46 protein-coding genes and 14 pseudogenes (2 of these 60 cut by a window edge) are annotated in these 57,671 nt (G+C 57.5%); 37 read left to right on the top strand and 23 right to left on the bottom strand.

Features of this window, described 5'->3' with window-relative positions:
* The 7 genes in view from QA648_RS35010 to QA648_RS34980 are tightly spaced (at most 16 nt apart) and all read left to right on the top strand, a layout consistent with a single transcriptional unit that may run on beyond the window.
* Positions 1-122: the 3' portion of a hypothetical protein gene (locus tag QA648_RS35010; RefSeq protein WP_283054775.1), read on the top strand. 112 nt of this gene lie to the left of the window's left edge; 122 of the gene's 234 nt are visible here — the last part of the coding sequence; its start codon lies off the left edge, out of view; the stop codon is at positions 120-122.
* Positions 119-1,186, top strand: a complete 1,068-nt coding sequence (locus QA648_RS35005) for a type IV secretion system protein (RefSeq protein ID WP_283054774.1) — start codon at positions 119-121, stop codon at positions 1,184-1,186. Before QA648_RS35010 ends, QA648_RS35005 begins: the two co-directional genes overlap by 4 nt.
* A 16-nt stretch (positions 1,187-1,202) precedes the next feature.
* Complete coding sequence (locus tag QA648_RS35000; RefSeq protein ID WP_283054773.1) at positions 1,203-1,934, top strand: virB8 family protein; 732 nt, start codon at positions 1,203-1,205, stop codon at positions 1,932-1,934.
* Positions 1,931-2,767: a P-type conjugative transfer protein VirB9 gene (virB9, locus tag QA648_RS34995; RefSeq protein ID WP_283054772.1), complete on the top strand. Its 837-nt coding sequence runs from the start codon at positions 1,931-1,933 to the stop codon at positions 2,765-2,767. The genes QA648_RS35000 and virB9 overlap by 4 nt, the downstream gene beginning before the upstream one ends.
* The gene (gene virB10, locus QA648_RS34990) at positions 2,751-4,118 is read left to right on the top strand and encodes a type IV secretion system protein VirB10 (protein ID WP_283054771.1); all 1,368 of its coding nucleotides are present in this window, start codon (positions 2,751-2,753) and stop codon (positions 4,116-4,118) included. The genes virB9 and virB10 overlap by 17 nt, the downstream gene beginning before the upstream one ends.
* Positions 4,084-5,130 (top strand): P-type DNA transfer ATPase VirB11, encoded by a 1,047-nt coding sequence (gene virB11, locus QA648_RS34985; RefSeq protein ID WP_283054770.1) that lies wholly within the window; start codon positions 4,084-4,086, stop codon positions 5,128-5,130. Before virB10 ends, virB11 begins: the two co-directional genes overlap by 35 nt.
* Positions 5,108-7,462, top strand: coding sequence for a type IV secretory system conjugative DNA transfer family protein (locus QA648_RS34980; RefSeq protein ID WP_283054769.1), 2,355 nt, complete (start codon positions 5,108-5,110; stop codon positions 7,460-7,462). The genes virB11 and QA648_RS34980 overlap by 23 nt, the downstream gene beginning before the upstream one ends.
* Before the next feature lie 57 nt (positions 7,463-7,519).
* On the opposite strand, the gene QA648_RS34975 is transcribed toward QA648_RS34980, so the two are convergent.
* Complete coding sequence (locus tag QA648_RS34975) at positions 7,520-7,813, bottom strand: type II toxin-antitoxin system RelE/ParE family toxin (protein WP_104825436.1); 294 nt, start codon at positions 7,811-7,813, stop codon at positions 7,520-7,522.
* On the bottom strand, positions 7,810-8,118 hold the full coding sequence (locus tag QA648_RS34970; RefSeq protein WP_283054768.1) for a type II toxin-antitoxin system RelB/DinJ family antitoxin: 309 nt from the start codon (positions 8,116-8,118) through the stop codon (positions 7,810-7,812). Before QA648_RS34970 ends, QA648_RS34975 begins: the two co-directional genes overlap by 4 nt.
* A gap of 227 nt (positions 8,119-8,345) precedes the next feature.
* Here QA648_RS34970 and QA648_RS34965 point away from each other — a divergent pair, with 227 nt between their 5' ends.
* On the top strand, positions 8,346-8,576 hold the full coding sequence (locus tag QA648_RS34965; RefSeq protein ID WP_283054767.1) for a hypothetical protein: 231 nt from the start codon (positions 8,346-8,348) through the stop codon (positions 8,574-8,576).
* Between the two features lie 130 nt (positions 8,577-8,706).
* On the opposite strand, the gene QA648_RS34960 is transcribed toward QA648_RS34965, so the two are convergent.
* From QA648_RS34960 to QA648_RS34945, 4 genes are all read right to left on the bottom strand, one after another.
* The gene (locus QA648_RS34960) at positions 8,707-9,693 is read right to left on the bottom strand and encodes a Fic family protein (protein WP_283054927.1); all 987 of its coding nucleotides are present in this window, start codon (positions 9,691-9,693) and stop codon (positions 8,707-8,709) included.
* Complete coding sequence (locus QA648_RS34955; protein ID WP_283054926.1) at positions 9,674-9,910, bottom strand: hypothetical protein; 237 nt, start codon at positions 9,908-9,910, stop codon at positions 9,674-9,676. Before QA648_RS34955 ends, QA648_RS34960 begins: the two co-directional genes overlap by 20 nt.
* 124 nt (positions 9,911-10,034) lie before the next feature.
* Positions 10,035-12,053 carry a hypothetical protein gene (locus tag QA648_RS34950; RefSeq protein ID WP_283054925.1) on the bottom strand — a complete coding sequence of 673 codons (2,019 nt, stop codon included), beginning with the start codon at positions 12,051-12,053 and terminating at the stop codon, positions 10,035-10,037.
* A gap of 248 nt (positions 12,054-12,301) precedes the next feature.
* The gene (locus QA648_RS34945) at positions 12,302-12,499 is read right to left on the bottom strand and encodes a hypothetical protein (protein ID WP_283054924.1); all 198 of its coding nucleotides are present in this window, start codon (positions 12,497-12,499) and stop codon (positions 12,302-12,304) included.
* Between the two features lie 540 nt (positions 12,500-13,039).
* Between QA648_RS34945 and QA648_RS37120 the strand changes: the two are divergent.
* A pseudogene (locus QA648_RS37120) lies at positions 13,040-13,165 on the top strand (hypothetical protein); the annotation flags it as partial.
* A 34-nt stretch (positions 13,166-13,199) separates the two neighbouring features.
* Here the strand turns inward: QA648_RS37120 and QA648_RS34935 are convergent.
* Positions 13,200-13,760 (bottom strand): DNA/RNA non-specific endonuclease, encoded by a 561-nt coding sequence (locus QA648_RS34935; protein ID WP_283054923.1) that lies wholly within the window; start codon positions 13,758-13,760, stop codon positions 13,200-13,202.
* 480 nt (positions 13,761-14,240) lie between these two features.
* Between QA648_RS34935 and QA648_RS34930 the strand changes: the two are divergent.
* Positions 14,241-14,774 (top strand): annotated as a pseudogene (locus QA648_RS34930) (recombinase family protein); the annotation flags it as partial.
* 96 nt (positions 14,775-14,870) lie between these two features.
* Here the strand turns inward: QA648_RS34930 and QA648_RS34925 are convergent.
* Positions 14,871-15,467, bottom strand: a pseudogene (locus QA648_RS34925) (transposase); the annotation flags it as partial.
* A 121-nt stretch (positions 15,468-15,588) separates the two neighbouring features.
* Here QA648_RS34925 and QA648_RS34920 point away from each other — a divergent pair.
* From QA648_RS34920 to QA648_RS34900, 5 genes and pseudogenes are all read left to right on the top strand, one after another.
* Positions 15,589-15,684, top strand: a pseudogene (locus tag QA648_RS34920) (IS6 family transposase); the annotation flags it as partial.
* 719 nt (positions 15,685-16,403) lie between these two features.
* Positions 16,404-18,353 carry a multicopper oxidase domain-containing protein gene (locus QA648_RS34915; protein ID WP_283054921.1) on the top strand — a complete coding sequence of 650 codons (1,950 nt, stop codon included), beginning with the start codon at positions 16,404-16,406 and terminating at the stop codon, positions 18,351-18,353.
* A 26-nt stretch (positions 18,354-18,379) separates the two neighbouring features.
* Positions 18,380-18,772 carry a hypothetical protein gene (locus QA648_RS34910; protein ID WP_283054920.1) on the top strand — a complete coding sequence of 131 codons (393 nt, stop codon included), beginning with the start codon at positions 18,380-18,382 and terminating at the stop codon, positions 18,770-18,772.
* A gap of 63 nt (positions 18,773-18,835) precedes the next feature.
* Positions 18,836-20,446 (top strand): tyrosinase family protein, encoded by a 1,611-nt coding sequence (locus tag QA648_RS34905; protein WP_283054919.1) that lies wholly within the window; start codon positions 18,836-18,838, stop codon positions 20,444-20,446.
* Between the two features lie 81 nt (positions 20,447-20,527).
* Positions 20,528-20,860, top strand: a complete 333-nt coding sequence (locus tag QA648_RS34900) for a hypothetical protein (protein WP_283054918.1) — start codon at positions 20,528-20,530, stop codon at positions 20,858-20,860.
* A 329-nt stretch (positions 20,861-21,189) separates the two neighbouring features.
* Here QA648_RS34900 and QA648_RS34895 read toward each other — a convergent pair.
* Positions 21,190-21,498, bottom strand: a pseudogene (locus QA648_RS34895) (IS6 family transposase); the annotation flags it as partial.
* 1,053 nt (positions 21,499-22,551) lie between these two features.
* On the opposite strand from QA648_RS34895, the pseudogene QA648_RS34890 reads away from it, so the two are divergent.
* Positions 22,552-23,310 (top strand): annotated as a pseudogene (locus tag QA648_RS34890) (transposase); the annotation flags it as partial.
* Between the two features lie 307 nt (positions 23,311-23,617).
* On the opposite strand, the gene QA648_RS34885 reads toward QA648_RS34890, so the two are convergent.
* A complete protein-coding gene (locus tag QA648_RS34885) occupies positions 23,618-24,745 on the bottom strand; it encodes an IS110 family transposase (protein WP_283054917.1) in 1,128 nt (375 codons plus the stop codon).
* Positions 24,746-25,032: 287 nt separating this feature from the next.
* On the opposite strand from QA648_RS34885, the gene grpE reads away from it, so the two are divergent.
* The 11 genes and pseudogenes from grpE (at position 25,033) to QA648_RS34830 (ending at position 35,279) form a co-directional block, all read left to right on the top strand.
* Positions 25,033-25,674, top strand: a complete 642-nt coding sequence (gene grpE, locus QA648_RS34880; protein ID WP_283052023.1) for a nucleotide exchange factor GrpE — start codon at positions 25,033-25,035, stop codon at positions 25,672-25,674.
* Between the two features lie 780 nt (positions 25,675-26,454).
* Complete coding sequence (locus QA648_RS34875; protein WP_283052022.1) at positions 26,455-27,786, top strand: TadE/TadG family type IV pilus assembly protein; 1,332 nt, start codon at positions 26,455-26,457, stop codon at positions 27,784-27,786.
* Positions 27,787-28,500: 714 nt separating this feature from the next.
* Positions 28,501-29,163: pseudogene (locus tag QA648_RS34870) on the top strand (transposase); the annotation flags it as partial.
* Positions 29,164-29,273: 110 nt separating this feature from the next.
* Positions 29,274-29,462 carry a hypothetical protein gene (locus QA648_RS34865; protein ID WP_283054916.1) on the top strand — a complete coding sequence of 63 codons (189 nt, stop codon included), beginning with the start codon at positions 29,274-29,276 and terminating at the stop codon, positions 29,460-29,462.
* Complete coding sequence (locus QA648_RS34860) at positions 29,377-30,219, top strand: transposase DNA-binding-containing protein (RefSeq protein ID WP_283054915.1); 843 nt, start codon at positions 29,377-29,379, stop codon at positions 30,217-30,219. The genes QA648_RS34865 and QA648_RS34860 overlap by 86 nt, the downstream gene beginning before the upstream one ends.
* Positions 30,220-30,254: 35 nt before the next feature.
* Positions 30,255-30,626: a transposase gene (locus tag QA648_RS34855; RefSeq protein WP_283054914.1), complete on the top strand. Its 372-nt coding sequence runs from the start codon at positions 30,255-30,257 to the stop codon at positions 30,624-30,626.
* An 11-nt stretch (positions 30,627-30,637) separates the two neighbouring features.
* Positions 30,638-30,976, top strand: a complete 339-nt coding sequence (gene tnpB / locus QA648_RS34850) for an IS66 family insertion sequence element accessory protein TnpB (protein WP_283054936.1) — start codon at positions 30,638-30,640, stop codon at positions 30,974-30,976.
* Between the two features lie 45 nt (positions 30,977-31,021).
* Positions 31,022-31,930: pseudogene (locus QA648_RS34845) on the top strand (IS66 family transposase); the annotation flags it as partial.
* Between the two features lie 139 nt (positions 31,931-32,069).
* Positions 32,070-33,317: a site-specific integrase gene (locus QA648_RS34840; RefSeq protein WP_283054913.1), complete on the top strand. Its 1,248-nt coding sequence runs from the start codon at positions 32,070-32,072 to the stop codon at positions 33,315-33,317.
* A complete protein-coding gene (locus tag QA648_RS34835) occupies positions 33,314-34,276 on the top strand; it encodes a tyrosine-type recombinase/integrase (RefSeq protein ID WP_283054912.1) in 963 nt (320 codons plus the stop codon). Before QA648_RS34840 ends, QA648_RS34835 begins: the two co-directional genes overlap by 4 nt.
* The gene (locus QA648_RS34830) at positions 34,269-35,279 is read left to right on the top strand and encodes a tyrosine-type recombinase/integrase (protein ID WP_283054911.1); all 1,011 of its coding nucleotides are present in this window, start codon (positions 34,269-34,271) and stop codon (positions 35,277-35,279) included. Before QA648_RS34835 ends, QA648_RS34830 begins: the two co-directional genes overlap by 8 nt.
* 95 nt (positions 35,280-35,374) lie before the next feature.
* On the opposite strand, the pseudogene QA648_RS34825 reads toward QA648_RS34830, so the two are convergent.
* Together QA648_RS34825 and tnpB (QA648_RS34820) are read right to left on the bottom strand one after the other, a co-directional pair.
* A pseudogene (locus tag QA648_RS34825) lies at positions 35,375-36,175 on the bottom strand (IS66 family transposase); the annotation flags it as partial.
* A gap of 96 nt (positions 36,176-36,271) precedes the next feature.
* On the bottom strand, positions 36,272-36,451 hold the full coding sequence (gene tnpB / locus QA648_RS34820; protein ID WP_283054935.1) for an IS66 family insertion sequence element accessory protein TnpB: 180 nt from the start codon (positions 36,449-36,451) through the stop codon (positions 36,272-36,274).
* A 466-nt stretch (positions 36,452-36,917) separates the two neighbouring features.
* On the opposite strand from tnpB (QA648_RS34820), the gene QA648_RS34815 reads away from it, so the two are divergent.
* From QA648_RS34815 to QA648_RS34805, 3 genes are all read left to right on the top strand, one after another.
* On the top strand, positions 36,918-37,673 hold the full coding sequence (locus QA648_RS34815; RefSeq protein ID WP_283054910.1) for a helix-turn-helix domain-containing protein: 756 nt from the start codon (positions 36,918-36,920) through the stop codon (positions 37,671-37,673).
* Positions 37,670-38,686, top strand: a complete 1,017-nt coding sequence (locus tag QA648_RS34810) for a recombinase family protein (protein ID WP_283053764.1) — start codon at positions 37,670-37,672, stop codon at positions 38,684-38,686. The genes QA648_RS34815 and QA648_RS34810 overlap by 4 nt, the downstream gene beginning before the upstream one ends.
* A 79-nt stretch (positions 38,687-38,765) precedes the next feature.
* Positions 38,766-39,785: a hypothetical protein gene (locus tag QA648_RS34805; RefSeq protein ID WP_283053763.1), complete on the top strand. Its 1,020-nt coding sequence runs from the start codon at positions 38,766-38,768 to the stop codon at positions 39,783-39,785.
* Between the two features lie 12 nt (positions 39,786-39,797).
* On the opposite strand, the pseudogene tnpB (QA648_RS34800) reads toward QA648_RS34805, so the two are convergent.
* The 4 genes and pseudogenes from tnpB (QA648_RS34800) to QA648_RS34785 all read right to left on the bottom strand — a co-directional run.
* Positions 39,798-40,001, bottom strand: a pseudogene (tnpB, locus tag QA648_RS34800) (IS66 family insertion sequence element accessory protein TnpB); the annotation flags it as partial.
* A complete protein-coding gene (locus tag QA648_RS34795) occupies positions 39,998-40,390 on the bottom strand; it encodes a transposase (RefSeq protein WP_283054909.1) in 393 nt (130 codons plus the stop codon). The pseudogene tnpB (QA648_RS34800) and the gene QA648_RS34795, both read right to left, overlap by 4 nt.
* Before the next feature lie 169 nt (positions 40,391-40,559).
* Positions 40,560-40,790 (bottom strand): DUF6429 family protein, encoded by a 231-nt coding sequence (locus QA648_RS34790; RefSeq protein WP_283054908.1) that lies wholly within the window; start codon positions 40,788-40,790, stop codon positions 40,560-40,562.
* Positions 40,777-42,438 (bottom strand): ISL3 family transposase, encoded by a 1,662-nt coding sequence (locus QA648_RS34785; RefSeq protein WP_283054907.1) that lies wholly within the window; start codon positions 42,436-42,438, stop codon positions 40,777-40,779. Before QA648_RS34785 ends, QA648_RS34790 begins: the two co-directional genes overlap by 14 nt.
* A gap of 77 nt (positions 42,439-42,515) precedes the next feature.
* Here QA648_RS34785 and QA648_RS34780 point away from each other — a divergent pair, with 77 nt between their 5' ends.
* Positions 42,516-42,869: a hypothetical protein gene (locus QA648_RS34780; RefSeq protein WP_283054906.1), complete on the top strand. Its 354-nt coding sequence runs from the start codon at positions 42,516-42,518 to the stop codon at positions 42,867-42,869.
* On the opposite strand, the pseudogene QA648_RS34775 reads toward QA648_RS34780, so the two are convergent.
* Positions 42,856-43,035: pseudogene (locus QA648_RS34775) on the bottom strand (IS3 family transposase); the annotation flags it as partial. The gene QA648_RS34780 and the pseudogene QA648_RS34775 overlap by 14 nt on opposite strands.
* Before the next feature lie 342 nt (positions 43,036-43,377).
* On the opposite strand from QA648_RS34775, the gene QA648_RS34770 reads away from it, so the two are divergent.
* Positions 43,378-43,575, top strand: a complete 198-nt coding sequence (locus tag QA648_RS34770; protein ID WP_182306133.1) for a hypothetical protein — start codon at positions 43,378-43,380, stop codon at positions 43,573-43,575.
* Positions 43,565-45,627, top strand: a pseudogene (locus QA648_RS34765) (recombinase family protein). Before QA648_RS34770 ends, QA648_RS34765 begins: the two are co-directional and overlap by 11 nt.
* 23 nt (positions 45,628-45,650) lie before the next feature.
* On the opposite strand, the pseudogene QA648_RS34760 reads toward QA648_RS34765, so the two are convergent.
* From QA648_RS34760 to QA648_RS34745, 4 genes and pseudogenes are all read right to left on the bottom strand, one after another.
* Positions 45,651-46,666: pseudogene (locus tag QA648_RS34760) on the bottom strand (IS3 family transposase); the annotation flags it as partial.
* 261 nt (positions 46,667-46,927) lie between these two features.
* Positions 46,928-48,166, bottom strand: coding sequence for an FAD-binding oxidoreductase (locus QA648_RS34755; protein ID WP_283054905.1), 1,239 nt, complete (start codon positions 48,164-48,166; stop codon positions 46,928-46,930).
* Positions 48,167-48,213: 47 nt separating this feature from the next.
* Positions 48,214-49,323 (bottom strand): SAM-dependent methyltransferase, encoded by a 1,110-nt coding sequence (locus tag QA648_RS34750; protein ID WP_283054904.1) that lies wholly within the window; start codon positions 49,321-49,323, stop codon positions 48,214-48,216.
* Positions 49,324-50,412: 1,089 nt separating this feature from the next.
* Positions 50,413-52,032: a hypothetical protein gene (locus tag QA648_RS34745; RefSeq protein WP_283054903.1), complete on the bottom strand. Its 1,620-nt coding sequence runs from the start codon at positions 52,030-52,032 to the stop codon at positions 50,413-50,415.
* Between the two features lie 437 nt (positions 52,033-52,469).
* On the opposite strand from QA648_RS34745, the gene QA648_RS34740 reads away from it, so the two are divergent.
* Both QA648_RS34740 and QA648_RS34735 read left to right on the top strand, forming a co-directional pair.
* On the top strand, positions 52,470-52,664 hold the full coding sequence (locus QA648_RS34740) for a hypothetical protein (RefSeq protein ID WP_283054902.1): 195 nt from the start codon (positions 52,470-52,472) through the stop codon (positions 52,662-52,664).
* A gap of 48 nt (positions 52,665-52,712) precedes the next feature.
* Positions 52,713-53,810, top strand: coding sequence for an IS1595 family transposase (locus tag QA648_RS34735; protein ID WP_283054934.1), 1,098 nt, complete (start codon positions 52,713-52,715; stop codon positions 53,808-53,810).
* 41 nt (positions 53,811-53,851) lie between these two features.
* Here QA648_RS34735 and QA648_RS34730 read toward each other — a convergent pair whose 3' ends face one another.
* A complete protein-coding gene (locus QA648_RS34730; protein ID WP_283054901.1) occupies positions 53,852-54,034 on the bottom strand; it encodes a Tn3 family transposase in 183 nt (60 codons plus the stop codon).
* Positions 54,035-54,383: 349 nt separating this feature from the next.
* Between QA648_RS34730 and QA648_RS34725 the strand changes: the two genes are divergently transcribed.
* Positions 54,384-54,581 carry a hypothetical protein gene (locus QA648_RS34725; RefSeq protein ID WP_182306133.1) on the top strand — a complete coding sequence of 66 codons (198 nt, stop codon included), beginning with the start codon at positions 54,384-54,386 and terminating at the stop codon, positions 54,579-54,581.
* Complete coding sequence (locus tag QA648_RS34720) at positions 54,571-56,634, top strand: recombinase family protein (protein ID WP_283052495.1); 2,064 nt, start codon at positions 54,571-54,573, stop codon at positions 56,632-56,634. Before QA648_RS34725 ends, QA648_RS34720 begins: the two co-directional genes overlap by 11 nt.
* A gap of 25 nt (positions 56,635-56,659) precedes the next feature.
* Here QA648_RS34720 and QA648_RS34715 read toward each other — a convergent pair.
* A pseudogene (locus QA648_RS34715) lies at positions 56,660-57,671 on the bottom strand (Tn3 family transposase); its annotated part runs 1,729 nt beyond the window's last position; the annotation flags it as partial.

The raw sequence follows: 57,671 nt of genomic DNA, 5'->3' as shown, positions 1-57,671 counted from the left end.
AGCCGATGGCCTTTGCGGCGGTTGAACCAAGAACAGAAATGGCGAGCCCCTTTGATGCGTGCGGTCCAATGAAGGCGCTCAATAGCGATCCATCTCTGTTACCGGATGGGATGATCAAATGAACTTCAATATCACGACGCTTCTGCAGCAGGTCGACAAGTTCGGCAACAACTACGTATCGCAAGCCTACCAGAACCTCGCGTCGGCATTGACCGGCGGAGGCACGGTCGGTGTCGCCGGCCTGATGCTGACGCTCTACGTGATATTCTGGGCGATCAGCATCTGGCAGGGAACCTCGACGGGATCGGGAAAGGAGATGGTTTGGCGCTTGTTCCGCGCCTTCGTCATCTACGCCCTGGCGACAAGCTGGGCGGACTTTCAAAAATATGCCTACACATTCGCAAATGAGACGCCATCCGCGATCGGAAACAGCCTTCTCACCAGCGTGTCGGCCAATGTAACCGGGAACTCGGCCGGATTGAATTCCGTCAATTCCGTACAGACGGCCCTACAAAATATCTGGGATTCGCTGGCCAACTCGACCGCTGCCTTTATCAAGAACCTGGGTGTGTTGAACTTCGGCGGTTATGTGCTCGGGGCACTCGTCCTCATCGTTGGCGCACTGCTCATCGGCTATGCGATCTTCCTCATCATTTTGTCGAAGATCTTTCTTTGGCTTTTGCTGGCGCTCGCACCAATATTCATCATTCTTATGCTGTTCGGCTACACCACCCGGTTCTTCGCGGGCTGGATGACGGCGGTCGTACAGTACATGTGTGTGCAGATATTGGTCTATGCCTTCTGTGCATTCTTCATTTCGATCACGCAGACCTATTTCGACGCCGTGAACCAGTCGAACGCGTCTGCGACAACGACGTTGACCGAGGCGGCACCACTTATCCTGATCTGCCTTGTTGGCGTGCTGTTGCTGTCGCAAATCACGAACGTTGCGGCATCTCTCGCCGGCGGCATTGGCATAGGAACGCCATCCTTTGGACGCTTCTACAGCCCCGTTTTAGGAGCATTGGGAGCCGGTTCGAACGCGACCGTGAGACGCGCCGGGATGAGCACCCGACAGGAACGCCTGGCGGGCCGCGAGCGTGCGCGGGTTGGCGTCTCCCAGAGACGATATGAGAGTTCAGCCGAATACGCGCGGCTTTCTCGAAAGCTGACAGATCCGGCATAGAGGTTTGGGAGCATCAATGAGCGATGTGACGGAAAAGGTCGGGGCACCGGCGAAGGAAAAAGAGTCCCCGTTGCCGTACTACCGAGATGCGGCAATCTGGGAAAAAGATATGGCGCGCCGTAATCGCTGGTCGCGATCTCTGGCGTGGTGTGTGGCGACAGTCGCCTCGATCATTGCGGTTGCAGCAGTCGGAGCGCTTATCCTGGCGCTGCCGCTTAAGACCTACGAGCCCTATATGGTGGTTGTCGACAAATCGACCGGATTTGTCGAGGTAAAGCGACCACTTGCCGACGGTCCTTTGCAACAGGACGAGTCGATGGGGATGTTCGATATCGTCCGCTACGTGAAAGCACGTGAGACCTATGATCCCAAGGCGCTGAAGGACAATTTCGACCTTGCCCAACTGTTGAGCACCGGCGACGCATCGCGGGAGCTCGTCGAACTGTTCAGCCCGGCCAACAAGGTAACCAATCCGGTCGTCCTCTACGGTCGCAACACCGTCGTTGATGTGACGGTGAAGTCGGTGACATTTCCCAATCAGAGAACCGCTTTGGTTCGGTTCATGACGGAAGAAAAGAGCCAGGCGAACACGATACAGCGGCATTGGGTGTCGTTGATCCGGTTTCGCTACACCGGCGTTCCAGCCAAGAACGAGATCCGCTTTCAAAATCCGCTCGGTTTCCAGGTGCTCGAATATCGGCGTGATCAGGAGACAGCGCCGGCACCCACCTCGGAGAGCCCGAAATGAGGGTCGCCGGCATGCTGACAGCAATCGGGCTTGCCGTCTTCGCGGTTCAGCCGGCGCTTGCGGAACAAGCACCACGGGCCGGATCTCGTGATAGTCGCATTCGCTTTGTCACGTATCAGAAGGACGACGTGGTGGCGGTGCCCGCGAGCTACGGCGCCTCGACCATGATCGAATTCGGCGACGACGAAAAGATCGAAACGCTCGGCGCCGGCGACGTTCCGGCTTGGAGCATCGAGCCCAATAAGAAGGGCAACGTCCTCTTTGTGAAGCCGATCGAGAAGAACGCCGGCGGGAATCTCAACGTGCTCACGAACAAGCGCAGCTATGTGTTCTTCCTGCAGGGCGAGTTTCGTCCCGTTGCGCAGCAGGTCTATGCGATCAAGTTTCGGTATCCGGAGGAGGTCTCGGACGCCGCTTTGATGGATGAGGCCAAGGCCCGGGCGGCGCAGCCGAACCGGCAGGGCTTCAAAGCGGAAAACGCCAATTCCTCCTATGGCTACAAGGGGTCGTCGGCAAACAAGCCGCTCGTGATCTATGACGACGGCGTAAAGACCTGGTTCCGCTTCGACCCCGCGCGCGAAGTGCCGGCGATCTACGTCGTCGACAGCGAGCGGAATGAGACCTTGGTCAATTACCGGCGCGAGGGAGCCTACATCGTCGTCGACAAGGTCAATTATCAATGGACCCTGCGCAACGGCAACGAGGCAACCTGTCTATTCAATCTGCGACTGAACAATGTGAACGAGCCGACAGGGCTTGAACCCTATGAGCCGCAACGTGTCGACTGCGGGACGGTTCGCAAAGTGAGGGGACCCAATGCCATCTCCCAATGAGTACAAAGCGCTTGCTGAAGAAGGAACCGTGGTCGCCGCGCCAAAGTTCGGGGCAAGCGCATTCTTCAAGGTCTTGGTGCCGCTCGGTGCGGTCGCTTTCGCCGGTTGGATGCTCTATGCCGCGACGCGAGCGCCAGACAGGCCGCTGTTGACGGCGTCGGACGGTGAGGACTTCCATACGACACAGTTTCCGGCGCCGTCGCTCGATAGCCCCCGCCCCCAAGTTGATAACGGCACCATCAAGATTCCAGCTCCTCCCGAGGAGACGCCGGCGGTGGCTGCCCAGCCACCAACGACAATCCAGGCGCCGCCTCTGCCGCCGCCATTGCAGCCGCCAACCACAACGCCTGAGGTCCAGGACGACTCGGAGGCACGACACCTTGCCGAAGAAGAGCGGCGGCGACAGGAGGAAGAGGAGCGGCGGAAATGGGAGCGCCTGCGCGCCAAGCAGGTCGTCGTCGATAGCGGTGACACGCCTGGCAGTGCCTCGACACTTGGCGGCAATCAGACCGACGCAGCATCGGCCGGAAACGCCAGCGAGAACGAGAGTGAGGGCGAGGAGGACCCCAATCGGCGTTTTTTGGCCAAGGCGAGCCAGAGCGGAGCGGATACATCGAAAGCCACGATGAACCCGCGGACGGACGCGCTGGTCGCCCAAGGGACGATGATAAAGGGCGTGCTCGAGACGGCGATTCAAAGCGATCTTGCAGGGCAGGTTCGAGCGGTCGTATCGGAGGATGTGTGGTCGTTCGACGGTCGCAGGGTTTTGATCCCGGGTGGTTCCCGCCTGATCGGTGAATACCGCAGCGGCCTGGCGACCGGTCAAACACGGGTGTTCATTGTATGGACCCGCCTGCTTCGATCGGACGGCGTATCCGTCCAGCTCGGCTCGACCGGCACGGACGATCTCGGTCGAAGCGGCATGCCGGGTGAGGTCGACAACCATTATGTCCAGCGCTTCGGCTCCGCCATTCTTCTCAGTGTCGTAGGTGGCGCGACGCAATTCATCGCCAATCTTGGCAGCGACCAAAATGCCTCGAACACCAATCAGACTTACACCGATCCGACCACTGGTCAAACGGTGACAATCCAGACGCAGCCGAACCAATACATGCAGAACGCGCGCCAGATCGGCGCGCAACAGATTTCGCAAAGCCTCAACAATATTGCGCAAGAGGCGCTTCGCAACTCGATCAATATCCCGCCCACGATCCATGTCGATCAGGGGTCGCGGATTATGGTGTTCGTTCGGCGCGACCTCGATTTTTCGGAGTTTTATCCGGACCCGCTGCGCGAGGCCTTGAGGGAGATAAAACTTGAGCGGGCAGCAAAGAACCGTATTTCTAAATAGAGCGCTCGAGCCTCTGCGCCGCTGGCTCGATAACGATAGCGTGGTCGAAATCTGCGTGAACGACCCAGGACGTGTCTGGATCGAAATTGTCGGCTCGACACATATGGAATCCTTCGATGTGCCGGAGCTGGATCGTCCCGCGATCACCTATCTCATGGAACGGGTGGCGGCATCGTCGTCACAGTCCGTCAGCGAGGAACATCCATTGCTTTCGGCCGCGCTGCCGGGCGGAGAACGCTTCCAAGGCGTCCTTCCGCCAGCGACGCCGACGGGAGGCGCCTTCGCAATCCGCAAGCAGGTGGTGAAGGATATGCGCCTTGAGGATTATCGCGACAGAGGATCGTTCGACACGATTTCCGTGCAAGACCCGGGCGAATTGAGCGATACCGACAACGCCCTTTGTGAATTTCTCGATGCCGGCAAGATCGAGGAATTCATCCGCTTGGCGGTGCGAGAGCGATATTCGATCTTGCTCTCCGGCGGCACGTCGTCGGGCAAGACGACGTTTCTAAACGCAATATTGCACGAAGTGCCTTCGGACGAACGTATACTCACCATCGAGGATACGCGAGAGGTCAAGCCACACCAGCCCAACTATCTGCCGCTGGTCGCATCGAAGGGCGACCAGGGCCTGGCGCGTGTGACCGTCGAAACGCTTCTGCAAGCCGCCATGCGTTTGCGGCCCGATCGAATTTTCCTCGGCGAGATCCGCGGACCTGAAGCCTATTCGTTCTTGAGTGCGGTCAACACCGGGCACCCGGGATCGATCTCGACAATACACGCGGATAGTCCGACCGGTGCGTTCGAGCGGCTCGCCCTCCTCGTCATGCAAGCCGGGCTCGGTCTCAGCAAGGCAGAGATCATTGATTACGTGCGGTCTGTGCTGCCGATTGTCATTCAACAAACCCGCCGGGGCGGCTGGCGCGGGACTTCGGCGATCTGGTTCAACCGCATGACGGAATGGAGAGCCGCCGGAAAGGTTCGCCAGAATGTCTCGCACATTCGTTCATAGACTTATCGTCGGCATCTTCGGCCTCATCGCGTTTTTCGCGCTGTGGAGCCTGGCTTACGAGTTGGTGACTGCGGCGCGGTGGAATCCGGCCCTTCCCTCGGAAGGCACCTCGAGATGGGCGCTCCTGAAATATCAGAACACGCAACGCAGCCTCAGCGGTCTCTTGCTTGCCTGGCAGCATTTCAGCGAGCGCTTGGCCTATCCCCCTACCCGGAGCGAGACGATGGTCCGTGGCGCGATCGCCGCCGCGGCCGTCGTTGCGATCGGCGTCGCTATGTTCTTTGTAAGCATGATCAACCGCAAGCCGACGCACCTGGGAGATGCGCGTTTCGGCACGATCATCGATGCCGAAAAGAAAAATCTCCTCGCAAAGCAAGGCTTGATCCTCGGCAAGATGGGTGGAGCGACAATCCGCTCGGATGAGCCCTCGCATGTCCTGGTGGTCGGGCCGACACGATCGGGCAAGGGGGTGAGCTTTGTCATACCGAACGGATATATGTGGCGAGGCTCCTCAGTCTGGTTTGATCCGAAGCGGGAGAACTTCGAGGCATTCGGCGCGCACCGGCAGGCGCTCGGCGACACGGTCTTTTTCTTTTCCCCCGGCGAGCGGGATTCCCATCGTTACAATCCGCTGGATTTCATCCGGAGGGATGCGCGTATGCCGACCGATTGCGCCGTGGTCTCCTCGTTCATCATTCCGGAGGCGACGGGAAGCTCGGAGATCTGGGCGCGCGCCGGCCGGCAGCTCCTCACAGCCATGATCGGCTACGTCCTCACATCGCCCCGCTATGAGGGGCAACGCCATTTGCGGGCTGTCACGATGCTTCTTTCGACAGGCGTGGATTTCCTCCGGGTGCTGACGAATATCCGCAGTGACGAGGAAGGATATCTACCCCGTTGGGTCCTCCAGGGGCTCAATCAGTTCATTGCGCTGGAAAAGGAAACGCGAAACTCAGCATATTTTAATCTGACGGCCGCCCTCAATCCCTGGACAAACGATCTTGTCGCGGCCGCCACGTCAACGACAGATTTCGATATTTCGAAGTTGCGCAAAGATCCAACAGCCCTCTTCATAGGCTGCTCGGTGGCGCAGCTCGACGTGTTCCGGCCGATCATCAAAATCCTGGTTCAGCAGATCCATGATGTGCTGATGGCGGCTTTGCCGGGGCCAGACGAGCCCCATCAGGTCCTGGTCATGATCGACGAGTTTCGCCAGCTCGGCAAAATGGACTCTGTGGTCTCCAAACTGACGATCAACGCTGGCTATGGTTTTCGCATGGTCCTGATCCTACAGGACCTTGCCCAGCTTGACGAGGTGTACGGGAAGGCTACTCGGCAAACGACGGTCTCGGCATGCCAGGTGAAGCTCTTCATTCGGATGAACGATATGGAGACCTCGGAATACGTTTCCGAAATGCTGGGATCGACCACGATCGAGGTTCGCACGCCGATCATTCGGGCGGGACAGGGATTGTTTGGGGGCCGCGATAAGAGCGTGAGTTATCAGGAACGGCGGCTACAGACACCAGCCGAGCTCCGGCAGATGCCGGCGAGGCAGGCAATCATTCTCGTACCGAACGCCCCCGGCTTTATGCTGCGCAAGGTCACTTACTATCAGGATGCTCCGTATAAGGCGACCTATCAGGAATTCCGCAGTCGGCGCCTGAAGGTCCCGCCGCTCTCTACGTGGCAGGATCTCCCCTTGCGATCGATGGCGGAGGTCGAGGCAGCGGTTGCCAGCAACCCGGCGGTGCCTTTTGAACTTGAGGATCCCGAGACGATCGAGGCACCTTCCACGGGTGGCGCAGCTTATGCCGATGCTATCCCGCCTGCGAACTGGCCGGCGCCGCCGAACGGTGCGGCGGCCGAAGGGCTCGAACCTGCCGAATTGATCCCGAAGGCGACTTGGGACAGCTCGGACACTGCGTGCACGCTGCCAAGTTTAGGCCCTGGGCCGATCGTCCAGTCGGAAGCGAGTGCTCCAGAAAGTGAGCTCGCCAGTGATATTCCAGAATTAAAGCCGAAGGGGATTGATCAAGATGACGACGGACCTCCTCGGCCTCTCCCCAGTCCTGGCCGACGAGCGGCGCCGGCAAGCTCATCAGCGTCAGGCACGAACCTTGGGAAGGTCAGCCTCCTGCAGTTTCAGGTCCGGCCCGAAAACAAAGCGACCTCTATTGCGGCGCTGCTCACCTCGCTCGATCTGGAAATTGATGACAGCGCTCGATCCCTGTTGCCGGAAGGTGGAGCATCTGTGGCCGCGATCGCAGAACTACAGAAGCAGATCAGCCGTCATGGTGATCGCCGCGATGCCGGCGCAGGGACCGTGTGAGCGTACCTGGAGCAAAATCGGCCTCGACAGCGGTACGCCGGTGGTCCTGGACATATGTCAGTCTTCGGGCAAAGCTTCGGGCCATTGCTGCGCGCCGTGCAGGACACGGAGAATGCGGACTGCAGTTTCCGTCACGACATAGGCAGCGATATAAGGCGTGCCGGTAATCACCAACTCGCGTGTCCCGGCAATCCTGCCGGGACGGCCGCTCTCCGGAAAATCCCGCAGACGACGGGCGGCGGCCGCAATCCGTTCGTCGACCGAGGCGGCGGCGGCCGGATTGTCGGCCTCAATATGGGTGAAGATGCCATCGCGATCGGCGAGCGCGAAGGCGGACCAGATGAGCTTCAAGGTTTCAGGTCGGCTGCCTTACGGCGTGCCGCCGCGCGCCGCTCCGCAAAGTGTGCCTCGACCTCATCATCGGGGATATCGGGCCGCGTATCGTTCAGCGCCTCCAGCACCTTGCCCCGGAACCAGGCATCATGCGTCTCGCTGCTCGTCACCAGTTCGAGCGGCAGTGCACCTTCATTGGCGGTCCGGGTGAGCAGGATCCGCACGGCATCGGAAACCGTCAGCCCCATGCTTTCGAGCACGGCGGATGCACGATCCCGAACCGAGGAATCAATGCGGGTTTGAACGAGAGCATTTGCAGCCATGGTCGCCTCCTGTATCGACCCCAATGTAATGCAATTGAATGACGATTACCAGACTTCAATATGCCGCAAGCCTTTCCTTTTTTCGCAGGGCAGGAGAAGATCAAGGAAGAGCTGGCGACGATCGGACTTCGAACAAAATCTCGATCGGGCTGAATAGGATACACCATCTCGACAAGATTCCCCTTATGCGTTAGTCCTAAAACTTCCGGAACGGAAGAGGAACAGCCATGCTCGTCATGCCAAAGAAGCTCGCACCCTATGCAGACCGTGATCTCGACTGCCAGGCAGCCCTCGAGACCACCTTCAATCAGGTCTTACACCTCGCCGAGCAATATGGCTGGACACGGACGGAAGCCGCCGCTGCCCTCCAGGAGCTCGCCTTCGCGCGCCTCGCCACAGATGAGGAAGATCGGCTCACCGCGCTCTCTGTCGAGGTGCAGAGCCGCGCCAAGCACTGAGAAGTAGCTCGCCCTCCTCCGGAAGGTCGATGGCGATCAACTCGGCGTCAAGATCCTAAATGACACCATCGAGCAACAACTGAGTGCCAAGCGGCAAATTGACGGGGAGCATTCAAATTCAATGCATCGGTCAGATTTTCTGCGGTCCGGATTTTTGTGAATCATCTGCACCGACAACGGGCGTGACGTTGATCCCACGGCTCAAGCGCTGCGCGTGAGACTGCTCTTCCGACTGGCGAGCTGCCGTTGTGATGGTGACCGTCACGCCGTTCTCAGGCGGTGGGTTTGGCAAATCGGACGAGCGACCGACAAGGATCTCAGTGCTGGTGCGTGCCATGAAATTTGGCCCCGCCCGGCCAACGAGGGTTAGGGTATAGTTGCGCTCCCCTTCCGTGGTGGCCATATAGTGATCGCGCCAATCGACCGCTCCTCGATGCTGATCAAGGAAACTCTGCGCCTCTCGCAAGGCAGAGACGCGTTGAGGATCTGTGATTTCGCGGATCATCCGCTGGAAGCCGCTCACGTCGCCATGCTCATGGGCGGCTACGCTCGTCCGGAACATTCGCTCTCGCGACACCACATCGAAGCGCAGGGTATGACCAGCCCGCTCGCCCAAGGCGACCACGAAGGCTCGTTGCGTGCGACCATTACCCTCTCGGAACGGATGGACGCTGTTGATTTCGGCGAGGAGCTCGCCTGCCTTCATGGCGAACGTCTCGCGGTCAAGGCCCCGCCAATGATCTTCGGCGGCAAGCTCTCCAAAGACGCGGTTCAGGCGGTCGGGGATGTGGGGTCCGATCGCAAAGTCCTCACCTTCGACCTTGCGCAGGGTTGGTTGATAGGCGAGCTCGCCATCGGCAAGCCGCACACGATCGTCACGGGTATGGCCGGCCCATTCATAGACGTCCTGGAAGATGTGGTGATGCAGCGCCTTGAGGTGCGCCAGGTCCAGATTGCCGTGAGGACCTACACCCATGGCGATTTCTGCGAGACGAATGGCGATATGCGGGGTTTCCAAACGTTCAAGCTCGACGCTTGTGGTGGCGCCGAGCTTGTTTTTCAGGGTTTGGCCATCTGGAAGCGTGTAGCCCGGCATGTCACCGGGTCTGGTTTGCAAGATACTGTTTGAGGCGAGGCATCATTTCCGAAACTTCGATCTCACCATTGATGAAAGCTTCGAAGATGTGATCAGTCTCTGGATGGCGCCGCTGGCCTTCAAGCAAATTCTCATGATCGACGCGGCGAATGATGTCGCGGCGCCGTTCGATTTCCTCAGCGGAAATCCGGACGGGAGTGGATCGAATACGGGTTTCTGCTGCAATTGCCATGGTCAAATCCTCTGCTTTCTCTGTAGCACATCCAGCGTATCAAAGCGAGTGCATGCCGAATGGAGCCCTCGCTCTACCGGGGCTCCGCTTCGGGAGAAACGAGCCTACGTGAAGCTGAATAACGAGGTGGCTATTGCTGCTGCGGCTTTTGTGACTCCGGTTCCTCGCCATCGACGGGCGAGGTGTTGATGCTTCTCGATTGCAGGCGCTGCAGCTCCTCGAGACGTTCGCCCTTGACCATGTTGGGATCAAGCCGTTCGCTCGGATTCTGCGCCAATGCGCGAGCGGCCTCGCCGGCAGCCTGCGCCTCACGCGCTTCCTTGGCCGCATTACTTTCGGCATTGCGAACCATTTCACGGTCTTGCGCAACCTGTTCAAGCGAAGTCGGATCGGCCGATCCAGCTCGCTCGTCACGAATTTCCTGCTCGATGGCGCGATTGCGGATGTCGCGCGCCCGATCCGCCTCAAGCCGCTCGGCCGCCTCGATCTCCTGAGCGCGGTGAATCAATGCTTCGGCGCGCGGGCCGGCAATCTGCTGGGCCTGGTCCTCGCTGATATGCGTGAGACCACGTTCCTGCATGGATTTGAGATCCGTTCGGATCGCCAGCAGTTCCATGGTGGGACCTGCCCGGCGCAAGAACTCGGCCCTCGTCTGGCCGTTCATCATTGCGGCCGTCTTGGCAACGGTGTCGTTGATCTCTTTCAGGTTTTCCCGCATCTGATCCGCGGTGGCATCTGAACTCATTCGAATACCCTTTCCGTCTCGAATAGCCGCCACGATAGTACCTGACCGAACGGCTTGCGTCATCCGATCATTGAATTGACTCGCCATCGCGTTGTTTGGCTGAGCTGCAGCGACGGACCGCCAGTCCTGAAGGCCCGCTTGCGTCGCTTGTAGCTGACGCGCCGAAACCGGAATTTTTATCGGGTTGGCCTTGGCATCATTGATGCGCTGGCGGGCCTTCTGAATGACATGCGGGTTTGCCCGTGCATAGGTGCGATCTCGCGCCTCCCTGCCCTGCCGCGGCGTGTCGGCCGCCGAGACGATCGCCTTGTCACGCGGACCGTAGCTTTGGGATGAGGCGCGATAGGCTGCGGAGGTCGCAACGATTTTCATGCCTTGGGCTTCTGCATGCTGAGCATAGAGGGCGCGCCATTCTCGAAGCTGCGCCGGGCCGGCTCTTAGTCGCTGGCCATCCTCACCTTTCACGGCCACGATGGCGTGGACATGGATATGGCCGCCCTCCTCCGCCATGTCAGCATGCATGCCAAAGGCAAATTTGTGATCTGGGAACTGCTCGTGCAGGAACCCACGTGCAGCTCGAACCAGGGCCTCCCCGTCTTCCCCGGTCTTCGCCGACAGGATCATGTGCATCGTGTCGCGCGGCCTGTAGGAATTGAGGCTCTTGTCCCAGGACTGTGCCGTCTGCCTAACCGCCGCCTCCGACGCGATTGCGGCGCCATCGGTGCCAACCGCGGCCCCATCGTGGATAAGGCGCGAGAGCTGGAACACGACACCGGCCTTGCCGTGGCTGGGTTCCCCTAGCGGTCTCACCGAAACCGCTTCTTCTTGGATTCCAAGCGCCTCAGAGATCCGGGCGGCGATCATCGCCTGCGTGGGTGCGGAAAACTGCCGATCTCGTTGACGGCGATCCGTGAGGTGAAACCGGTGATTCACCTTCTCATTCCCGTTTTCACCGCGCACGAAACTATGTCCTGCCATCGTCGCAACGACACGCGCGACACTCGATCCGTCATCGACTGTATCTATGCGATAGGCAAACCCATGTCCGGAGAAACCGGCCTGCACCGCTTGTGCAAGGCGCTCAGCATTCCCCTCGTCCGCTAACGAAAGCCGGAATGTGGCGACATCCTCGCTTTCCCGGCGTTTGTCGAAGCCCTTCGCCCATTCCTTCATTTCGTCGGCAACAGCCTTTTGTGTTGCCAGCACGCGGGCATCGTGGGTTTCGAGCGTGACGCCCTCCTTCTGGATATACTGTCCGATAGCAGTCGCCCTCGTGACACCATGCCCGTAGGAAATCACCTTCAGAACGGCGGGTTGATATCCGGCCGCCAGCTTGCCGGCCGTCGTCGACGGGGAAGCAGCGCCGGCAACCTGCGGACGTTTCGTCGGTAGCGCGAGACCCACTCGCCCAGCTTTCCCACGTGGCGGATCAAGCTCTCGACCCGACGCACTTGGTATGGCTGGTTCTGGTCGCCGGGTTCCTCCGAACCCGCCCTCTCCTCTCCGGCCGCGAACCGCCTTGAACAGCCAATCATCGTCATTTGCAGCAAAGGATAATGCGGCCTGGTGCCGTCGCTTGCGGTTTTCTGCCTCGTAAGCAGCGCTCGCACGGATCCGATCGGCTATTGCCTGTATTGCCAATTGGTCGAGGCTCATTCTTCCTCACCGTCCAGCAGATGCGCGGCCCTGCGAAGTTTCAGGCCATGGGCGATCGTCATCGCCGTCAATTCAGTGTCGACCGCTCTCACCCGTTCATCCAAGGCTTCCCAGATCGGCAGTGCGGCTTCCATCGGCACGGCACGGCCGGAGTGGATGGCATGGAGTAGCTGACTGAGGTTTCGCCCAACCATCCGGACTTGCGAGGCCAACGCCGCGACAGTTCGTGAATTGTCGGCGGTGAGAGCTGGCCCAACATCCAGTGTGGCTCTGATTATGCGCCGCAACGTTTCCGCGCGATCAAGCTCGAACACTTTGGAAGCCTCATCCAGGAGAGCGCTCGCCTCAGCCCCTACATCGATCCTAGCCCGCTTTCTTGTGTCCTTCTGTTCAGGGGCTCCGGCCAAAACTTCCTCGCGGTGATGCATGGGTCTCCCGTCGAAGACGGTCCAGGTCGAAGCGACGCGACGCGACGAACTGCTCAGCGATTTGGACCCAAATTGCGTATCTTGTCAACTTAATCAACCCATGAATCATTAATTCATCTCCATTCAACCCATTGATCTTACATGATTTCATGTGACAATGACCACATGAGTTCATTGCTTCATTGTGTCATTGTTTAATTTCGTCATTTATTCATCTGGTCATTGATACATTGAATCATTACCCCATCTCATCATCGAACCATGCATGTTGTGATCCGCAAGAATCGCGAAGGGAAAAGATGAGGGATGGCCGTGGTTGAAAGCGACGAACGCCCATTCGTAATCACTATCGGCTCGCCGAAGGGTGGTTGCGGCAAGACAATGACGACTATCCTGCTAGCGGGAGAGTTCGCGGCAGGCGATTACAAGGTCCTTGTGATCGACACCGATCCGCAGAGGTCGGCTGCTACCTGGTACGACACCAGCAAGAAAGCCGGCTATTCAGACGATGCGCCTGCGGGGTGCAGTTCGTCATATAGAAAGTGTCGTCATTGGCAATCCGTACGGTTCGATCATCTCCCCAAACGGGATCGAGGCGCCTAGTCAGATGACCATAGTCGAAATCTGTCCCGTCATAGATGATCCCACCGACCTGGGCATCGGGGGACAGTCGGCCATCGAACCACCAAACATCAGCAGCCTCGAGCTCCCCTGCTCGGGTCCTGACCGCTTCCGGCCGATCGGGGTTTCGATCGGTACGCGCGAGCCTCTGAATGACCGATCCATCGATATTGACGGCGGAAAACCAGGCCAATTGTCGAGATGCCGACATCACCACGCTATAGTGCATATATTTCAGCTCGGTCGTATTGTCCGATAGCTTCACGACGTCCCCTGCCAGCGCTTCGGGGATTTTTGGCAATGGAACTTCCGACCCTTGACCAAGAAACCCAGGAATGTAGCCGGGGCGCGGCGGATTAGCGAACCAGGTCGCGGGCCTGACCCGAATGACGGTCTTGCTCTCCAAGGTTTCTTCGGGCTGTGCCTGCGATGCTCGGGCGACGACCAACGGAGCTTGCGGACGCCCGGAACCCTTCGCCGCGAACTTGCGGCGTGGCCAGCTGCAACGTCCGAGCAATCTCGCAGCGGTATATGGATCATTTCCGACTTCGTGACATTAGGATCTTCGCTAACCCACGCTCAGTTTTTGATGGCCGCCGATGAGGCGGATCTCAGAGAACGTCAAGAATCGCGGGAATTGCCGACGTCTCCTCCGGTGTGCGAAGTTCTCGATCCTGCGAATGCCACAGCCGCAGATGCCGCTGGAATGCCCCTTCATCTATGCCGGGGTCCTATCAGCTGTTCTCCATTCCGTGGCGAGACAAGGCAAAAACCTGGGAAATGCACCACGCTGCCGTCTTTGCCCTGGTTCGATGGAGCAACATCTACGACAGTTCGTCTTGGATATTCCGCGGTGACTTGATCGCGGGCCCGCTTCAAGGTGCTTTTGGTCCGGGGATTATACGCCCGCGTCAGCACTACGGATCAGGTCCTCGACATTCAAAACGAGCGCCTGAAAGCGGCCGGTTGCGAAATCATCCGGTCGGAAACCGGATCGGGCGCTTCACGGAAAGGTCGTTCTGAACTTGAAACCATCATGCAGTTTCTACATGCAGGCGACGAGCTGGTGGTGTTGCGGCTCGATCGGCTCGGCCGATCTACCCGCGATGTTCTCAATCTCGTTCACGAGCTTGACGAAAAGGGCGCGTCACTCCGCATTCTTGAGCCCGAAGTCACGACAGCCGGAACTATGGGGCGGATGGTCGTCACCATCCTTGGCATGGTTGCCGACATGGAACTCAAGTTCATCAAAGACAGGCAACGAGCGGGTATCGACGCGGCAAAAGCTGAAGGCATCTACAAGGGCCGGAAAAAGAATGTCGATGACACGGAGATCCGTAGGCGGATCACTGCTGGTGCAACCAAAGCCGCCGTTGCCCGTGACCTGAACATATCCAGGATGACCATCTACCGTGCCTTGAAAGATCAAGGCACGCCGTCAGATTCTATTTGATCCCGCGTTCGCCATCCGTTCTTTGAGTTGGCCAAAATTGCACTTTCGGGCGACTGGGCCGTGGTGCAGTTGTGAGAACTCTTCCCGCAGCTTTCTCCGCGCTTCCAGCAAAGGAGCGATGACCTCTTGCAGATCCGGGACGGCCTCAATGAGATTGTGGATGCGTTCCTCGAATTTTCCCACTCCGACAATCCCGACCTTCAGGCCGAAGTTGCGCAGCAATCCGCGAATATCGTTCTCGAAAGCCAGCGCTTTTTCCTGTAGCAGCTTGCGCGCCGTCAACAGGGCACGGCGTTTCTGGTTGGCCAGCGTCTTGACATGCACGGGACAAAACAGATTGACCCGCATCATCTGCGCGATGCCACGCGCATCGTTGCGGTCCGTCTTGTTCACCTGCGCCTTCAGGAATGCTTTCGTATGCCTGGTTTCGATGCAGATCGCCGGAAGGCCTGCTTCTGCTAGGCCGCTATAGAGCCATTGCGACATCGGGCCCGCTTCCAGACCGATCCGCACAAGGTCCCAGTCAGGGTTCTTCAGCACCCGGATCAGGTCGTCCGGGTGGCTGACGATTTTCATTTCCCGGCAGATCCGGCCGGTCTCGTCGACGACACATATCGATGTCTCTTGCACCGAAACGTCAAGGCCTGCAAAATACTTCATGCTGCGCTTCCTTTCATTGATGCTTGTGGCTGTTCTCACATGACCACGTTTATCATCAACTCGAAGCGCAGCACCTCTTCAGACCCGCGATGTTGAGGCAGGGACTCAAGCCGAATACCCCATCTTTCATATCCCTCGCCACGACATTCCCTCCAGCCATCATCGCGAACTACGAGATGCAGCGATGAACTTATGGTTGGAAATCGCTCGCGTCTGAGTGAAAACCCAGGCCATCGTGATAATCCGTCGCCAATCGCGATTAAGTTTACGATGCCCGCGGCGGTGACCGCGACATGAGCGTCAAGGCGTTGCTCAAGTGCAGCTCGACAAACAAACAATGTGAGACGCGTATTGCCGCACGTAACGATGCTCCCCACAAAAATGTCAGGCCTACGACACCTGCTGTCAGGTTTGTCAGGTGTGCGCCATGGTGCTGTTCCGCCCGGCTTCCTATCGCGCTCTCATGGAAGTCCTTGAAGCATAAGCACAAGATTCCTTCTGAGGCTCGATCCGGCCAGAGTGGCACGAGTCTTGAAACTTTCTCGTCGCGGGGCGGCAGCTGTCGACCGGCGCGAAACAAATAAGTCTAGTCTCAATACACAGTCACTAGTTTTGCATGGATGCACAAGGACACTGATCGCGCTATATGGTTTGCAGGACTGAAGAGGAATGTAGTTGTAATCATCGGATGGCACGCAGGTTTCTGATGGTGCCCGTGTCTAGAGCGACAAGCTGTACGCGGGGTCCAGTTTTCAAGCTTAAGGTCTTTGCTTGAAATCGCCCACAGTAAAATGCTGTTCGTCTAGCTCACTTCTCCCGAGAAAGCGCGCGAGTCAAAGCCGAATTGCAGGTGAACGCATGGTGACGCAGTAGAACTTTGTGGATGCGGTTCGACCCGGGGAGAACAAACTTCGGGCAGAGGTTTGGGAGGGTTGTTTGTCTGTGTCTGACAAAATTGCGATCTTCGGTGTGGCGAGCGTTTTTTCGGTCACCCATGCGCTATTCGCAGTCGCTCAAGAGGTCAGGGCCGTGACTAACCCCCCGGCCTATATGCTGCAACCTATCACAAAATCCCAGGGGATGCTGAAAACCTTCGAACAGAGCCGGGCGACATTTCCGGGCGAGGTTCTGCTCGATATGAACGCTACCTATCTCGACCGGCAGATCTACAATCCGGCCACGGCGCGCTACGACCACGTTAAACTGCGCGGCTATCAAGACGCCCGCCAGACCGGCTTATCCGGTGCCGACACGCCATTGGTTGGACCGACCATCGATGTACGGCCCGGTCAGACGGCGCGGGTAACGCTTCACAACCTGTTCCCTCAGGATTCGACCTGCGGCATCGGCGGTGGCAGTGCCAATACCCCCCATTGCTTCAACGGTACCAACCTGCATTCGCACGGTCTCTGGGTAAATCCGTCTGGCAATGGCGATAATGTGCTGATCTCAATCCGTCCCGGCGTTTCGTTCCAATATGAATACAACATCCCCGTTGACCATCCCGCCGGCACCTTCTGGTATCACCCACACCTACACGGATCGACCGCATTGCAGGTGTCGAGTGGCATGTCCGGGGCGTTGATCATCCGGGGCGATCGCATGCCGACACCGACCGAGACTGGCGATATTGACCGCCTATTGAAGCAGCCGGGCGGCTCCGATATCGCCGAACGGGTTTTGGTGCTACAGCAGATTCAATATGCTTGCACCGATAACAATGGCGACATCACTTATGATTGCCAGCCAGGACAGGTGGGCGGCATCGAAAGCTACGATCAGTTCGGACCTGGCAGTTGGCCGGCTTCGGGCCGCTTCACCAGCATCAACGGCCAGGTGCTTGGTCAGTTGGCATCAGCGGAGGCTGGCTCGGTCGAGCGGTGGCGGATGATACACGCCGGGGTTCGCGACACCATCAATTTCGAAATCCGGCGCAAGACCGGGACGACCGCGTTCCGCACGCTTGCGGCAGCGGACACCGACAGATGGATCGACCAGAATTGCGGCAAGGATACTATTCCGTATGGGGTGGTGGCCCAGGACGGGCTGACAATGGCGCAGGTGCAGATGCGGCAGCAAGCGGTCCTGCAACCGGGCTACCGCGTTGACGCGCTGGTGGTGTTGCCAGGAGCGGGTGACTACTGCATCATCGATGGCGCCGCACCGGCAGCGGCCAGCGTCAACCAGGAGGCTCCAAGCCGACGGCTTCTCGGCATAGTCACTGCAGTAGGCGGCCATGCCGTCAATGGCGAGATCGGCACCTATCTGCAGGATTGGCTGATTTCGGCGGCTGAGCGCACGATGTCACAGAATGTTGCCGGCAAGGTTATCGATGACCTCAGGAACGAGATGTCGCTCTCAAGCTTTATTCCCCATCCGGACATCGCAGCGGGCGAGGTCACCGGCGAGCAGCAACTGGTGTTTAACATCGATGTGAAACAGCCGAGTGCCACCTTCTTCGAGGTTGACGGCAAACCTTATGATCCCAACCGCATCGACCGGACGCTGCCGCTGAGCGGAGTCGACGAATGGACGCTCCGCTCGGATTTCGTCAGCCACCCATTCCATATCCATGTCAATCCGTTTCAGATCATCAAAATTGTCGATGCGGCCGGCAACGATGTCAGCGCGCTTGGCGCCGATGACGACGGCGATCCGCAATATCCAGGCTTGAAGAATGTCTGGAAGGACACGCTGTGGATCAAGAATCCCGGCACCGATCCGTCGGCGCGCTACACGATCACCGTGCGGACGCGCTACCAGCGCTATATCGGCGAGTTCGTTCTGCATTGCCACATCCTCGATCATGAGGACCAGGGCATGATGCAGAACATCAGGATCACCCTGCCGGACGGCCAGGGTGGCACCGTTTCCGGCCATCATTAGGGCGTCGATCGCCATTGAGAGGAACTATGAGCTTCACTGGCACTTGGAGTTATCGCAGCCTGATCAACAATCCCGATTTATCGGTTGATTTCAATGCGCTGGAATTTGGCCAGGGAACGCTGGTGCTGACCGAGTTGGCTCGGGGCAAGGTCGGCGGAACCATTGGTGGGCCGGGGTGGTCGCTGGAACTGACCGGTACGGTGCGTCCGGGAGACCCTGTCGAGCTGCAATTCACTGGAAAGGGCGATGTGGCCGGCGAGACCTGGATCTACAGCTATCGCGGCTACATCGTGCCAAACTGGCCGAATGGCGTCGATCAAAGGGACGCCATTGTCGGTAGCATCGTCCGCGACGTCCCGCATTCGCATGGGGTCGCCGCAGCCGGCTACGTCGCCTCCTGGTATGCTGTGCGGCAGTGATGCTCCAGCATTTGCCGCAGCTCGAAGACATTCGGATCAACATTCAATCGTGGGATCAACTCGATGACACGCACGCAATTTCTGACGATTTCGCGCCGCTCGTTCGTCAAGGGCGCTACCGCTGCCGCTGGAACAGCGCTTTTTACACCGAGCATTCTGCGGGCGGCGACCAAATATAGGCGCAAGAACATGACCAGCGCCGATGGGCAGAAGGACTTGCAAAGTTATATGGACGCCGTGGCGGCAATGCTGAAGCTTCCCCCCTCTGATCAGCGCAACTGGTACCGCAATGGCTTCATCCATCTGATGGACTGCCCCCATGGCGACTGGTGGTTTACCAGCTGGCACCGCGGCTATCTGGGTTATTTCGAAGAGACTTGCCGCGAATTGAGCGGCAATCCAGATTTCGCCTTACCGTATTGGGACTGGACGGCCAACCCCGAGGTTCTGCCTCCGCTGTTCGGCACCATACTCGATCCCGTCAACAGCTCCGCCTATATTCCCGACTGCAACAGCTTCCAAGATATCATGCAGGAGCCGATCAAGGCGTATTGGGACGATCTCAGCCCCGCCCAATTGGAGCAGCAGAACCTGCGCGGCTATCCGGATTTTGATGCGCTATGGAACGACGCGATGGCGAGCTTCGCCAATCAGCCGAATGCCCGCTTCCTGACGGCGCAGCACCCGAAGCTCAATCCCGCCACCCAGGTTGCGGTTAACATCGACACCATCAAGGCGTCGCTGGCGCCGACGATATTCGCCAATGACGTGGGCAGTCCGACTCTTGCCTTCAACAGCCCAGTATCCTCAAGCCATCAAGTGGCACCTGTCGGCTTCTCCATTCTCGAAGGCCAGCCGCATAACCGCGTGCATATGAGCGTCGGCGGCCAGAAAGCTCCATATGGGCTCATGTCACAAAACTTGTCGCCGCTCGACCCTATCTTTTTCCTGCATCATTGCAACATCGACCGTTTGTGGGATGTCTGGACCCGCAAGCAGCAGGCGATGGGCCTGCCTATCGGGCCAACGGCTGCACAGCAGGGGCAGTACGACCCTGAACCTTATCTCTTTTATGTTAACGCTGATGGCAGCCCCGTGGCCGACAAGATTCAGGCCGCCGATTACCTCGCAATCGGCGCCTTTGACTATGATTATGAAGCTGGCAGCGGCGAAGACGTCATTACGGTTGCAACCGCTCGCCGTTCAAATCCGATTCCGGTCTTGGAAGCAACCGTGGCTCCGTCTATCGCCATGGCCATAAACGAACCGGCGATCGCCAAGCTCACGGTTTCGCAGGACCTGGTTGATGTTGCCCACAAGCCGTCGGAACAGTCACGTCAATTTGTCAGAGTCAGCATCACGCCGCCGATGGAGGTTGGTGGACTGAATTACCTCGTCTTCATTTTCCCCGAAGGAACGACGCCAGATCTGGATCCGGATGGACCACAATTTGCCGGCAGTTTCGAATTCTTCGGCGTTCGCCACAAACATACCGGGACGGTCAGCTTCACCATACCCATCGACAAGGCGCTCGACACGCTGATCAAGAATGGTACGCTCAAAGCGGGTGAAGCGATCGACTTTGCCGTTGTGGTCGCGCAAGAGAGCAAGCGCGTCGAAGGCAGCATGCCGGCGGAAACGCAGCTGACCGACATTCAGGTGGGGTCGTTCTGAGCTCCGCGGCGCAGAATATCAGGTCAAATATTTAGCCGGACAACAACGGCAGCGGGGACCTGTTGCGGGAATAGGGCGGAGATGGCCGGTCAAGAACGAAGAATTGTCGTGAACCTGCAGCGGGCGCCGCGCCCGGATGAAATCGTGGGGCTGAATATCGTGACCGGCCCCTTGCCGCTCGGAGCGGAAATCCGCTTTCGAACACCCTCCGGCCGCTTTATCGGTTCCGCCTCTCCATTCGGCAGGACCGATCCTAATAAGCAACTGGTATTTCAGCTATCGCTTCCGGGACGGTATATAAATGGCACCCGGCTGGAACTTTTGGCAGACATGCTCGACGCCGGAAGTTCCTCGCCGCGGGCGCCGACCGAACAGGAACTAGTGTCGGTGACGGCGTGGATTATGCAACAATGAAAAATTGCCGTCGGCCTTGGTGCCGACATCACAATAGCTGCCGCCCAAGGGGGCGCAACCGAGAGCACGGAACGCCAGTCCAATTAGCACACGAGAGCGCGCGATCTCGCAGCGCACCTCAACCCATAGTGGACGTACTAGACAACCCCTGCCCCACCTGCATGGCTGCAATGTGTTGGTTTCCGCGCAGAACTGAGCCGGTGGGGATGCGGATAAAAAGTTGGACTAATTTATACAGTTAGGCCAAGGCTTTCTCGATACTCGACTGGACTGCGTGAGCCCAGTGATAATTTGATGCGCTTTTCCTTGTCTCACCCTGGGGGTGCACTCCAGTCAATCGTGTTGTCGAATTTGTCGACGGCTCGGTAAAGGTACGTCCATCGTCCGCGAACCTTCACATAGGTTTCGTCGACGCGCCAACTCGTTGACTGCGGCCGGCGCCAGAGCCATCGCAGCCGCTTTTCAATCTCCGGCGCATATCTCTGGACCCAACGATAAATCGTAGAATGATCCACGGGCACGCCTCGCTCGCCCATCATTTGCTCAAGGTCGCGATAGCTGACGCCATAGCGGCAATACCAACGCACCGCCCACAAAATCACTTCTCCCTGAAAATGACGCCACTTGAAATCGCTTATCAAAACTCTCGCCAAAAATCTTCGGCGCTCTTTTGGGCATCCTCAGAATTTTTGCAACAGCGCCCTTTGTCGCGCCCACGCTGTGTATGCACCGCAATAGCTATGCCATCTTGCCACTGAGCACCAGCCGATTGCCGATTTGCTGTTTCGGCTGCGCGTGGCGCCTGAGACAATTGCTGACCTTAGAGGGAGCACACACGGTTGTTCGGCGGCAAGGGGGATTGCGGTCACGAGAGCAGGCTTGGGCCGCGGTTTGGTCGCTGCGCAAGGTGATCTCCGAGGCGCGCTGGCGGTGATCGCGTCGCGCCCTCCTCAGGAGGGCGGCGCGTAAAGGTCGAGAAAAGCCTAAGCGTCGGATCGCCATAGATGCGAACTGCTCTCTCGTGGATCGGCGCAAAATGGGCATTTTGCTAGCAGAAGCGACTCTGCCTCGGGAGCAAATAGCGGGTGAAATTCGCACTGTCATCTCGATCGAGGCTCACTTCGATGACTCCATTGACCAAAGCATCCCTCCTGCCAAATTCCACAATGGGGCAAACAATTGTCGCTGCAGTAAAGGGAGCAGCTATGGGACGATAGTCCGCAGTTATCGTTGATTTTATTTGAATTTATCATAATTTTCACAACTTGCCATACCGTTTGGCAAAGGAAGGCCGGAATCCCGATCGGCATGTCCAGCCTTCCGCGAACGTTGCCTTCCGCGTTTAGGTTGTCACGTTCGCTTTGCTCGGGCATATGCCCGGCTTGGGAAGCTATACCGCATGCTACCACATAGGGCTAACCAAGGTAAGCGGGTCGCCAAAGTCGATGACAGCGGCAGAAAAAAGAAAGCCGAACGCCCGTCGCAGATCGTCCGGCTTTCAGCGAACCGCTACAAAACCGCGGCAGCCGGCCGGTAGCATGTCGCTAGTTAGTGCCCGTCCATAAACAGCAAGCTTTTGGAATTATTGCGGAAATCGCGTTTTTTGTGCGGGCAAGGCTCGGCGGTTTTGGGTACACTTTAGCATCAAGCCACTGATTCTAAAGACAAACCCGCAGCCGCCGGAGCCGACAATGCGCCAAGAACGCACCGTCCAGGGCAGCATATTCGATCTTTTCGCCGAGCACGACATCGGTCATGAGCTGGAGGCGATGTCGCAGTGGCTGGATGGCCATCGCGATCTTTTGAAATTGGTGGCGTCCGATCTGCGCCGACAGGGGGTCACGCAGACTGGCCGGCAGGGTTTGCCGTCGGAGGCGGTGCTACGCTGTGCCCTCCTCAAACAGCACCGCCAGCTGAGCTACCAGGAACTGGCGTTTCATCTGGAAGATTCCGCCTCGTTTCGGGCCTTTGCCCGGCTGCCATGGGGGTGGAGCCCGAAAAAGTCGGTCTTGCACAAGACGATCAGCGCGATCCGGGCGGACACTTGGGAAGCGGTCAACAAATTGCTGCTGGCCAGCGCCCGACAAGAGAGGTTGGAAAGCGGCAAGGTCGTGCGTATGGACAGCACCGTCACGGCGGCGCTGATCCACGAACCAAGCGACAGCAGTCTTTTGTGGGACTGCTTGCGGGTGATGGTTCGTCTTCTGCAGCAGGCGGGTTCGCTTGGCAGCACCATCCATTGGCACGATCACTGCCGCTCGGCGAAGAAGCGGGCTCGGGCGATCGAGTATACCCGCGGTCGCCCCAAACGGGTTCAGCACTACCGCGCGCTGCTCAGGATCGCCCGGAACACCCTGGGTTATCTGCAGCAGGCGGCGGCACAGTTGCCGCTGACGGCGGGTCCAGCGAGTGAACTCTGGCAGGCCCAGGTTCGCCACTATCAGGGGCTCCGTGGGCATTTCTGCCGACATGGGTGTGAGGGAGCATAGAACGACCTCGCCGAGTTTACATCGACGGCGGTTGATTTCAACCTGACCGGTGTGCCGCGATCCGATCGGACGACGATTGATCACGCTCTCATCCGCGGGTTGGCTACCGCATTTCCCATTTTCGTCGCGGGTCTTCCTCGCTCTAAGGACGGGCATAAGCCGAAGCTTGCCCCAACGGGTACCGAGGATTGCCCATCATGCCTGGATTTCGCGGCACGCCGGTCAGGTTGGTATGTTCAAATCAGCCCCAGATCCTTGGGAATGCAGATCACCTGTGTTCTTCCGCAAGGGCGTGTGGCTGCACATGCCTGCTTACGTCCCAGACGAAGCCGGCCAGTTCGCGCGCGATAGCGGTGATCACCTTTGCCCGCAACTTACCTGCTGCGGTGAGACGGCGATATCGTTGGCACAGTCGGGTCTGGGCTTTCCACGCAATAGCTCTGATCTCCTCCGGAAGATCCTCCACCCGCGTCCTGTATCTTCGTTCTTCTCGCGCTGGTAGGCGATAGGACCAGGCGGCTTCGACCAGCATGGCCCGCGCTTCACCGTTGCCTGTCTTTGTGATCGCTCCGCGCCGCGTTCGTGTGCCGCTTGAGGCTTCCGAAGGCACCAGACCGAGCCAGCTCATCAGGTGCTTCGGCGTTCGAAAGCGGCCGAGATCGCCGATCTCGCTCACCAATGTGGCAGCGACAACGAGACCGACGCCGCGCAATGCCTGCAGCGCCTTCACAAGTGGCGCCAACGACCAGCCGCTCAGTGCTTCTTGAAGCATCCGGTCGATGCGGTCGCACCGAGATTGCGTCTCCTCGATACGTCGGATGCATTCACCGAAGACAAATTGCTGGTGTGGCGAGCCGAAGGCCTGTTCTCCAAGCCAGCCCCAATGCCGCCGGGTCCAGTTTGTCTTGCCTGTATACTTACGCCCGTGCCGCAACAGGAATCCGAGCAGCATTTGCCGGGCGGCGACAAGGTCGTCCTTCGCCTGACGCCGAGCCCTGACTAAATCACGCATCGCTTCATGGTCTTCGTCCAGGACCCAGATTGCCGTCAGCTCCCCAGCCCGCAATAGCCGCGCCAGCGTCACGGCATCCCGTCGATCATTCTTGATCCGGTCGCCCCGCTTTTTAGGCATCATCGACGGAGCGATGACGTCGCAGCATGCTCCCAACTCCCGAAGCTGCCGGTAAATTCCATATCCGCATCCACCGGCCTCATAGCAAAAGTACAGATCAGCCGCACACGACGCGGACAAGCGATCGAAAAGGCGCCGGATCGCTTCTGGCGTGTTCGGGATCGTTCCGTAAAAGCGTACTTCGCCATCTCGTGTTGCATCGGCGATCGCAACAGCGATCGTCTCTTTGTGAACGTCAAGCCCAACAAACTTCGTCTGCGTCATCGTCATTCTCCTGGTTAGTGGCACGGACAAATCCCATGCTACTCACGATCTCCCGAACCGGGAGGGAATGACGGTCATTGGGTCTAAGGGAAAGCGAAGTTGTTTGGATTGAAACGGTTAGCGCGGATCGGCATTCGAGGACAAGCAAAGCCGCGTGATACGGCAAAATTTGAATTAACTTGGAGCGATGGCCCGACATCCGCCGCGAGCTCTTACCCCTTGATTTTTGGCCCCCAAACCTCGATATCGGGTGCAAACCGAGACCAATTCGAATGACGGGAAACGCGATGAGCGACCAGGCAAAAGACGAACGCACGTCCGAAGATATGGTAGGCACCGGGGCTTCCGGCGAGCGTGCGGAAGTTGGCGGCGGCGGCAATCACGAAGCGCTTGAGCGGCTGCTGAAGGAAAACGAGGAACTGAAGGACCGCGCGCTGCGGGTCGCGGCCGAAATGGAAAATTTGCGGCGGCGCACCACGCGCGACGTGCATGATGCGCGCACTTACGCGGTGGCCAATTTCGCACTCGACATGCTGTCGGTGTCGGACAATCTGCGCCGCGCGCTCGATGCCATTCTGGCCGAGGCCAAGGCCTGCGGTGATGCCGGCTTCAAGGCGCTGATCGAGGGCGTCGATCTCACCGAGCGCGCCATGCTTTTGGCGCTGGGACGGCACGGCGTGAAGAAGCTTGTGCCGGAGGGTGAGAAGTTTGACCCGAACTTTCACCAGGCGATGTTCGAGGTGCCTAGCCCGGAGGTTCCGGCTGGCACCGTCGTCCAGGTGGTGCAGCCAGGTTATACCATCGGCGATCGGGTGCTGCGGCCGGCCATGGTCGGTGTCGCCAAGGGTGGGCCGGAGGCAGGCGCCGCGTCGAAGGTCGAGCCAGGCCCGGTGAACGAGCAGGCCGAGAAGGTGCTTGATAGTGAATAGGGAAGCTGGCTACCAACCGCACAGTTTCGTGGTATTCACGATGCGGTTGTGACGATCTAACGGCTTTGGATTGAACTATTACGCCCTCTGAATGGCGTCGGGTGAAAAGGGAGCGCAGGGCAGATGTCGGCTTGGAAAGACGTATGCCCCAAAACGGTTTGCGTCGCCTGCGCGAAGCTTGGTTTTCGGTCACTATCGTGCCTTCAAATGCTTGCAATTAACCCGCCGTCGATCCTGCCGATCATTGCGAGAAGAGCAACGATATCAGCTGGTGAAGGAAGACGGCGCGCGCAAGAGCATGGCCGCTTTCGCCCTCGTTGAGATGTAATGCGATTCTCGCCTGGTTCTGTTGCAAACTTCCTGGTTGCAGGTGGCATGGGATTGATTCAGGGTTTCGCGCGACAACATCTCACCTGATCAAAGTGAGGAATATTCTCTGCGCTTACGAAACGAGAGCGGGGTTTGCAACGCTCCTCTTCGGCTTTTCCGCAGTGCGAACTCTCCTTGTTCCGCCTCACGCGAAATACTCCACTATCGCTGTCCATCGAGACTATCGCATTCGCTGACGCCTGATCACGGCTTCAGCCTGACGTTGAAGAAATACGAGGGCGACGGTGGAGTAGCGATATCCAAATTCCGCGAACAATGTAAGATATACGCATGGAAGAGAGAATCGAGACGGCATTTTTCTCTAGGATCTAGAAGAAGTGCACAAAGGGTTAACCTTCTTCGATACGTTATCGTCATCACTATTTTTATGCAATTAAGTGATGGTGGTTTTTGAGCTCGGATTTTTCATATTCACTTAGTCGGCTCTTTAAACTCCTTCGCCATCTGCGAAACGATAGAGGCGGCAACGTCGCCATCGTCACTGCCCTCGCCATGGTGCCCATGCTCCTCGCTGTCGGAGCGAGTTTCGACTATATCCGGGCCTACAATGTCAGGCAGAGCATGCAGAGCAATCTTGACGCGGCCTTGATCGCCGCCGTCAAACAGATCGACACCGAAGACACCGACGCTCTCAAGGAAAAGGTTTCTGACTGGTTCCATGCGCAGGTGGAAAGCAGCTATACGCTTGGCGACATCGAAATCGATACGAGCAACCATCGCATAACGGCGACGGCAAGCGGCACCGTTCCGACGACCTTGATGCAGCTCGCGAATATCACTACCGTTCCCGTCAGCGTAGCAAGTGCCGTCAAAGGGCCGGCCACGTCCTATCTCAACGTGTACGTCGTCATCGACAAATCCCCTTCGATGCTTCTGGCGGCAACGACTGCAGGTCAGCAGACCATGTATTCTGGCATCAGATGCCAGTTCGCCTGCCACACGGGCGACGAACACACAGTCAGCGGCACGTATTATGCCAACAACTACGCCTATAGTATCGCAAAGAAAATAAAGCTGCGCGCCGACGTCGCCGTGGACGCCGTCGGTGAAGTGCTCGATATGATCGACGAATCCGACAGCAATCATACACGTATCAAAGTCGGACTATATAGCTTGGGGGACACAACCACGGAAGTTCTGGCTCCGACCCTGGATACCACGACTGCGCGCAAACGCCTGTCCGATGACAGTTACGGCCTCACAAGCGCGACGTCGACGACTTATACTTATTTTGACGTCGCCTTGACGGCGCTGAAGAAGTTGGTCGGTACCGGTGGGGACGGCACCTCCTTGGCCAAACCGCTCAAACTGGTTCTCCTGCTGACGGATGGCGTGCAATCACAGCGCGGATGGGTGGTTAAGGGCTCAAGCACGTTGAAAAAGGTGGCGCCGCTAAATCCGGACTGGTGCGGCTACGTCAAAAACCAGTCCGCGACCATGGCGGTTCTTTACACCGAATATCTGCCGATCACCACGGACTGGGGTTACAATGCCACCGTCGGCGCGACCATGGCGAGCGCCAATTGGAAGAGCAACTGGGGCGGCACCATGGATAGCGGCGTATCGACCAGCATCACGAGACGCGACTACATCCCCTATGCGCTTGCCGACTGCGCATCCTCCAAGAGCCTGTTCATTTCTGCCTCGTCGTCAGCAGACATCACGACAGGTTTGTCAGCGCTCTTTACGCAATATCTCTCATCCGTTCGGCTGACCCAATGAAGCAAGCGAAAAACCGTTTGCACTCCTGCGCCGCTTCCTCGCCGATCGCCACGGCGTCGCCGCGATCGAATTCGCGATCTTCTACCTGGCAGGTGACACAAAACGTTCGCAGACAAGCTCTCATTGTGCCAAGCCCACCGCATCGTCGACGACGAGCTTGCCAGTACGCTAAGGTCAAATAATAAGGTACGCAATCGTTTTGCGCACCGGCTGATGTTTGACGTTTCCAGGCGATGTCAAAAATCACTCTTCTCTCAGAATTCTCGCCGAATCGCCAAGTAACGGACGTTTCTGGTGACGGACTCACGAACCTCCGCTTCACCGTGTCCTCATCTGACCACGATTTCGGTTTCCGCCGCGTTCGCACCGGCTCCGCCGTCAGAATTTCGAACGTACGACCCTGATTCATATCTTCACTCATAGGATTCCCAGCATGATTCACGCTGAAAATGAACGATTTCCCATCCTGGCGCTACGTGGGATGGCCTACGCGCTTACCGTCCTCCTGTGATGAGGATCGGCTCGGCCTATCCGAGCAACCCTCGGAAGACCAGTGTAGGGCGAGCCACCTCTACCAAGAAGGACATACATGGTGTAATCGCGGGCACGAGGCCCTCAGGATCCGATCATGATCTTGGAAGGTGGCTGCTCCCCGATATGATGAGATACGGGCTCTCGACTGGACGCCGGGCCCAGCATCAATGGAGAACAGCCATGGCAGAGTATATCGGTCTCGACGTATCAATGAAAGAGACAGCAATTTCGATCCGTCGCGCGGGCAAGCGGATCTGGCGCGGGAAGTGCGCCTCTGATCCCGCCGCCATAGCCGAACTTGTCCGCATGCGAGCGCCAAATATAGAGCGCGTGGTGTTTGAAACGGGCCCTCTTTCGGTATGGTTCTATCATGCGTTGCGCGCCGAGGGATTGCCTGCCATTTGCGTCGACGCTCGTCACGCCAAAGCGGCGCTCGATATGGCCGCCAACAAAACCGATGCCAACGACGCCGACGGGCTCGCGCATCTGGCGGAGGTCGGTTTTTTCCGCGAAGTCCGAGTAAAGTCCTTCGACAGCATGCTTTCTCGGACATTGGTCGCGGCTCGCACGAAACTCATGCGAACAACACTGGATCTGGCGAACCAGATTCGAGGGTTGATGAAAACGTTCGGCCTTGTCGTTCCATGCAGTATGGGTGGCAAGTTTGAGGTGCATGTTCGCTCCCTCCTGGCCGACAACGCCGGCCTTTCGAGGATAACCCTGCCCTTACTCGAAGCGTGGCGTAGTCTGCGCCTCCAGGCGGCTAGGTTAGGGAAGCAGCTCCTCGCCGAAGCACGTAGAAACCAGCAATGTCAGTTGCTGATGTCGATCCCCGGCATTGGCGGTACCCATATGGCGAAGCTTCCGATTACCCACATCTGCTGCAGGCGAGGTTGCATCCGCTGAATCGTCCGTAATTCTGTCTGTGACGCCGAATCACGGAGGCGTCGCAGATGAGCGGGGATACGGAAGCTGGCGGAGCGGGCTGGCTTGGCGATGAGATCATATCATCGGGTCTGCCAGACAAACGCCTGGCGCGCCGGATGCACCGGCTGCTTGACCAGATGGTCGGCGCCTGGTCACCCCATCCCGGCGGCGTGTGGCGACTGGGCCGCGACAAAAGCGGCGTACCGGTTCTTTGACAATCCTCGGGTTACAGAGCACGGAGTGTTGGCTGGCCATTTCGCTGCGACCGCCAAGCGCTGCACAGACAGTGAAGGTCCGATCCTTATCGTGCAGGACACCACCGAGTTCACTTACAGCCGTACGCGGCTGGGTAAGATCGGCTTCACCCGAACCGTCAACGCCGGGGGGTATAAGGCGGGTCGATCCTACGCGGTGACCTTGTCCGGAATGTTGATGCATTCGAGCCTGGCGTTAACCCTGGAAGGCACGCCGCTTGGGCTGACGGCCGCGAAATTCTGGACACGTACGAAGTACAAGGGAACCTGGACGCTCAAGCGCCATGTCAATCCCACGCGCGTTCCGATCGAGACGAAGGAAAGCTATCGTTGGCTGGAGAACCTGCGCCAATCAATGGCGCTGATCGGAACACCGGAACGCTGTGTGCATGTGGCCGACCGCGAGAGCGATATCTACGAACTGTTCTGCCTCGCGCAGGATCTCGGCACGCGCTTTCTGGTGCGGGTGCAGACCAACCGGTTGGCGACCGAGCCGACCAGCTGCGAGCCGAAACCGGGATCGCATCGGGTCTTCGCCCAGCTCTCGGCAGAGCCTTGGGTAGGATGCCATTGTGTCAAGATCGGCCAGAACGAAACTGCGCGCCTGCACGTGAATTTTGCCACTATCGAAACCCTACCGCCCAAAGGCAAGAGGAAGCGCTACGCCGTACGCGTCCGAGGTGGGCCGCCTTGTAGAAATTGTCGGATTTGGCACTGACTGTCCTTATTGACGTCAATAAGGACAGTGCGGCTATGGATCGAGTTGAGATTGTCGATACGGGTCGACGTCGTCGTTTTAGCAAAGAGATGAAGCTCCGGATTGTCGCGGAGAGCTATTCGGAACCTGGCTTGTGCGCGACGACGGCGCGGCGACATGGAATATCGCGTTCGCAGTTATATGAATGGCGGCGGCTCGCACGAGCGTGGCAACTGGATATTGCCTCGCCTGTCGGTGGCTTTGTCCCGGCGCTGCTTGTTCCAGAGGCAGAGCCAGCCGCAGGGTTATTGCCGAACGCCTGCCGGATGGAGGTTGTCAGCGCGAATGGTCGCCGTGTGATTGTGGACCGCGATGTCGACGTTGAAGCGCTGCTTCGGATCCTGCGCGGACTGGAGGCGCTGCGGTGAATCCGTTTCCGATGGGAACAGGGATCAAGGTCTGGCTTTCGACAGGCTATACGGACATGCGCTGTGGCTTTCCCTCCCTGGCGCTTCGGGTGCAGGAGGTTCTGAAGCATGATCCCTTGTCGGGGCATCTCTTCGTCTTCCGGGGTCGCAGATCGGATATTTTGAAGATCATCTGGCATGATGGTCTGGGCGCCTGTCTTTTTACCCGGCGGCTGGAGAAGGGCCGGTTTATCTGGCCGAATATGGAGGGCGGCGCGGTAGCGATCTCACCGGCGCAATTGTCTTATTTGCTGTCCGGGATCGACTGGCGCAATCCGCAGGAAACCTGGCGTCCGACACGGATCGGATAGCATTATTGCATTGAAAATATTGAGTGAATCTGATCGAATGGCTTCATGAACTCGAAGCCTGTGGATCTTCCTGCGGACCTTGCGAGCGCCTATTTGGCGCTGCTTGCCGAGCGTGAGATGCTGCAGACTGAACGCGATGTTGTTGTCGCCGAGCGCGATACCGTCGTCGCCGAGCGGGACATTGCGGTGGCGCAAGCCGCCAATGCGCAGGCCATGCTGTCGGACCGCGACGCCCTGATTGCCAGCCTGGAATTGAGGATCGACAAACTCAACCGCGAACTGCGGGGTCAGCGTTCCGAGCGCACGGCGCGCCTGCTCGACCAGTTGGAATTGCAGCTCGAAGAACTGGTGATGGCGGCAACGCAGGATGAAGCCGCAGCGCAGGCGGCTGCCGCCAAGACCGCGAGCGTGCGTTCGTTCACGCGCAAACGGCCGGTCCGAAAGCCGTGGCCGGAGGATATCGAGCGTGAGCGCGTGGTGATCGATCCGCCGACCGTCTGCGCATGCTGCGGCGGGTCGCGCCTGTCGAAACTGGGCGAGGACGTCACTGAGACGCTGGAGGAGATTCCGCGCCGGTTCAAAGTGATCGAGACGGTGCGTGAGAAATTTACCTGCCGTGACTGCGAGACAATCAGCCAGCCGCCGGCACCGTTCCATGCCACGCCGCGCGGCTTCATCGGTCCCCATCTGCTGGCGACGATCCTCTTCGATAAGTTCGGCATGCATAGTCCGCTCAACCGCCAGAGCACCCGGTTCAAATGCGAAGGCATCGAGCTTTCCACCTCGACGCTGGCTGACCAGGTCGGGTATGGAACGGCCGCTCTCATGCCGATCTTTGATCTGATCGAGGACCATGTCTTCGCAGCCGAGCGTCTTTTTGGCGATGACACCACCATTCCCATTCAGGCCAAGGAGAAATGCACGACCGGGCGCATATGGACTTACGTATGCGATTATGTGCACCTCGTGATTATGCGCAGATTGCTGAGGCAGGAGGCTTTAACCGTCGGATTCTCGGACGACTTCCGGCTGGCGAACTGCGCATAATTCTTGTGTCTCCTATCGAGCGTAGTCAGCTCAATAGGAGATCAGTATGCAAAAGATGATCGTCATACAGCCACAGCCGCGCGCTTGGCTGGAAGGAAGTATTCTTCAGCCTTACGTTTCGCAATGCGGGGAGCATTTGCAACGAAGGCGATATGCTCCGGGTACCCAGCGCGCCTACATGTGCTGCATCGCGCACTTCGCCCATTGGCTGACACAGGAGGGGTACCGCCTGGAAGCGATCGGTCAAGTCGCCGTCATTCGCTTTCTCTCGGAACACTTGCCGGCATGCGTCTGCCCCGATCCGGTCCGCCGTATTCGTCATGACCTGCAGGCGGCACTTGGCCACCTTCTCGAGGTACTCAAAGCCGGCGGCGTGGTGCCGCAGTATCCGGCTCGGAACTCCGCTATCGAACAGGAGTTGACGCGTTTCGATATCCACATGCGCGACGTCTGGGGTTTGGCAGACAGGACCCGTCGGCGGCGCTGCAAAGTGGTTGAGGAGTTTCTTGTCGAACATGTCGGCGAGCAGCCCATTTCGATGGCGACAGTCAAAGCCACGACCGTCCGTCACTTCATCCTCGGCGAGAAGGGGCGAGGCTCCGCAGCCATCGCCGCGATCGGCGCCACCATTGCCTGCTATCTCCGCTTTCGCAGTATATCCGGCGATCGGGTGAGCGGACTGAAGGCCGCAATTCCCCGAGTCGCGCGCTGGCGGTTGGCGTCATTACCAGAGGTTCTGACCGACGCCGAGATCGACCAACTGCTGAGTTCGTTTGATCAGTCGTTTCCGTCGCGCCTGCGAGCTTATGCGATGGTGCGGTGCCTAATCGATCTCGGCCTGCGATCCGGCGAAGTCGTCAAGTTGCAACTTAACGACATCAACTGGTCCAACGGTACAATCAACCTTGTCGGCACCAAGAGTCGACGGGCTGATACTCTGCCCCTGCCAGTCTCAACAGGAGCGGCGATTGCGGCCTATCTGCGTGAGGAGCGTCCTACGACGTCGAACCGAGCCGTATTTGTTCGTCACGTCGCACCCTACGACAAACCGATCACAACCAAGAGCGTCGTACGCGCAGTATTGGCCGGCTACCGAAGATGTGGATGGACGCGAACCGGGGTCCACATTCTCCGCCACAGCGCTGCCAGCCGACTTCTACGCGCCGGCGCGCCGATGAAGGAGATTGCGGACATCTTGCGGCATCGAAGCCTCGACACGTCTGCCATCTATGCAAAGGTTGATCTGAACAATCTATCTGCTGTGGCTCTGCCTTGGCCGGGGAGCGCACAATGATCAAGGCACGCACGATGCTCTCGTTCGCCGAGGACTATTTGTCCGAGCGCCGCGCCCTTGGTTTTAAGCTCAGGATGGAGGGCCATTACATCACCGCCTTCGCCCTGTTCGCAGACCAACACGGTCATCGCGGCCCACTCACCAACGGTGTCGTTCTGAACTGGGTGCAAGGTCAGGCCAAACAAGCTACCCCGCTCTCCTGGGCCCGGCGCCTCGAGGTCCTCCGCCCGTTCGCGAGGTATCTGACGCGGGTTGATCCCGACACGGAGTTCCCTGAGACCGCGATCTTTGGTCGTGCACATCGACGCCTCACGCCGCATATCTATTCAGAGCAGGAGATATGCGATCTCGTGGCTGCCGCTTCGCGGCTGACTCCTAAGGGCGGATTGCGTCCAGCGACATACGCAACGATCTTCGGACTGATCGCGGCTACGGGGCTACGACGCTCGGAAGCGCTCCAGCTGCGCTACGGCGATATCAATCTCGACAGCGCGGTCCTTACGATTCGTAATACGAAGTTCCGTAAGTCCAGGCATGTGCCTATGCATGCCACCGTCGTAGCCGCGTTGCGGCGCTATCTGGAGGTTCGTGCGCGTCATGGCGCTCTCTCCAAGGATTCGCCGCTGTTCCTCTCCTCAGAGGGCGGATTCATCGCGGAGCGGAGGATCAATAAGATTTTCCAGAAGCTTCGTACCAAACTCGGTTGGGCCCCGCGGGGCGGCCATCGTGAAGTGCGCATCCATGACCTGCGCCACACCTTTATTTGCCGCCGCGTTCAGCTTTGGCACGAACATGGCGCCGATATCGACAATAGGATGGCAGCGCTCTCGACCTACGTCGGCCACGCCAAAATCTCCGATACCTATTGGTATCTGACCGCCGTCCCAGAACTTATGGCGGTCTCTGGCAGGCGTTTCGAGCTTTTCGCAGCAAATGTCGGAGGAGACTATCGTGTCTGATCTCAACCCGACACCGTCCTTCCCCATCCTGCTTCAACGCTTCTTTGTCGAACATCTGGGCAACCAGCGAGCTGTCAGCCCTCGCACCATCGCAGCCTACCGGGACACTTTTCGATTGTTGCTTGGCTTCGCCGAAGCGAAGATTGGCAAGGCGCCCACCCGGCTGATCTTGACCGATCTTGATGCTCAATTGATCCTGGACTTCCTCGACCATCTGGAGAAGGAACGGAGCAACGGTGTGCGCACGCGCAATGCCCGCTTGGCGGCACTTCGCTCCTTCTTGAAGTATGCCGCCCATTACGACCTGACTGCGCTCATCGTCATCCAACAGGCACTGGCCATTCCGATGAAACGGTTCGACCGGCCGGTCCTGGGATTTCTCTCGCGCGAGGAGATGCAGGCGATTCTTGACGCGCCGGATGCGCGGACCTGGGCAGGTGAACGGGACCGCACGCTGTTCAGCCTGATGTACAACACTGGCGCCCGTGTGTCCGAAGCCATCGGCCTGCGCGTCGGCGAGGTTATCGTCGATGGCGCGGCGGTTGCACACTTGCATGGTAAGGGACGTAAAGACCGTAGCGTGCCGCTTTGGCGTACGACAGTCAGCTTGATCCGCAACTGGAAACGTCGGCTGGCTTTCACAAGCGAGGAGGACTTCCTGTTTCCGAACCGAAGCGGAGGGCGCATGGCGCGTTCAAACGTCACCCAGCGTTTTGAACTTGCGGTATCGGCTGCGGCGGAACGTTACCCGCAACTCGCGAGCCGCTCGATTTCGCCTCACACCATCCGCCACACCACGGCGATGCATCTCCTGCAGTCCGGCGTCGATATCAGCGTCATCGCGCTGTGGCTCGGTCATGAGAGTTCCGCGACGACGCATATGTACCTTCAAGCAGATCTCGCGATGAAGGAACGTACACTCAACCGACTGCAGCCCATGACGTCCAGTCAAGGTCGATATCGTCCGCCGGACCAGCTCATGCAGTTCCTGATGAGTCTCTGAAATTATGCGCAGTTCGCCAGCCGGAAGTCGTCCGAGAATCCGACGGTTAAAGCCTCCTGCCTCAGCAATCTGCGCATAATCACGAGGTGCACATAATCTCTGACGTAGGTCCATATGCGGCCAGTATCGGTCTTGCCTTTCGCCAGGATAGGCACGGTGGTGTCATCACCATGCAGCCGATCGGCGGCAAGGACATGCGCCTCGATCAGCGCATGCACTGGTTTTAGCGACGCGGCGCAGGCCCCGACCTGGTCGGCCAGCGTCGAGAGGCTGAGGTCGATGCCCTCGCGGGCATAACGTTCGCTCTGTCGGTTCAGCGGCTGGTGTTGACCGAACTTCTCGAACAGGATCATTGCCAAGAGGTTCGGTCCGGCAAAGCCACGCGGTGTCACATGGAAGGGTGCAGGCGGCTGGGTGATCTTCTCGCATTCCCGGCACGAGAACTTCTCGCGCACAGTCTGAATCACCTTCCACTGACGCGGGATCACTTCCAGCGTCTCGGTGATGTCTTCGCCTAACTTCGCCAGCTTGGCCGAGCCGCAGCATGGGCAATTGGTGGGCGGGGTAATGACGACACGCTCGCGCGGCAGGTGTTCGGGGAACGGCTTCTTTGATGGACGCTTGCGCTCAAAGGCTCTGACCGAAGATGAACGTGCTGCTATCTCGGCTGCCAGTTCATCCTGGCTAGCGTCGGCTTCCAACTCCTCGAGCTGCAATTCCATCTGTTCGAGCAGTCGCGCCTTGCGCTCCGATCGGCTGCCGTGGATGTCGCGCTTCAGCTTCTCGATCTCTAGCCGGAGACGGGCGATCAGCGCATCAGAATGGGAGTTCACCGCCTGGGCGCGGGCGGCAACCGCTTCAGCATCACGACGTGCTGCACGCTCGGCGAGGATCATCGCGTGGGCGCTGGCAAGGTCGTCGGGAAGCTGATCAACCGGCTCGGTCATGGCAAGATGGAATCATATTCGCTCCTGCCTTTCCAGCAATTTCCGCTATCCCGCCGAACTCGGACGCCAGGTTTTTTGCGGCAGGCGCCAGTCGATACCTTCGAGCAAATATCCGAGCTGTGCGGGAGTAATCACCACCGTGCCATCGGCTGCCGACGGCCATAAGAACCGTCCCCGCTCAAGCTTTTTGTACCTCACAACAGAATGCAGCCACTGCCAACGCAGATACGCAGTTAGTGCGGGTGACGCATCCGTTTCATCCTTTATTCCCACGGCAGTTGCCGTGCGTCGGCAAGCGCTACAACCGGCATGGTGAACGCCTTTTGCTGCAGACCGAGGACACCACTGTTTGGTCGGTTCCTCCGCAATGGACTGATCTTGTGAGCTTGGATCCTGAGGTCGTCATGAGCAACGGGCGATCGCTCTTGCGGGTAGTCGACTTAATGGAGTTGGCCACTCTGGTGAAGCGCCTTTCGAGCAAATCGGGGCCGGGCTGACGTGCGGAAGTGTAAGGATAAATATGCCGCATTTGTAAAGTGGATTATGCCGCAAGAGGTCGCTTTTATGAGAGGTTACGCCTGCAAATACAAGATATCTCGTCAAATAGACCATAAGCATCGTCTTGACGAGGCAGCAAAATGCGTCATAATTAGCATTACGCTAACACCGCTTCATGTCCTCGGAGCCATCGATGTCTGCGAAGTACGACAGCAAGCGCACAAAGACGGATGGCCTCATCGAAGAGGGCACGTTCAATCCCACCCCCGAGAAGGTGCGCGATCCAAAGTTTCGGGGCAGCGAGTTCTTCGATCCGCACGACGCCGTGCAGGTCAAATACGAGATGCTGCGTCGCGTCTCCATCGACAAGGTGTCGGTGACGGAGGCCTCCGACGAGTACGGTGTTTCCAGGCCAACCTACTACCAGGCCAAGGTGAACTTCGATATGGCCGGCATTGCCGGACTGGTGCCGACGAAGCCGGGGCCCCGCGGTCCCCACAAGATCGACGACAAAGTCCTGGCATTTCTGCAGGCGCAGCTCGCCCCAGGAGAACCCGTTCGCGCCCGGGAACTGGCCAAGCTGCTCCGCCAGGAACTCGATATCGAGCTTCATCCCAGATCGATCGAGCGGGTTCTAAAAAAGCGGCACGTAAACATTGCCGCGACGGCGGCATGCCCGATCCAACCGTCGACCATCGCGTCCCAGTACGAGGTATTGCGCAAGGCAGCCCTCGGCGCAGCGCTGCCGCTTATGGCCCGTAGCGGCCTGATGCTCTTTCTGCGCCGGGGGATGTGGGGATGGGTTCAGGCGCTGACCGCAGCAGCAAGCACTCCGCGAGAGCAGAATTACCCATCGTCATTTGCTTGTCCGCTGCACGGCGGACACAGCGCCGTCGTTCACGTCCTTGCGACAATCGCCATGAGCACCAACGATCGGAGGTCACCATGAATGTACATCTCAAAGTCCAGCCTCATCACCTCGAACGCGGCGCCTACCTCTACATCCGCCAGTCTTCCATGCGGCAAGTCGTTGAGAACGTTGAGAGCGCCAGGCGGCAATATGCGCTTCGGGGACGCGCTGTCGCCCTCGGCTGGCGCGACGAGCAGATTATCGTCATCGACAACGATCAAGGAGAGTCCGGTGCATCGGCGGCGTGGCGCGAGGGGTTTCAGCGGCTGGTCAGCGATGTCGGCATGGGGCATGCCGGGATCGTCATGGGCCTGGAGGTCTCCCGTCTGGCGCGCAACAATGCCGACTGGCAGCGTCTGCTGGAGATCTGTGCCCTTGCCGACACCCTGATCCTCGACGAGGACGGCGTCTATGATCCGGCAAGTTTCAACGACCGGCTCCTGCTCGGCCTGAAGGGAACAATGAGTGAGGCCGAGCTGCATGTGATCAAAGCCCGGCTGCGCGGCGGCATTCTCAATAAGGTGCGGCGCGGCGAGTTTCGTTGCCTCCTACCGACCGGGCTGGTCTATGACCATTTCGGCAATGTGACTCTTGATCCAGACATGCAAGTCAGAGAAACGATCATTCATTTCTTTGAGATGTTCTCTCGCCTCGGGTCCGCCTCCCAGACCGTCAAGGTCTTTCGCAATGAAGGCCTATTGTTTCCATCGCGCCTACACAACGGCGGCACGCTATTTCGGCCGCTGACCGCATCGACGGCGATGCGTGTCCTGAACAATCCGCGCTACGCTGGCGCCTATACCTATGGCCGACGACAGTTTCGACGCACCATCGACGGCAAAAAGACTCTGCGTGCGCGCGACATTGATGACTGGCCGGCCTGCATTCCCGATGCTCATCCCGGCTATATCAGCTGGGAGCGACATCAGGAGAATCTGAAGATCCTCAAGGCGAATGGCCGTGGATTTGAAGCGGCACGAGCTTCAATCCCAAGGGAGGGACCGGCACTGCTGCAAGGCCGGGCCGTGTGGGCAGTGCGGCAGCCATCTTAGGGTTCGCTATGCGGCGCGACGTGGCCGGCAGGAAGCCTGGTACATTTGTAATCGTGCCCGCATTTATCGTGCGGAGCCTATGTGTCAGTCGATCGCTGGGCCTCCCGTCGATGAAGCCATCGGTATGCTGATTGCCGAGCAGATGACGCCGGCGGCCGTCGAACTCGCTCTCGAAGTCCGCAAGGAGATCCAAGCCCGGCATGAAGAAGCAGACCGGCTGCGCTGTCGCGCAATCGAACGCGCCCAAACGGAAGCCGAGCTCGCTCAGCGCCGCTTCATGCTTGTCGATCCTAGTAACCGCCTCGTCGCCGACACGCTCGAAGGTGAATGGAACGAGAAGCTTCGCACGCTGGCCAGTGCCCGCGAAGAGCGCGAACGTGGCCGAGAGCACGATCAATTCATCCTCGATAAAGCTGTCCACGAACGGTTAGTCGCGATGACGGCCGACTTCAACCAGCTCTGGAAAGATCCGGATACCCCAAGCCGCGAACGCAAGCGATTGCTGGCCCACATCATTGAGGATGTCACTCTCTTAAAGTTGCCAGCGGAAGGAACCACTAAGCTTCACGTTCGCTTCAAGGGCGGCAAAATCCAGACGCTCACCACCATGAACCCAAAATCCTCTCCTCAGCAGATCAAGACAAAGCCCAGCATCATTGAACTGGTCGATAGGCTTCTCGACGATTACATTTATCCCGAGATCGCCGAGATTCTAAACGAGCAGGGGCATCGCCCAGGTGGAACCGCACGTCGCGGCTGCCAGGACGCCCGCTTTACACCCCTCAAAGTCGCCTATCTCATCCACGAATATAAGCTGCGATCACGATATGATCGACTGCGACAGCGGGGAATGCTGACAAGACAGGAAGCGGCAGTGCATCTCAATATCAGCGAGCAAACCGTCGCCAGATGGGCCAAATTTGGCCTCATCACCAGACATGCCTATAACGGGCACTATAGCCTGTACGAAATCGCCGATGGAGACCTGCCGCAAAAGCAATGCAGTCGATGGAATCCACTCGAAGATCGCGCTGCTGCGTATCGACAAATGCAAACCGAGCCAAGAACATCAACTGGCGAGGAAAGAGGTGTAGTATGAACGCCGATCGTTGGTGAAGAGGCAGGCGCCCTGGCCATCATGCCAAATTACCTTGATCAACCCACCTTGGCGACCTCGGAAACAGAACAAATGGCCGCTGTGCGGATCCCGCTTTAGCGTCTCCTGCACCATCAATGCCAGACCTGGGAAGCCTTTCCGCATATCCGTATAGCCGGTCGCCAGCCACACTTTTACACCACTCGGAACCGGGATCATCGTCGCTCCACAACGTCAAGGATGCGGCCCAAGGCTTCCGGATCAATATCACTTTCCACGCGAAGACGTCGGCCCCGGCCAAGCTCGATCGTCACCATGCTCGCCTTCTTGCGCGGTCGTGGCGGCACTGCCGTCTCCACAGGATCAGGCGCGGGCAAGGCCGCGACGACGTCAACTGGAACAAATTGCGGCGTGGGTGGCTCTGAGATTTGGCAGAGCTGTTTGCGCCAACGGAACAATTGCCCGGTATGGATTCCGGCGGAACGCGCGATCTCCGATACGCTGGCGTCCAGTTCAAATGTCGCTGCGACCAGCCGCTCTTTGTCCTCTCGAGACCAGCGCCGACGCCGCTCGACCGATGTGATCACCTCAACCTGATGCTTCGTCATATGACTATCCCTAGTGCTTGCACTAGGACTTGCAGACTTCAGCCCATCTCAGCAAGGCGGCCCCCACCGTGGGGTTACGAAGCAAGCGATCCGATCGAAAATATCTGCAGAAAACACTTGCAAGTGGGAGCCGTCCACATATGGCAATGGAAGGCACACAAAGCGACGGCTATCGCGGCCGCGTAAACAGCTCCCGGAACAATGCTGCCGAACGCTCCAAGCCTTCATCGGTCAGGATCAATGACTTCGACTTGTTGACCGGGTCGCCGATCAACCCCTTCTTGTGAAGCCGATCCGTCGTTGCCCAGTCGAAGCCCTTCCAGGCGCAACGCTCGTTATGCAGCGTCAGCCATAACAGCGCCAAAACGGCATCATCGATTTTGTCCTCATCGATCTCCATGAACCCACGTTACCACGCACGGCGCCCAAAATCCTGCGGCCCTGCTCGGATGGATACGGTCCATCCCAGCTCTTCCGTACATGGATCGTTTAATGAGCTTTAGCTTGTTGATCTTGCCCTCAACTGGTCCGGTACTCCACGGCAACGTCAATGCGGCCTGAACCGCCTCGACGTCGCGACGGATCCCGCGCGCGAACGACGACATCGGTCCGGTAGTTGCGTCATGCAGCCATTGCTTCAGCGCAGCGATTTCCCGATTACAAATCATGGATTGGAAGCGCCGTGCCAGACCGGCAGCGGCAGCAACCTCAGGTGAGGCCGAGGAAATCGCATTCACAAAAGCTTGCTCGTTCGGCGGGAGCGTATCGACTTCGGCTGTGAGGAGGCGAACCGTTTGCCGGGACGAAGGCGTATGCCATGAAGATTTGCGCGAGGCACGAGACAATGCTGGTGCTGGTATGCCGTCGCGCAATCGTACCTTCACCCACTCGCGAAAGGTCTTTACACTCCCGGCATATCCTCGATCGCACGCCTCCCTGTAGAGCCGCGTCGCATTGCGACAACCTTCAAGCCATCGCCTACGGACGTAGTCAGCATGGACGTCGGCCGGATTTTCCGAGAAGACCTTGCGTTCCCATGTCCCAGGTTGATTATCTTTCAACCACTTCCGAATGGTTTTGAGGTCGATGCCAAGTTCACGCTTGATCGCCAGTTGGCTCCAGCCCATGCCATTCAGTCGGATGACCTCTCCAAAAAGGGAACGCCGATCTTGATGCCGATTGTGCGGTTGCCTTGCTGCGCGTCTATGGAGCGGTTCTTCTTTCATCCGCTCGCCGCGCATTCGATCATCCGTATCGATCTGCGCCATAAGCGACTTTCCGACTTCACGAATAACGCGGTGTCGCCGCTCCACGACATTCTGCAAGGCATCGGAACAGTTGCGCAGAAGATGCCAACGATCGGCAACCTGCTGCGCTTTCGGCGCTCCCTCCCGGGCTCCTCGCGCATAAGCGCCAGCTCTGTCCCGGGCGATGACTTCAACACCCGGATGATCCGCGAGCCATCCAGAGAGCGTGTCCTTCTCACGGTCAGGCAGTAGATCGACAACATTGTTCGTTTCCAGATCGACCAAGATCGTTCCATAACGCTGCCCGCGGCGCCAGGCCCAATCGTCGACACCGAGAATTCGCGGCCCCTCACAATCGCCTGTGGGATATGCCCGCCGCGCAATCCGCAGAATGGTGTCGGCGCTTACAGGCATGCCAAGGCGGGCAACAAGCCTCATGCCTGCCTCTCCTCCCACTGCCATACCGATACTGCGATGAACATCTTCCAGCCGCCTGGTGCGCCGACAATACCGCCAGCTCACATCACCTACGTTCTCGGCGAATATGCGCCTCCGGCATCTCTCGTTGTCGCAACGCAAGCGCCGGACATTGAGGGTTATCGTGACCGCACGCCCTTGCCATGGCAGGTCGGCGAGTCGCCGCTCGTAGCGACTATGAACGCGGTGCGAGGCCTTCCGGCAGTCTGGACATTTGGCTCCTGTCGATCGGAAGCGACAATCAATCGATATTGCCTCTTTCGATTGTTCAACATGATCGACGACCAAAGACGGTGGGATCAACGGTAGAATGCGCTTCGCCATTTCCATGCTCCTGCTGATTCGTGTGTTGAATCAACAGGATTCAGAAAGTTGCACCGAAATTGCGGAAGAGCCCACTTATGGGGAAAATTCAGGCGGCATTGACACCGCCTGAGCCGCAGCCACTTCAAGCCGCTTTACGACGTGCAGCAAAATGCGCGCTTACGGTCAGCTGGCGGATATTTTTCCTCACCATGTCTGCACGGGAAAAGCCCGAGGCGGAGCCGGAGACAATTCTTACCCCAGCTGAAATCGCGACACTCGACAGCATCGATGCAGCGCGCCCCACGCCGCGCATCCAGCGCAAGACCCTTGCCTCCTATTTGCTCCAGATCGCCATGCTCGGTGGCTATCTCGCTCGTAAGCACGATCCACCTCCCGGAAACATGGTCGTATGGCGGGTGACGTTGCCCCCAAGTTTTATCCAATTTTGAGTTTGCTCCAGCGGTTTTGGGTTGCTGTATTCGTGGCGGTAGCGGCGGGTTGCGGTGCGGAGCCATTTCGGCTGCGCAGCACCGCATCACGTCGCGGGTTGATTGTCTGAGCGAACTCGGCAGGTGTCATCCAGCCGAGTCCAGAGTGTGGTCGATGATCGTTGTACAACACGACGACAGAACACCCACGGGACCGAGGTTCGCGAGCTTTTGTATCCGTGGCATCCCTGGTCCGGGCGGCTCGTTCACGTGCATGAGGCGGTGTCCAAAGGGACGCATGTTTTCCGCTGCAGCCTTTCTGGTTCTTCTTCTGGTCGACTTCTTGAGGTCCCGTCGTGGATGTTCGACCGATCAGTGAGTGGTTGTTGGCGCAGCCTGCCGGTTCCGCACGTCGATCTCGCAAGCCTGCATATTTTGGCAAGATTGCTGAAGGACGCTGATGTCTCATCGCAATCTTCGGTAATGGGCGCAGCATTGGTCTCTCACGAAACGAGTCGGAGAGATGTTCATGCCTCGCCAGCCCATGACATGCCAGTTCGATCTGTTCTCGGCCCCGCAGCGGGGGAAAACGGCAGGGACGCCGCAATGGCCGGAGTTGCCGGAGGAGACCCGCCAAGCGTTGACGGTGCTCATCGTGCGGCTGTTCGTCGATCACGCAAAGTGCGGACATGCCTCCCAACAGAAGGAGGCCGATCATGATGCATGAGAAGATCGGGCCGCATCATCTGGAGCGGAAGGCCATCCTCTATGTTCGGCAGTCCTCGGCTCACCAGGTTCTGCATAATCGAGAGAGCAGCGCCCTCCAGTACGCCATGCGCGACCGTCTGGCAGCGCTTGGATGGTCACAAATAGAGACGGTGGATGACGACCTTGGTCGTTCGGCCGCCGGCGGCGTGACCCGCGCTGGATTTGATCGGATGGTGGCGGAAGTCTGCCTTGGCAAGGTTGGCGCCGTGGCCGCGCGTGAGGTATCGCGTTTCGCCCGGAACAGCCGCGATTGGCAGCAACTCATCGAGATGTGCCGCGTTGTCGATACCGTCCTGGTCGACCAGGAAGCAGTTTATGCGCCCCGCCAGGGCAACGACCGCCTGCTCTTGGGTTTGAAGGGCAGCCTCAACGAGTATGAGCTCGATCTCTTGCGTCAGCGTTCCCTTTCCGCCCGCTATGAGAAGGCTCGCCGCGGTGAGCTCGTGGTCACTGTTCCGGCCGGCTTCGTGAAGACCGGTGACAGGATCGAGAAGGATCCCGACCGACGCATCCAGGAAGCCATCGCACTCGTCTTCGACAAGGTTGCCGAACTCGGCAGTGCGCGGCAGGCTCTGCTATGGTTCCTCGAGCAGGGGCTGGACCTGCCGGTCAGGTATACCAATGGTGACGTCATCTGGCGCAGGCCAAATTATGCCACCATCCACCGGATGATTGCGAACCCGATCTACGGAGGCGCTTACGCTTATGGTAAGAGTCGCCCGTGCCCCGATACGATGGCCGGTCGGGAATTCGTCGCAAGGCGCGTGATGAATGGCTGGCGCTGATCCCGGATGCACATGAAGGTTACGTCAGTTGGGAACGGGCGGAGGAGATCCGCAAGATGGTAAGCGACAATGTGCCAGCCAGCCGCCATCACGGGGCGCCGAAGCACGGCGACGCTCTGCTTGCCGGCCTTTTCCGTTGCAAGAGATGCGGTCGAAAGCTGACCGTCCGGTACACCGGAAACAAGCATAACATTCCGCGCTATTCCTGTTGGCGTGGTCTACTCGATAATGGCGAACCACGCTGCATCGCCTTCGGCGGTCTGCGGGTCGATGATGCGATCGAGGAGGCGCTGCTCGGCGTAGTCGAACCAGGAGCCATTGCGGCCGCCGTTGAGGCGGAACGCAATATGGCCAGCCAACGCGATCAGGTTCAGGATGCCCTGCTACGCGACCTCGAGGCAGCACGCTATGTAGCCGACCGGGCATTCCGGCAATATGACGCGGCCGATCCGGAGAACAGACTTGTAACGTCAGAGCTCGAAGCGCGCTGGAATAGGACACTCGCACGCGTCGGCGAGATCGAGACCAGGATTGCCAAACATCGGACAGTTACGCCTCAGCCGTTCCCCATGTCCGCATCACAGGTAACCGCGCTTGCGGGAAACCTTCGCACCGTCTGGACGGCGCCGACAACCGATGCAAGGCTGAAGAAGCGCATCGTGCGCACGCTCATCAATGAAGTGGTCGCCGATCTCGATGATGGAACTTCTGAGATCGTCCTCGTCATTCATTGGGTTGGAGGCGTCCACACCGAGCTGCGCCTGCCGAAGCGACGCCGTGGCCAAAGAAACGCGACCCCTGACGACATTGTCGACGCTGTGAGACAGCTCGTCTTGCTCGCCAATGATGATGTGATTGCCGGTGTCCTCAATCGCAACGGACTGACAACTGGCAATGGCAATCGCTGGACACGGGAGCGGGTCACCGCGCTGAGGTCATATCGCAAGATTCCGGTCTTCCGTCCGCAGATCGACGGGGTCGAGCCATGGCTTAATCTGGGCGGTGCGGCGAAGTTACTCGGGATAACGCCAAAGACGCTGCGTCTGGCGGCCGAGGCTGGCGATATTGAGGGGGCTCATCCGCTACCCGATGGCCCATGGATCTTCAGCCGTTCAAAACTCGCGACCTCACAAGCACGTCAGATCCTCGATCGCGCCCGGCAGAACCCCCGACACCCCACAGGATCGCATCCAGATCAGGAAAGCTTATTCCCTTCAACAACATAGAAAGATGGGCGTTATGAAACAGAATTGTAATCGCTGCGCCAGTTTGAAAGCGATGATCGAGCATGGGTCAGTGACGAGAAGAGAGTTTCGTTCAAGAACTCGTCTCGCAGCCGTCCATTGAAGCTTTCGATGAAGGCATTCTGAATCGGTTTGCCCGGTGCGATGTAGTGCCATTCCACCTTGGTCCGATCCGTCCATTGCAGGATCGCGTTGCTGGTGAACTCGCTGCCATTGTCGCTGACGATCATCTTCGGCTTGCCTCGTCCCTCGATGATCAGGTCCAGCTCACGGGCAACCCGCAGGCCGGAAAGGGACGTATCGGCGACGAGGCCCAGGCATTCCCTGGTGCAATCGTCGACGACCGTAAGCACCCGGAACCTGCGACCATCGGTGAGCTGATCCGACACGAAGTCCAGTGACCAGCGATCATTGGCGGCAAGCGGGATCAGCATCGGTGCTCGTGTGCCTATCGCTCGTTTCCGACCGCCGCGCTTGCGCACCGTCAGCTTTTCCTCCCGATAGAGCCGGAAGAGCCTCTTGTGGTTCACAAGGTGTCCCTCGCGCCTGAGCAGCACATGAATGCGTCGGTAGCCGAAGCGACGGCGTTCATGCGCCAACGCCCTCATTCGCTCGCGAAGGCCATGATCGTCGTCGCGCCTCGTTTCGTAACGGATCGTCATCCGGCAAAAGCCGATGGCTTTACACGCCCGCCGTTCGCTCATCGCATGTTGGCTCATCAGATGCGCGACAGCTCTCCGCTTTGCTGCGGGCGTCACCACTTCTTTCCCAAAAGGTCTTTCAAAGCGGCATTGTCGAGCATCGCATCCGCCAGAAGCCGCTTCAGCTTCGTGTTCTCGTCCTCCAGCGTCTTCAACCGCTTGGCTTCGGACACGTCCATGCCGCCGAACTTGGCCTTCCACTTATAGATGCTGGCATCGCTGACGCCGTGTTTGCGGCAAAGCTCCGAGACCGGCGTGCCCGCCTCGTGCTCCTTCAGAATGCCGATAATCTGTTCGTCCGTAAAACGGTTGCGCTTCATTCCCTGGTCCTCTCGATAGGCCAGAGCTTACTTCAAAATGGATTATTTCAACGGGGCAAGGTCAGAAGCTTCGCCATATGGGTACGATCACAGATTAGGGTGGCGAGATCAACGTGGGGTCGGGATATCGGTTACGAAGCACCATAATGCGGCAACCCATGTCGACCGCGTAGACGACCATGCTCTCGGCAAACAGCCTCTCACACCTAAAAAGGCGCTTGCAAATCTCGCTATTAGACGACGGTCTTACTGTATTTTTGATTAAAACCGGGTGACGCGATACGGAGAAAGATCGAGCTCTGGTGAGCGCCCTATTAAGAGATCTGAGGCAATCTTTGCTGTTGTTGGCCCAAGGGTCATCCCGATCTGCCCGTGTCCAAAAGCGAATACGACGTTATCGTGATGGGGTGCTCGGTCAATGACTGGAAGTGTATCCGGCATAAAAGGTCTTGGCCCCATCCATTGCTTCCCTCCCGAAATATCGAGTCCGGGCAAGACTTGCGTAGCTTTGCGCGCGATAATATTTGCACGACGATAGTCTGGATGAGGATCAATGCCAGCGATTTCTATCGTGCCCGCGATCCGAAGCCCGCTTTCCATAGGGGTCAAAACGAAACCACCATTAGCATAAAGTATAGGGCGATTGAGTTTGACGCCTGGATTGGGCACATGGTGATGATAGCCTTGAAGCGCAGCAAGAGGAACCCTAACAGATAAGTCGCGTGCAAGCTTTCGACTCCAAGCTCCGGCGCACAGTGCCAAGCGCTGAACTGGAATCTTCTCTCCATTGCCGAGATGGATGGCTACCGCCTTATTACCGTGCGCTTCTATACGCTCAACAGAGCCAGTGCGAATTTGGCCGCCCTGAGCAACAAAAAACTGTGTGAGGCGTTGTTGTACAAGACCAGGGTCAGAAAACTGGAACCACTCTTCAAGCAATACACCGCATTTAATCGGTCCACCGAGTGCCGGCTCCAGTGATAGTAATTCCTCTTTGCTCAAGAACTGATGCTTAAAACCGAGTCTCTGGCGCAAATTCCATGAAAACTGATCATCCTCATAGTCCGCCTTCGAATTGAAGGCCATGATGTTTTGTGCTCTAACAAGATTGTTGATTATACCAGTTTTCTCAAAGAGCTGCTGATAATCATCTTCCGCTCGGCGTGTAAGCGATGCTAATGCGTCCGCGATTTCGAGAACACGACCCCGCCGCCCCGACCATAAGAAGCGCAATAGCCAAGGCATTTGAGTCAAAATGCCTCTTGGCCGAACAAAGAGCGGGCTTTCCGGATCTAGCAGCCACTTAGGTATCTTAGACAGTATTCCAGGTTTTGAGATTGGGACAACTTCCCCCACTGCCAGCAAGCCACAATTTCCATAACTTGCGCCCGCAGTGAGGATACCGCGATCTACCAACTCGACCGACAAGCCTTCACCCAACAGAGCGATGCCGGTGCATACACCGATAATTCCGCCCCCAACAATGGTAACGTCACTCACTGCGGCATCTCCTCTCATGTTCATTCATGGGAATTCAGCAGAGCCAATTACAGTTTGCGACAAATCATATAGATATGCACATAATCTAACCCATGGCCTAAGGGAAATTTTACCACCGAGTCGTGAAAACTCTGAAACAAGTCATCCATTATTCGACTCGTTTCAACATTCGTTCGTTGAAGGGAAAGACCACGAAGTAACGTTGGTTCTATCCAGGACCTTAGCGACGGAACATACTCGTTAGCAAATCTGAATGAGTCTTGATGTTCGGAAAGTGATTTTGCCTTCGGGCATTTTACTATTCTAGTTTCGGCATGCTCTAAACGTAGCCCAGATTTATATACTATATTATCTTTGTCTGTAACAGGAATAGTGCATTCAGAAATAGTTCTATAGTGCTGTGAAAAGTTTGTATTCTTGTATTCAGCTTCTGTTATTATACCTTCTTTTGCGAAGGCTGTCCAAAGTTCGTTGAACGTGTTGAATATATGTACTCCACCCGTGTTTCCGAGGTAGTTACCTGCTTCATCAATTCCTGGGTTCATAACGCATAGGGTGCCTCCAGACTTAAGCTCAAGGGAGCGGCTATAGAGAAATTTTTGCCAATCGCTTCTTCCTTGCTCTTTAAATTTTGCAAGCTCTTGGTCGTTGGAGCCGACCATATGAATGTGCTTCTCAATTTCGCATGGCGGTGCTGAAAGATAATGCGTTGCTAACGCTGAGAATCCAAAGTCAAGGCTTTGTGGAGGCAAAACGCACTGGTGAAAGGAATTTGCCGACGCGAAAGTCAAGACATTTGGGTAATCCTCTAAGTAACTTTTGAAGTCGGTTAATTTATGGATTGTTTTAAATAGCTGATTAAAGTCATTGTTTGGTAAGTCATCATAGAACAACTCGATGTTGGCGCTTGGCTTTCGAGAACTCATTAAGAGAAACACTCTTCTCCACATTTCAAGAGAGGTGCCACCGTCGGCGCATCCATAATCAGCGCATCGGAATGACGATGTTGTAGATTTCTCGATCGATTGACTCACAGCCATTTCAATCAGATCAAACGCCCCCAAAATAACGTCCTGGGCTCCAGCAGCAGCCTTTGAATAATACCCCCCGTGCTTCATCGAAAGAAACGCGCTGGTCGTTGACGTGGCGTCGGTCATTTTATTGTCCTTCCTTTTGCCTTTGACATCAGGGGTAGCAGGGGCATTAGAAAGATTCCCGCCGTCACCAGGATAATGCCGATCCAAGCCATGCGTGTGGGCAAGCTCCCAAGAAATATGAACTCCAAGAAAATTGTGCACACCACTTCGAACGACTGTGTAGAATCTACAGCAGCAATCGAAAACCCGTCGTGAGCACGGTTACGAGCCCATAGAAAAAGGGTTGTGCCTATAACTCCAGCCCCTACGGCAATAAGTGCGGTGCCACCAACTTCCGCAGCGGATGGCAATGACCTAGTGCTAACGCTGAGTACGACAAACCACCATGGCATCGATCCCAACGTGAGTAGAAGCACGCAAGCGAAGGGGTCCCTTACGCTTTGTCGCGTCGACTCAGCTATGAACTGATATCGGCCTGATCTCGCCGCCATCACTAGCTGGCTTCCTATCGGGTAGCAGACCGCTGCCAGAACGATGGGCAATATCCCTTCAAATATGGAAAGAGACACATTGCCTTGCTCCTTGGAACTCCATTGGGAGAGAACAATCCCGGCAAAAATTAGGAGCAGTAATGGCCATATGTGATGAGATACCTTGATGCCAAATAGTCTTAGCACGACAGGGGAGAAGATAATTGTAGACTGCCAGGTGACTGCGACGAGCCAAGCGGGTATAAATTGCGATCCGTAGCAGAGACTCGCGTAAAAAATCCCATAACCTATGCCGCCTGCGATCGTCCAATAGAAGAAATTTTCTCGGAAGGAGCGTATAATCTTAAGAAATTCAGACGGACCACGGATAACAATTAATATAATAGAGATAAATATTGCAGTCCAAAAATACCGTAAAGAACTCCACCAGATCCAATTGCCATTCTCTAGACTCATATAGCGATTTGTAATAAATGTAACACTAAAAAATAGGGCCGCCAAAACACCAAGGAATACGCAACCGCTAGTCGAGAATGTCTCACTCTGGAATGTAGCCGTAGTTTCTGAACGTGAAGTATTTTGCTTCATTGGCTAGTAGCCTTGTGGGTAGTGAGGCGATTGATTTGATGTATTGGCCAATCCACGCATGCCGTCACTGTTATGCAGGAAGCGCAGCAGTTTTTCGTTTTCCAGGAACGAGTTTCCAATTCTCAAATTGAATTGAATCGGTATCATGCCAAGGAGAGAACATTCGGTAGATCGGATGGGACCAGTATGGTCGCTCCTGCCACGCGATATCGTTCATTCTTCCCGCCAGAACTTCAACCTCTTCCGGCCAAAGGACATTTTCTGCGTCAGGCGCATATTTATGCTCAGTGCGCCACGGTCTACTTGGTTCGTCCACTACTTTGACGCCTTGCACATTAGTATGCCGGGCATAATAGAAGGGGAATATATCCAGGGTATCTATCAAGTCTGCGTTGTTGAACGCGAATTCGGCGGTTCGGATCGCTTCGTCAACACCGGTGCCGGGGTACCCAAACAGACAGAAAATATGCGTCTTAATGCCGGCATCCTTCATCTTTTTTAAGACGACGAGAGGGTCGGCATGGTCGGCTTTCGCGAGCACGACTCTATTTTCGGATGGCGCCAACTCTAGGCCCAAATAGGCCTTTCGCAACCCAATATCTCCGCATGAATTTAGGAACTTTACGTCTGTCCAATTCGTATCGAACCGAACATAACCCTCGAACTGAAAATCTGTAGAAAACTCGGATTTCGCGGCGACCATCTCTCTCAACATGCGAGGATGAAGCGCTTCGTCGACAAATTTAAATCTGTTCGTGCCTTGATGCTCAAAGGCGTCGTTCATCCAAGAAACAACTTCGGCCCCCTGAGAGCGGCCAATGTAGTTCTTGGGCCCCCAGCCGTACGGAATTGCACAAAACGAACATTTTCCGTAAAAACAGCCTCTCGCACCGATCATTGGTAAATATTTGGTTCCCCAATACGAATCGGCCTGAATCCCGTCAAAGTTTGGCCGTGCGAACTCTGGCACCTTCAGAAGGGCGCGCTCGTTTTCGATTATATATCCATCTTTTCTCCAGATCAGATTAGGCACGGCGGCAAGATCGCCTGATCTGCTCAAAGTTGAATGGAGGTCATAAAGAGTTTTCTCGCCTTGATAGGTAACGATTCCATCTATGATATCAAATACCCAGTCTAAACGCATATCTTGCGCTATTCTTGTGATATGATTTCCACCAAATACTATAAATCCATCATACCCGTGCGATCTCAACAGGCGAGAGAATTCAAATGCTGTCAAAACTTGTGACGGGACATAGATGGAGAGTCCAACTATCTTAGGATTCGCTCTTAAGATAGTTGGGATAACTTCATTGTTAAAATATTCTGTGAATGGCGATCTATATAAAGAAACGTCCCTGACGGATTCAGGGTTTCCTAAGTCACATTCAAGATGTTGGTAACCCTCGTGGGCAAACCACTTTCCACCAAATTGCTTTGCGACGGCGGCCAACCTATCTTCAGAGCCGAAGTATACGCTATTTAGAGCATCTATGCTCTGGTTTGCGATAGCGTTTACTACGTCATTCTCTTCGATCTGCGCCTTGAAATAGTTTGCGGTTTCGATATTGAGATCACGAACCGTAACTTCAACATCCCGCCCTTCCAAATAGCCTTTAAGCAGTGGCAGCGCGATATGAGGGCCTCCTGGATGGAGGGTCCAGCCCGGCGGAATTGCCAAGTAAATCATTTTGATCACCCGCTTATTGATTGAGGGTCGGGCACCCTAAGCGCACAAAGGGTGCCCTGTTGGCACTACGGATTTAGCTTAATCCGTTATACGCCTTTGTCGCTTTTCGGACGGCGGAGATCCGCGCCGGTCGAAATATCTGCGACATTTTTCAAGCGGGTGCCGAGTTCGACGTCAAGTCGAGCGCCGAAAGCAGCCATCCGGGTTGCACTGGAAACTACGGGATCTGCACAGACGTCACGTTCATGCTTCATAGTGAACTCCCAATGTTGGTAGCGTAACACAACGTTACCTAGAAATTGGTACGGCCCATACTCTTCTTTGTCAATCTCTGATCGACATAAGGTCGACATTATGCTGTTTGCGAACGAAGCTCTGTTGTTCGCTTTGTCGTGGAAATCCTAAAACCTGCGACATGATTTGCGACAGGGGAAGCCATGAACCGCCAATCAGATTCCGACGCCGGCCGCGTGTTCATCGGCTATGCCCGCGTCTCGACACGCGGCCAGGACCTCGACCAGGAGCGCGCCGCCCTTGGCGCAGCCGGCTGCGTCCGCCTCTTGGGGTCGGAACAAGAGCAGTTCAAAATCGTACGTGGCCTTTATCAACCAAAGACAGTGAAGTCCTTGTAAATGAGCGTCTTCCATGAGATTCTTCGATCAATGCCGATGGAGATCATGATGTCCGAAACGATGTTTGCGACACTTTCCAATATTCGAACAGTGGACGATATGGTCGCTGCGTTCCAAGGTGAGGAACAATGCCGTCGCTTGTTGGAAGGCATGGTATGGCGAGATGGCAGAATTTGCCCTGCCTGTGGTTACAGGCGTTCGACCGCGATAGCTGGCCGCGACATGGGCAAGCGTCGCGCGCGGCCAGGCCTCTACCAATGCTCCAACGGTGATTGCCGCTTCCAGTTCACCGTGACAACGCATACGCCTTTGCATGCCACGAAGCTTCCGTTGCGCACCTGGCTCAAAGCAATGTGGCTGTTGTTGCAGTTGGATAAAGGCCTATCCTCGGTCCGTCTCGCCGAGACCCTTGGCGTTAGCCAACCGACCGCCTGGCGGATCGGTCATGCGCTGCGCCTCATGGTGGCGCGCGAGCACATGCTCGACGGCACCGTGGAAGTCGACCATTTCTATCTTGGCGGCAGACCCAGAAAGCATCCCGATGATCCGCCACCTGGAAGAGGCCGCAAGGGGCAGGTAAAGACGGAGAAGACGCCGGTCATGGCGATTGTGCAGCGACCGGCAGACCTCACCCCAGGTTCCAGTGTGGGCGATGCCCGTGCCGCTGTCGTTACCGGCCTTTCATTGCGTGCTGCTGTACGAGCAGTTGCAACACAAGTTGAACTTCGAGCTCATTTGATGAGCGACGAGGCAAAGGCATTCGTGGCCATAGGCGAAAGCTTTGCCGTACACGAGACGGTCAACCACTCCAGCCGCGAATATGTCCGGGATGCCGTCCACGTCAATTCAGCTGAAGGGTTCAATGCACGGGTCCGGCGAACCATTGCAGGCGTCTTTCATCACATCAGCCCGGAACTTGCCGACCTGTATTTCCATGAAATCGGTTTCCGCTGGTCCCAGCGCGTTGTTACCGGCCAAGCAGTGCGGAAAAGCCGAAGCGGCAAGGAAAGCACGAAAACCCTCTGGTCACGGGTACCTCCCGCACTGCAATTGCAGCAGGTCTTCCGTGCTGCTACCGGCCGCCAAATGCGCCGTAGTCATAGCGGAGGCATCACCATCAAATCTGCCGTGGCTGTCTTTGGTTGATAAAGACCAACAACGCTAGGGTGGAACGTATCCTGAACACGTCAGGCCACTCGCTGTTTTGCAGACAAGTTGAGCGGTTTCCGACCGGTCGCCTTTGCGGCGCGATCCCACAGGAAGTCGCCGGAAAAGGCAATGTGCTCCCACCCGACCGGCGAGGTATGGGCCAGGAGATCGTCGGGAATAATTTCACTCTGCAAGCGCAGATGCTCAATGGCGTCGGTCATATAAGTACAACACGACGACAGAACACCCACGGGACCGAGGTTCGCGAGCTTTTGTATCCGTGGCATCCCTGGTCCGGGCGGCTCGTTCACGTGCATGAGGCGGTGTCCAAAGGGACGCATGTTTTCCGCTGCAGCCTTTCTGGTTCTTCTTCTGGTCGACTTCTTGAGGTCCCGTCGTGGATGTTCGACCGATCAGTGAGTGGTTGTTGGCGCAGCCTGCCGGTTCCGCACGTCGATCTCGCAAGCCTGCATATTTTGGCAAGATTGCTGAAGGACGCTGATGTCTCATCGCAATCTTCGGTAATGGGCGCAGCATTGGTCTCTCACGAAACGAGTCGGAGAGATGTTCATGCCTCGCCAGCCCATGACATGCCAGTTCGATCTGTTCTCGGCCCCGCAGCGGGGGAAAACGGCAGGGACGCCGCAATGGCCGGAGTTGCCGGAGGAGACCCGCCAAGCGTTGACGGTGCTCATCGTGCGGCTGTTCGTCGATCACGCAAAGTGCGGACATGCCTCCCAACAGAAGGAGGCCGATCATGATGCATGAGAAGATCGGGCCGCATCATCTGGAGCGGAAGGCCATCCTCTATGTTCGGCAGTCCTCGGCTCACCAGGTTCTGCATAATCGAGAGAGCAGCGCCCTCCAGTACGCCATGCGCGACCGTCTGGCAGCGCTTGGATGGTCACAAATAGAGACGGTGGATGACGACCTTGGTCGTTCGGCCGCCGGCGGCGTGACCCGCGCTGGATTTGATCGGATGGTGGCGGAAGTCTGCCTTGGCAAGGTTGGCGCCGTGGCCGCGCGTGAGGTATCGCGTTTCGCCCGGAACAGCCGCGATTGGCAGCAACTCATCGAGATGTGCCGCGTTGTCGATACCGTCCTGGTCGACCAGGAAGCAGTTTATGCGCCCCGCCAGGGCAACGACCGCCTGCTCTTGGGTTTGAAGGGCAGCCTCAACGAGTATGAGCTCGATCTCTTGCGTCAGCGTTCCCTTTCCGCCCGCTATGAGAAGGCTCGCCGCGGTGAGCTCGTGGTCACTGTTCCGGCCGGCTTCGTGAAGACCGGTGACAGGATCGAGAAGGATCCCGACCGACGCATCCAGGAAGCCATCGCACTCGTCTTCGACAAGGTTGCCGAACTCGGCAGTGCGCGGCAGGCTCTGCTATGGTTCCTCGAGCAGGGGCTGGACCTGCCGGTCAGGTATACCAATGGTGACGTCATCTGGCGCAGGCCAAATTATGCCACCATCCACCGGATGATTGCGAACCCGATCTACGGAGGCGCTTACGCTTATGGTAAGAGTCGCTCCGTGCCCCGATACGATGGCCGGTCGGGAATTCGTCGCAAGGCGCGTGATGAATGGCTGGCGCTGATCCCGGATGCACATGAAGGTTACGTCAGTTGGGAACGGGCGGAGGAGATCCGCAAGATGGTAAGCGACAATGTGCCAGCCAGCCGCCATCACGGGGCGCCGAAGCACGGCGACGCTCTGCTTGCCGGCCTTTTCCGTTGCAAGAGATGCGGTCGAAAGCTGACCGTCCGGTACACCGGAAACAAGCATAACATTCCGCGCTATTCCTGTTGGCGTGGTCTACTCGATAATGGCGAACCACGTTGCATCGCCTTCGGCGGTCTGCGGGTCGATGATGCGATCGAGGAGGCGCTGCTCGGCGTAGTCGAACCAGGAGCCATTGCGGCCGCCGTTGAGGCGGAACGCAATATGGCCAGCCAACGCGATCAGGTTCAGGATGCCCTGCTACGCGACCTCGAGGCAGCACGCTATGTAGCCGACCGGGCATTCCGGCAATATGACGCGGCCGATCCGGAGAACAGACTTGTAACGTCAGAGCTCGAAGCGCGCTGGAATAGGACACTCGCACGCGTCGGCGAGATCGAGACCAGGATTGCCAAACATCGGACAGTTACGCCTCAGCCGTTCCCCATGTCCGCATCACAGGTAACCGCGCTTGCGGGAAACCTTCGCACCGTCTGGACGGCGCCGACAACCGATGCAAGGCTGAAGAAGCGCATCGTGCGCACGCTCATCAATGAAGTGGTCGCCGATCTCGATGATGGAACTTCTGAGATCGTCCTCGTCATTCATTGGGTTGGAGGCGTCCACACCGAGCTGCGCCTGCCGAAGCGACGCCGTGGCCAAAGAAACGCGACCCCTGACGACATTGTCGACGCTGTGAGACAGCTCGTCTTGCTCGCCAATGATGATGTGATTGCCGGTGTCCTCAATCGCAACGGACTGACAACTGGCAATGGCAATCGCTGGACACGGGAGCGGGTCACCGCGCTGAGGTCATATCGCAAGATTCCGGTCTTCCGTCCGCAGATCGACGGGGTCGAGCCATGGCTTAATCTGGGCGGTGCGGCGAAGTTACTCGGGATAACGCCAAAGACGCTGCGTCTGGCGGCCGAGGCTGGCGATATTGAGGGGGCTCATCCGCTACCCGATGGCCCATGGATCTTCAGCCGTTCAAAACTCGCGACCTCACAAGCACGTCAGATCCTCGATCGCGCCCGGCAGAACCCCCGACACCCCACAGGATCGCATCCAGATCAGGAAAGCTTATTCCCTTCAACAACATAGAAAGATGGGCGTTATGAAACAGAATTGTAGAATTCCAATAAACGATCGCCGCAATGACGAGGTTCAACCCGGAGGCGCGGTACTGCTGGGCCTCATGACTGCGGTCGACGATACGCCCCTGTCTGAAGGTGTAGATCGCTTGCGCGAGGGCATGGCGCTGCTCACCCTTGTTGAGACCGGCGTGGCATCTGCGGCGCAGCGCAGGACTTTCCGGCCAGTCGAGCATGATAGGGTTCGCTCGATCTTGCCGATCTCCTGAAGCGCGATGTCCAGCTTGTTCTGGCGCTCATAGGCCGAGAGCTTCCGCAACATCACCGATGGTGCGACATGGCCGGTCTTGAGCGAAGCGACCAGACGGATCACGTCATCCCAATGTTCGCGGATGACATCGGTGCGGATGCGTTTGCCCAGAAGCGGCACGATTTCGGGGTACCCTACGGGATGCTCGATCGGGATCAGCCGGCGATCCGGGAAGTCGCGCAGCCGCGGGCAGAAACGGAACCCCAGCATGGCGCAGAGTGCGAACACATGATCGGTCGCGCCGCCGGTGTCGGTGTAGTGCTCGGCGATCGAGAGATTAGTGCCATGGTGAAGCAGCCCGTCGAGGACATAGGGCGCCTCATGCGTGGCTGCGGAGAGAACCTTGATGTGAAAAGGTCCATGCTGATTGGAGACATGCGTGTAGAAGCTGAAGCCTGGATCAACGCCGTAGCGGGCGTTAATGTCCCCTCCGGCCGTGCCACGTTTGCCGCCACGAAAGAATTGCCCATCGGAACTTGACGTTGTTCCATCACCCCAAAGCTGGGCAATAGGTAGGCCGTGTTGAGCATTGATGATGGTGGCGAGCGCCTCCCGGTAGGTGTCTTCACGAATATAGGCGTCCTGCGTCCAGATGAGCTGGTCGCGGGTGACTCCATGGCTGGCCGCAGCCATGCGAGAGAGCCCGAGATTCGTCGCATAGGCCAAGATGGCGGCCAATAGCGCGCTCTCGTTCGGGCAGCTTTCGCCGGTGCGCAGATTGGTGAACGCCGCCATGA

Origin of the sequence: Rhizobium sp. CB3171 (assembly GCF_029714265.1) — a bacterium.
Lineage (GTDB): Bacteria > Pseudomonadota > Alphaproteobacteria > Rhizobiales > Rhizobiaceae > Rhizobium.
Note: the sequence above shows the minus strand (reverse complement) of the source record. Positions and strands in the feature narration are given on the sequence as shown.

Excerpts from the sequence above, each read along its gene's own strand:
- QA648_RS35005 (WP_283054774.1), top strand. The coding sequence starts at position 119 with ATGAACTTCAATATCACGACGCTTCTGCAGCAGGTCGACAAGTTCGGC.
- QA648_RS35000 (WP_283054773.1), top strand. The coding sequence starts at position 1,203 with ATGAGCGATGTGACGGAAAAGGTCGGGGCACCGGCGAAGGAAAAAGAG.
- virB9 (WP_283054772.1), top strand. The coding sequence starts at position 1,931 with ATGAGGGTCGCCGGCATGCTGACAGCAATCGGGCTTGCCGTCTTCGCG.
- virB10 (WP_283054771.1), top strand. The coding sequence starts at position 2,751 with ATGCCATCTCCCAATGAGTACAAAGCGCTTGCTGAAGAAGGAACCGTG.
- QA648_RS34980 (WP_283054769.1), top strand. The coding sequence starts at position 5,108 with ATGTCTCGCACATTCGTTCATAGACTTATCGTCGGCATCTTCGGCCTC.
- QA648_RS34970 (WP_283054768.1), bottom strand. The coding sequence starts at position 8,118 with ATGGCTGCAAATGCTCTCGTTCAAACCCGCATTGATTCCTCGGTTCGG.
- QA648_RS34965 (WP_283054767.1), top strand. The coding sequence starts at position 8,346 with ATGCTCGTCATGCCAAAGAAGCTCGCACCCTATGCAGACCGTGATCTC.
- QA648_RS34945 (WP_283054924.1), bottom strand. The coding sequence starts at position 12,499 with ATGGTTGGGCGAAACCTCAGTCAGCTACTCCATGCCATCCACTCCGGC.
- QA648_RS34910 (WP_283054920.1), top strand. The coding sequence starts at position 18,380 with ATGAGCTTCACTGGCACTTGGAGTTATCGCAGCCTGATCAACAATCCC.
- QA648_RS34905 (WP_283054919.1), top strand. The coding sequence starts at position 18,836 with ATGACACGCACGCAATTTCTGACGATTTCGCGCCGCTCGTTCGTCAAG.
- QA648_RS34900 (WP_283054918.1), top strand. The coding sequence starts at position 20,528 with ATGGCCGGTCAAGAACGAAGAATTGTCGTGAACCTGCAGCGGGCGCCG.
- QA648_RS34885 (WP_283054917.1), bottom strand. The coding sequence starts at position 24,745 with ATGACGCAGACGAAGTTTGTTGGGCTTGACGTTCACAAAGAGACGATC.
- grpE (WP_283052023.1), top strand. The coding sequence starts at position 25,033 with ATGAGCGACCAGGCAAAAGACGAACGCACGTCCGAAGATATGGTAGGC.
- QA648_RS34865 (WP_283054916.1), top strand. The coding sequence starts at position 29,274 with ATGAGCGGGGATACGGAAGCTGGCGGAGCGGGCTGGCTTGGCGATGAG.
- QA648_RS34855 (WP_283054914.1), top strand. The coding sequence starts at position 30,255 with ATGGATCGAGTTGAGATTGTCGATACGGGTCGACGTCGTCGTTTTAGC.
- tnpB (WP_283054936.1), top strand. The coding sequence starts at position 30,638 with ATGGGAACAGGGATCAAGGTCTGGCTTTCGACAGGCTATACGGACATG.
- QA648_RS34840 (WP_283054913.1), top strand. The coding sequence starts at position 32,070 with ATGCAAAAGATGATCGTCATACAGCCACAGCCGCGCGCTTGGCTGGAA.
- QA648_RS34835 (WP_283054912.1), top strand. The coding sequence starts at position 33,314 with ATGATCAAGGCACGCACGATGCTCTCGTTCGCCGAGGACTATTTGTCC.
- QA648_RS34815 (WP_283054910.1), top strand. The coding sequence starts at position 36,918 with ATGTCTGCGAAGTACGACAGCAAGCGCACAAAGACGGATGGCCTCATC.
- QA648_RS34810 (WP_283053764.1), top strand. The coding sequence starts at position 37,670 with ATGAATGTACATCTCAAAGTCCAGCCTCATCACCTCGAACGCGGCGCC.
- QA648_RS34805 (WP_283053763.1), top strand. The coding sequence starts at position 38,766 with ATGTGTCAGTCGATCGCTGGGCCTCCCGTCGATGAAGCCATCGGTATG.
- QA648_RS34795 (WP_283054909.1), bottom strand. The coding sequence starts at position 40,390 with ATGACGAAGCATCAGGTTGAGGTGATCACATCGGTCGAGCGGCGTCGG.
- QA648_RS34790 (WP_283054908.1), bottom strand. The coding sequence starts at position 40,790 with ATGGAGATCGATGAGGACAAAATCGATGATGCCGTTTTGGCGCTGTTA.
- QA648_RS34785 (WP_283054907.1), bottom strand. The coding sequence starts at position 42,438 with ATGGCGAAGCGCATTCTACCGTTGATCCCACCGTCTTTGGTCGTCGAT.
- QA648_RS34780 (WP_283054906.1), top strand. The coding sequence starts at position 42,516 with ATGGGGAAAATTCAGGCGGCATTGACACCGCCTGAGCCGCAGCCACTT.
- QA648_RS34770 (WP_182306133.1), top strand. The coding sequence starts at position 43,378 with ATGCCTCGCCAGCCCATGACATGCCAGTTCGATCTGTTCTCGGCCCCG.
- QA648_RS34750 (WP_283054904.1), bottom strand. The coding sequence starts at position 49,323 with ATGACCGACGCCACGTCAACGACCAGCGCGTTTCTTTCGATGAAGCAC.
- QA648_RS34745 (WP_283054903.1), bottom strand. The coding sequence starts at position 52,032 with ATGATTTACTTGGCAATTCCGCCGGGCTGGACCCTCCATCCAGGAGGC.
- QA648_RS34740 (WP_283054902.1), top strand. The coding sequence starts at position 52,470 with ATGAACCGCCAATCAGATTCCGACGCCGGCCGCGTGTTCATCGGCTAT.
- QA648_RS34735 (WP_283054934.1), top strand. The coding sequence starts at position 52,713 with ATGTCCGAAACGATGTTTGCGACACTTTCCAATATTCGAACAGTGGAC.
- QA648_RS34730 (WP_283054901.1), bottom strand. The coding sequence starts at position 54,034 with ATGACCGACGCCATTGAGCATCTGCGCTTGCAGAGTGAAATTATTCCC.
- QA648_RS34725 (WP_182306133.1), top strand. The coding sequence starts at position 54,384 with ATGCCTCGCCAGCCCATGACATGCCAGTTCGATCTGTTCTCGGCCCCG.
- QA648_RS34720 (WP_283052495.1), top strand. The coding sequence starts at position 54,571 with ATGATGCATGAGAAGATCGGGCCGCATCATCTGGAGCGGAAGGCCATC.